Annotated in this window: 51 protein-coding genes, 1 tRNA gene and 1 pseudogene (1 of these 53 running past the window's edge); 38 read left to right on the plus strand and 15 right to left on the minus strand. The window is 66.7% G+C overall.

Annotated elements, in window-relative coordinates:
- Both J2X34_RS17605 and J2X34_RS17610 read right to left on the minus strand, forming a co-directional pair.
- A partial coding sequence (locus J2X34_RS17605; protein ID WP_429518665.1) for a 3-keto-5-aminohexanoate cleavage protein occupies positions 1 to 207 on the minus strand: 207 nt, incomplete at its 3' end.
- Positions 208 to 544: 337 nt separating this feature from the next.
- A complete protein-coding gene (locus J2X34_RS17610; RefSeq protein ID WP_429518667.1) occupies positions 545 to 1,567 on the minus strand; it encodes an AraC family transcriptional regulator in 1,023 nt (340 codons plus the stop codon).
- Positions 1,568 to 1,882: 315 nt separating this feature from the next.
- Between J2X34_RS17610 and J2X34_RS17615 the strand changes: the two genes are divergently transcribed.
- The 4 genes from J2X34_RS17615 (at position 1,883) to J2X34_RS17630 (ending at position 5,761) form a co-directional block, all read left to right on the plus strand.
- Positions 1,883 to 2,269, plus strand: coding sequence for a carboxymuconolactone decarboxylase family protein (locus tag J2X34_RS17615; RefSeq protein ID WP_114723866.1), 387 nt, complete (start codon positions 1,883 to 1,885; stop codon positions 2,267 to 2,269).
- A 135-nt stretch (positions 2,270 to 2,404) separates the two neighbouring features.
- On the plus strand, positions 2,405 to 2,638 hold the full coding sequence (locus tag J2X34_RS17620; protein WP_429518669.1) for a hypothetical protein: 234 nt from the start codon (positions 2,405 to 2,407) through the stop codon (positions 2,636 to 2,638).
- 222 nt (positions 2,639 to 2,860) lie between these two features.
- A complete protein-coding gene (locus tag J2X34_RS17625) occupies positions 2,861 to 4,597 on the plus strand; it encodes an N-acyl-D-amino-acid deacylase family protein (RefSeq protein ID WP_429518671.1) in 1,737 nt (578 codons plus the stop codon).
- 165 nt (positions 4,598 to 4,762) lie between these two features.
- Positions 4,763 to 5,761 carry an IS481 family transposase gene (locus J2X34_RS17630; RefSeq protein WP_429518673.1) on the plus strand — a complete coding sequence of 333 codons (999 nt, stop codon included), beginning with the start codon at positions 4,763 to 4,765 and terminating at the stop codon, positions 5,759 to 5,761.
- Positions 5,762 to 6,247: 486 nt separating this feature from the next.
- Here the strand turns inward: J2X34_RS17630 and J2X34_RS17635 are convergent, their stop codons facing one another.
- Entirely contained in the window at positions 6,248 to 7,660 is a 1,413-nt protein-coding gene (locus J2X34_RS17635; protein WP_429518675.1) for a sugar porter family MFS transporter, read from the minus strand.
- The gene (locus tag J2X34_RS17640; protein WP_429518677.1) at positions 7,657 to 7,899 is read right to left on the minus strand and encodes a hypothetical protein; all 243 of its coding nucleotides are present in this window, start codon (positions 7,897 to 7,899) and stop codon (positions 7,657 to 7,659) included. Before J2X34_RS17640 ends, J2X34_RS17635 begins: the two co-directional genes overlap by 4 nt.
- A 283-nt stretch (positions 7,900 to 8,182) precedes the next feature.
- Between J2X34_RS17640 and J2X34_RS17645 the strand changes: the two genes are divergently transcribed.
- The 7 genes from J2X34_RS17645 (at position 8,183) to J2X34_RS17675 (ending at position 15,660) form a co-directional block, all read left to right on the plus strand.
- Positions 8,183 to 9,235, plus strand: coding sequence for an alcohol dehydrogenase catalytic domain-containing protein (locus J2X34_RS17645; RefSeq protein ID WP_429518679.1), 1,053 nt, complete (start codon positions 8,183 to 8,185; stop codon positions 9,233 to 9,235).
- The gene (locus J2X34_RS17650) at positions 9,232 to 10,023 is read left to right on the plus strand and encodes an SDR family NAD(P)-dependent oxidoreductase (RefSeq protein WP_429518681.1); all 792 of its coding nucleotides are present in this window, start codon (positions 9,232 to 9,234) and stop codon (positions 10,021 to 10,023) included. Before J2X34_RS17645 ends, J2X34_RS17650 begins: the two co-directional genes overlap by 4 nt.
- Positions 10,024 to 10,179: 156 nt before the next feature.
- Entirely contained in the window at positions 10,180 to 11,019 is an 840-nt protein-coding gene (locus J2X34_RS17655; protein ID WP_429518683.1) for a FadR/GntR family transcriptional regulator, read from the plus strand.
- A gap of 158 nt (positions 11,020 to 11,177) precedes the next feature.
- Positions 11,178 to 12,377: a mandelate racemase/muconate lactonizing enzyme family protein gene (locus J2X34_RS17660; protein ID WP_429518685.1), complete on the plus strand. Its 1,200-nt coding sequence runs from the start codon at positions 11,178 to 11,180 to the stop codon at positions 12,375 to 12,377.
- Positions 12,378 to 12,408: 31 nt separating this feature from the next.
- Positions 12,409 to 13,284 carry a fumarylacetoacetate hydrolase family protein gene (locus tag J2X34_RS17665; protein WP_429518687.1) on the plus strand — a complete coding sequence of 292 codons (876 nt, stop codon included), beginning with the start codon at positions 12,409 to 12,411 and terminating at the stop codon, positions 13,282 to 13,284.
- Positions 13,281 to 14,804: an aldehyde dehydrogenase family protein gene (locus J2X34_RS17670; RefSeq protein ID WP_429518689.1), complete on the plus strand. Its 1,524-nt coding sequence runs from the start codon at positions 13,281 to 13,283 to the stop codon at positions 14,802 to 14,804. Before J2X34_RS17665 ends, J2X34_RS17670 begins: the two co-directional genes overlap by 4 nt.
- A 64-nt stretch (positions 14,805 to 14,868) precedes the next feature.
- Positions 14,869 to 15,660, plus strand: a complete 792-nt coding sequence (locus tag J2X34_RS17675) for an SMP-30/gluconolactonase/LRE family protein (protein WP_429518690.1) — start codon at positions 14,869 to 14,871, stop codon at positions 15,658 to 15,660.
- 526 nt (positions 15,661 to 16,186) lie between these two features.
- Here J2X34_RS17675 and J2X34_RS17680 read toward each other — a convergent pair.
- The 6 genes and pseudogenes from J2X34_RS17680 to J2X34_RS17705 all read right to left on the minus strand — a co-directional run bounded on the left by J2X34_RS17680 (position 16,187) and on the right by J2X34_RS17705 (position 24,590).
- A pseudogene (locus tag J2X34_RS17680) lies at positions 16,187 to 16,647 on the minus strand (PPOX class F420-dependent oxidoreductase).
- Between the two features lie 50 nt (positions 16,648 to 16,697).
- Complete coding sequence (locus tag J2X34_RS17685; RefSeq protein ID WP_429518692.1) at positions 16,698 to 17,861, minus strand: acyl-CoA dehydrogenase family protein; 1,164 nt, start codon at positions 17,859 to 17,861, stop codon at positions 16,698 to 16,700.
- Position 17,862: 1 nt separating this feature from the next.
- Positions 17,863 to 19,761, minus strand: coding sequence for an ABC transporter ATP-binding protein (locus tag J2X34_RS17690; RefSeq protein WP_114723880.1), 1,899 nt, complete (start codon positions 19,759 to 19,761; stop codon positions 17,863 to 17,865).
- A 26-nt stretch (positions 19,762 to 19,787) separates the two neighbouring features.
- Positions 19,788 to 21,521: an ABC transporter ATP-binding protein gene (locus J2X34_RS17695; protein WP_114723862.1), complete on the minus strand. Its 1,734-nt coding sequence runs from the start codon at positions 21,519 to 21,521 to the stop codon at positions 19,788 to 19,790.
- A gap of 99 nt (positions 21,522 to 21,620) precedes the next feature.
- Positions 21,621 to 23,954, minus strand: a complete 2,334-nt coding sequence (locus tag J2X34_RS17700; protein ID WP_114723861.1) for an MMPL family transporter — start codon at positions 23,952 to 23,954, stop codon at positions 21,621 to 21,623.
- A 27-nt stretch (positions 23,955 to 23,981) separates the two neighbouring features.
- The gene (locus J2X34_RS17705) at positions 23,982 to 24,590 is read right to left on the minus strand and encodes a TetR/AcrR family transcriptional regulator (protein WP_114723860.1); all 609 of its coding nucleotides are present in this window, start codon (positions 24,588 to 24,590) and stop codon (positions 23,982 to 23,984) included.
- 163 nt (positions 24,591 to 24,753) lie between these two features.
- Here J2X34_RS17705 and J2X34_RS17710 point away from each other — a divergent pair, with 163 nt between their 5' ends.
- Entirely contained in the window at positions 24,754 to 25,539 is a 786-nt protein-coding gene (locus J2X34_RS17710; RefSeq protein WP_114723859.1) for a class I SAM-dependent methyltransferase, read from the plus strand.
- 33 nt (positions 25,540 to 25,572) lie between these two features.
- Here J2X34_RS17710 and J2X34_RS17715 read toward each other — a convergent pair whose 3' ends face one another.
- Positions 25,573 to 26,955, minus strand: a complete 1,383-nt coding sequence (locus tag J2X34_RS17715) for a PLP-dependent aminotransferase family protein (RefSeq protein WP_114723858.1) — start codon at positions 26,953 to 26,955, stop codon at positions 25,573 to 25,575.
- 87 nt (positions 26,956 to 27,042) lie between these two features.
- On the opposite strand from J2X34_RS17715, the gene J2X34_RS17720 reads away from it, so the two are divergent.
- From J2X34_RS17720 to J2X34_RS17745, 6 genes are all read left to right on the plus strand, one after another.
- Positions 27,043 to 28,269: a benzoate/H(+) symporter BenE family transporter gene (locus tag J2X34_RS17720; protein WP_429518696.1), complete on the plus strand. Its 1,227-nt coding sequence runs from the start codon at positions 27,043 to 27,045 to the stop codon at positions 28,267 to 28,269.
- Between the two features lie 119 nt (positions 28,270 to 28,388).
- Positions 28,389 to 28,853, plus strand: coding sequence for a GNAT family N-acetyltransferase (locus J2X34_RS17725; RefSeq protein ID WP_114723856.1), 465 nt, complete (start codon positions 28,389 to 28,391; stop codon positions 28,851 to 28,853).
- Positions 28,854 to 29,033: 180 nt separating this feature from the next.
- On the plus strand, positions 29,034 to 30,299 hold the full coding sequence (locus tag J2X34_RS17730; protein WP_258558127.1) for a pyridoxal phosphate-dependent aminotransferase: 1,266 nt from the start codon (positions 29,034 to 29,036) through the stop codon (positions 30,297 to 30,299).
- 39 nt (positions 30,300 to 30,338) lie between these two features.
- Positions 30,339 to 31,679 carry an aminotransferase class III-fold pyridoxal phosphate-dependent enzyme gene (locus J2X34_RS17735; RefSeq protein WP_429518699.1) on the plus strand — a complete coding sequence of 447 codons (1,341 nt, stop codon included), beginning with the start codon at positions 30,339 to 30,341 and terminating at the stop codon, positions 31,677 to 31,679.
- Positions 31,680 to 31,714: 35 nt separating this feature from the next.
- Positions 31,715 to 31,785: transfer RNA gene (locus J2X34_RS17740), tRNA-Cys, on the plus strand.
- Positions 31,786 to 31,873: 88 nt separating this feature from the next.
- Positions 31,874 to 32,500, plus strand: coding sequence for a non-canonical purine NTP pyrophosphatase (locus J2X34_RS17745; RefSeq protein ID WP_114723854.1), 627 nt, complete (start codon positions 31,874 to 31,876; stop codon positions 32,498 to 32,500).
- 166 nt (positions 32,501 to 32,666) lie between these two features.
- Here J2X34_RS17745 and J2X34_RS17750 read toward each other — a convergent pair whose 3' ends face one another.
- Positions 32,667 to 33,407, minus strand: a complete 741-nt coding sequence (locus J2X34_RS17750; protein ID WP_429518701.1) for an SDR family NAD(P)-dependent oxidoreductase — start codon at positions 33,405 to 33,407, stop codon at positions 32,667 to 32,669.
- Positions 33,408 to 33,611: 204 nt separating this feature from the next.
- Complete coding sequence (locus tag J2X34_RS17755) at positions 33,612 to 34,577, minus strand: IclR family transcriptional regulator (RefSeq protein WP_147283582.1); 966 nt, start codon at positions 34,575 to 34,577, stop codon at positions 33,612 to 33,614.
- Positions 34,578 to 34,587: 10 nt separating this feature from the next.
- Between J2X34_RS17755 and J2X34_RS17760 the strand changes: the two genes are divergently transcribed.
- Genes J2X34_RS17760 through J2X34_RS17795 form a run of 8 tightly spaced genes read left to right on the plus strand, consistent with a single transcriptional unit; the run spans position 34,588 to position 42,706 of the window.
- Positions 34,588 to 35,874: an MFS transporter gene (locus J2X34_RS17760; RefSeq protein ID WP_429518703.1), complete on the plus strand. Its 1,287-nt coding sequence runs from the start codon at positions 34,588 to 34,590 to the stop codon at positions 35,872 to 35,874.
- A 47-nt stretch (positions 35,875 to 35,921) separates the two neighbouring features.
- Complete coding sequence (locus J2X34_RS17765; RefSeq protein ID WP_114723850.1) at positions 35,922 to 36,119, plus strand: tautomerase family protein; 198 nt, start codon at positions 35,922 to 35,924, stop codon at positions 36,117 to 36,119.
- Positions 36,120 to 36,153: 34 nt separating this feature from the next.
- On the plus strand, positions 36,154 to 36,927 hold the full coding sequence (locus J2X34_RS17770) for an alpha/beta fold hydrolase (RefSeq protein ID WP_114723849.1): 774 nt from the start codon (positions 36,154 to 36,156) through the stop codon (positions 36,925 to 36,927).
- Positions 36,846 to 37,628 carry an SDR family NAD(P)-dependent oxidoreductase gene (locus J2X34_RS17775; protein WP_220181963.1) on the plus strand — a complete coding sequence of 261 codons (783 nt, stop codon included), beginning with the start codon at positions 36,846 to 36,848 and terminating at the stop codon, positions 37,626 to 37,628. The genes J2X34_RS17770 and J2X34_RS17775 overlap by 82 nt, the downstream gene beginning before the upstream one ends.
- Before the next feature lie 45 nt (positions 37,629 to 37,673).
- Positions 37,674 to 38,504, plus strand: coding sequence for an alpha/beta fold hydrolase (locus J2X34_RS17780; RefSeq protein WP_114723847.1), 831 nt, complete (start codon positions 37,674 to 37,676; stop codon positions 38,502 to 38,504).
- On the plus strand, positions 38,501 to 40,495 hold the full coding sequence (locus J2X34_RS17785) for a flavin-containing monooxygenase (protein WP_429518706.1): 1,995 nt from the start codon (positions 38,501 to 38,503) through the stop codon (positions 40,493 to 40,495). Before J2X34_RS17780 ends, J2X34_RS17785 begins: the two co-directional genes overlap by 4 nt.
- On the plus strand, positions 40,492 to 41,484 hold the full coding sequence (locus J2X34_RS17790; protein WP_429518708.1) for a PDR/VanB family oxidoreductase: 993 nt from the start codon (positions 40,492 to 40,494) through the stop codon (positions 41,482 to 41,484). Before J2X34_RS17785 ends, J2X34_RS17790 begins: the two co-directional genes overlap by 4 nt.
- Before the next feature lie 22 nt (positions 41,485 to 41,506).
- Positions 41,507 to 42,706: a cytochrome P450 gene (locus tag J2X34_RS17795; protein ID WP_114723844.1), complete on the plus strand. Its 1,200-nt coding sequence runs from the start codon at positions 41,507 to 41,509 to the stop codon at positions 42,704 to 42,706.
- A gap of 129 nt (positions 42,707 to 42,835) precedes the next feature.
- On the opposite strand, the gene J2X34_RS17800 is transcribed toward J2X34_RS17795, so the two are convergent.
- Positions 42,836 to 43,291 carry an RrF2 family transcriptional regulator gene (locus J2X34_RS17800; RefSeq protein WP_114723843.1) on the minus strand — a complete coding sequence of 152 codons (456 nt, stop codon included), beginning with the start codon at positions 43,289 to 43,291 and terminating at the stop codon, positions 42,836 to 42,838.
- A 123-nt stretch (positions 43,292 to 43,414) separates the two neighbouring features.
- Between J2X34_RS17800 and J2X34_RS17805 the strand changes: the two genes are divergently transcribed.
- The 12 genes from J2X34_RS17805 (at position 43,415) to J2X34_RS17860 (ending at position 57,644) form a co-directional block, all read left to right on the plus strand.
- Positions 43,415 to 44,374, plus strand: a complete 960-nt coding sequence (locus J2X34_RS17805) for a sterol desaturase family protein (protein WP_429518711.1) — start codon at positions 43,415 to 43,417, stop codon at positions 44,372 to 44,374.
- A 146-nt stretch (positions 44,375 to 44,520) separates the two neighbouring features.
- Entirely contained in the window at positions 44,521 to 45,669 is a 1,149-nt protein-coding gene (locus tag J2X34_RS17810; protein ID WP_429519026.1) for a M20 family metallopeptidase, read from the plus strand.
- A 23-nt stretch (positions 45,670 to 45,692) separates the two neighbouring features.
- Positions 45,693 to 45,902: a hypothetical protein gene (locus J2X34_RS17815; RefSeq protein WP_429518713.1), complete on the plus strand. Its 210-nt coding sequence runs from the start codon at positions 45,693 to 45,695 to the stop codon at positions 45,900 to 45,902.
- A complete protein-coding gene (locus J2X34_RS17820; RefSeq protein WP_114723840.1) occupies positions 45,899 to 47,356 on the plus strand; it encodes a sodium:solute symporter family protein in 1,458 nt (485 codons plus the stop codon). The genes J2X34_RS17815 and J2X34_RS17820 overlap by 4 nt, the downstream gene beginning before the upstream one ends.
- A 135-nt stretch (positions 47,357 to 47,491) precedes the next feature.
- Positions 47,492 to 48,094: a TetR/AcrR family transcriptional regulator gene (locus J2X34_RS17825; protein WP_114723839.1), complete on the plus strand. Its 603-nt coding sequence runs from the start codon at positions 47,492 to 47,494 to the stop codon at positions 48,092 to 48,094.
- Between the two features lie 136 nt (positions 48,095 to 48,230).
- Positions 48,231 to 49,454: a Glu/Leu/Phe/Val dehydrogenase dimerization domain-containing protein gene (locus J2X34_RS17830; protein ID WP_429518716.1), complete on the plus strand. Its 1,224-nt coding sequence runs from the start codon at positions 48,231 to 48,233 to the stop codon at positions 49,452 to 49,454.
- 43 nt (positions 49,455 to 49,497) lie between these two features.
- On the plus strand, positions 49,498 to 51,546 hold the full coding sequence (locus J2X34_RS17835) for an acetate--CoA ligase family protein (RefSeq protein WP_429518718.1): 2,049 nt from the start codon (positions 49,498 to 49,500) through the stop codon (positions 51,544 to 51,546).
- A 55-nt stretch (positions 51,547 to 51,601) separates the two neighbouring features.
- The gene (locus J2X34_RS17840; RefSeq protein WP_114723836.1) at positions 51,602 to 52,408 is read left to right on the plus strand and encodes an SDR family oxidoreductase; all 807 of its coding nucleotides are present in this window, start codon (positions 51,602 to 51,604) and stop codon (positions 52,406 to 52,408) included.
- Between the two features lies 1 nt (position 52,409).
- A complete protein-coding gene (locus tag J2X34_RS17845) occupies positions 52,410 to 54,002 on the plus strand; it encodes a thiamine pyrophosphate-binding protein (protein WP_429518720.1) in 1,593 nt (530 codons plus the stop codon).
- Complete coding sequence (locus J2X34_RS17850) at positions 53,999 to 55,414, plus strand: aldehyde dehydrogenase family protein (protein ID WP_429518722.1); 1,416 nt, start codon at positions 53,999 to 54,001, stop codon at positions 55,412 to 55,414. Before J2X34_RS17845 ends, J2X34_RS17850 begins: the two co-directional genes overlap by 4 nt.
- Before the next feature lie 71 nt (positions 55,415 to 55,485).
- Complete coding sequence (locus J2X34_RS17855; protein ID WP_429518724.1) at positions 55,486 to 56,643, plus strand: acyl-CoA dehydrogenase family protein; 1,158 nt, start codon at positions 55,486 to 55,488, stop codon at positions 56,641 to 56,643.
- On the plus strand, positions 56,643 to 57,644 hold the full coding sequence (locus J2X34_RS17860; RefSeq protein ID WP_429518726.1) for a DMT family transporter: 1,002 nt from the start codon (positions 56,643 to 56,645) through the stop codon (positions 57,642 to 57,644). Before J2X34_RS17855 ends, J2X34_RS17860 begins: the two co-directional genes overlap by 1 nt.
- Here the strand turns inward: J2X34_RS17860 and J2X34_RS17865 are convergent.
- Positions 57,576 to 57,671: the 3' end of a YceI family protein gene (locus J2X34_RS17865; protein ID WP_429518728.1), read on the minus strand. 588 nt of this gene lie beyond the right edge of the window; 96 of the gene's 684 nt are visible here — the last part of the coding sequence; its start codon lies off the right edge, out of view — the gene reads right to left on this strand; the stop codon is at positions 57,576 to 57,578. The genes J2X34_RS17860 and J2X34_RS17865 overlap by 69 nt on opposite strands.

Raw genomic sequence — 57,671 nt, forward strand, 5'->3', positions numbered from 1 at the left:
GCCCTTACCGTCCTCCTCACGGACATGGATGTGCAGCACCGTCGCGCCGGCCTCGTAGCAGTCCACCGCCTGCTGGACATGCTCGTCCATCGTCAGCGGCAGATCCTCCGGGAAGTCCTCCACCGCCCACTCCGGGCCGTACGGCGCGACGGTGATGACCAGCTTCTCCTGGTTCTCCGGGAACAGTGCGTCGTCGTGGAAATGCATTGTGGAACTCCGTTCGTGGAAGAGAGGCGCCAGCCGAGAACACGGACTGGGCCACCGCGCGATATGCCGTCCCGCCCGATCGGCCATCGGGGCGACACCACACGCGGCTGCGGGGTGATGGCGATCACAGTAGCCCGGAGACGGGGCTCAAACTTGACGGTTTGGGTCGCAACTCTTGACCGATTGGGATCGTTTGTGAATCGGCGCGCGCCACCGCGACTCCCCCTCGGCGAAGTCCACACCGATCGCGCTGATACCCGACAGCTTCGCCCACTGCGAAAAGATCAGGCCGGCGCCGAATGCGTCGCCGGAGCATTAAGCGGGACAGAAGGTTTCATCAGCCGGCAGGCGGCGAGAAGGAGGTGTCCGCTGCGGACGTTTTCGCCCAGGCCCGCGGGCTGACGCCGAATCGCTGCCGGAACCACCTCGAGAAGGCACTCAGCTCCGAGAACCCCAACTCCGCAGCAATCTCGGTGAGGGAGCAGTCTCCGCGCTCGATCGCGAGTCGTGCGTGCTCCTTGCGAACGGAGTCGAGAATCGAGGAGTACGAGTCGCCCGAATGAGCCAGATGGCGGTGCAGCGTGCGCCGATCCATGCCCAAGCTGTGCGCGATACGCGAGACCGAGCAACTCTCCGTGGGCAAGAGCGTGGCGATCAGGTCGCGGACCTGGAGCGACACCGAGGCCCCGGTGGCCGGGGCCAGCAGCCCTAGATACTCCTGCGCGAAGGGTCGCAGCATCGGGTTGGACAGTGGGTTCGGCGTGTCGAGATCGCTGGCCGGGATGATGATCCCGTCAATCTCATGCCCGAAGACCACGGTTGGGCCGAACACCTGGTGGTGCATCGCGATATCGGGAGGTGCCTCGTGCGCGAAATAGGTGGCCACCGGACGCCAGCCCTCGGGGAGTAGATCCGCGAGAATACGGAAGACGGACGCGACCACCAGTTCGAGGGATTGGTGTCCCAGGGTGATTCCCGGGGCGGACTGCGCATGGAAGGTGGCCAGGCCTCTGGACTCGGTCAGACCAAGGCTGATGGCCTCGTTGTGCAGGTTCATGTGGCGCAGGACGATTCCCAACGCACTGCGGACATCGGGCTCCTCCCGGGCGACGAGCCCCACCGGACCGAGGTTGGACATCCCGCGGTTGCCTGACATCCTGATGCCGAAATCCGCACAGCCCGACTGCGCCGCGGAGATCTCGAGCAAGTGGTCCACCGACTGCGCCGAGATCCACCCGGTGGTGGCTGCGAAGGCGCCCGGGTCGATCCCCGCGACTCGCATCAGCGGGTGGGGGTTCAAACCCACCGACTCCGCCACCTCGACATAGCCGTTCAGAACGGCACTTCTGAGCATCAGCATCCGGGCTCAGTCTCCCCATTGGTCAAGTTTGGCGACCCGCATCGTCAAGTCCGAGTCCGACACTCTACGATAGCGTGATCGCCATCACCCCGTAGCCACCTGTGATGTCCCCCGACGATCGCCCACGACCGCGATCATCGGAATCGCCGTCAACGACGCCACCAGCACGAGCCTCGTCACGCGCGAGTGCGCGTGGCCACGGGAACACCGCTGCCCGCCAATGCTCAATCGGTCTGCGCTACTCGAAGATTCGGCCGGCTGCCGCCCCTTCGCCGATCACGGCCAACAGAAATCCCGCCAATAGGAGATAACACGATGACTCAAGCGAACAGCGACTTCCCCGTTGTCGAGGGTATGAAGGCCGGCGGCGGCTGGAACGAGCTCTGGGACGGGCTGTACGAAATGGACCCCGAGTGGACCGAGCTGTACATGAAGATGGCGATGCAGCCATTCCAGAGCGGCGTCATCCCACCGAAGGTGGTGCAATTGCTTTGCATTGCGGTCGATGCGTCGGCGACCCACATGTATGCGCCCGGCACGCGGCGTCATATTCAGGCCGCGTTGGACATGGGAGTGACGCCCGAGGAGATTCTCGAGGTGCTCAAGCTCGCAACGATCGTGGGCATCCACTCCTGCAACCTCGGTGTTCCCATCCTGGTGGAGGAAATGGCCGCGCGCCGGCAGAAGCAGTCCGAGGACTGAGCCGGGCCGAAGCCGAACAGCAGCTCTGCGCGAGCACCGCGATACCGGTGCTCCCGCAGAGCTGCTTGGCGTCTATCCGGCGAGCATTTCCGGGTTTGTCCGGGCAGACCCAGGGCCCCCAATACAATCAAGCCTGTGAGTGGTCAGTCGCGTTCCGCTCGAACTGTCGTCACGGCATGGCTGTACGGCGGACCGCAGCATGGCGACTCCAAGGACGTTTCGATCCCCCTGCCGCCAACAATCACCACGTCCGCAAACGACGTCTATGTCAGGGTGGGCCCCGAGCTCGACGAATCTGGCCAACCGCTGTCCACGTGGTGCTATCGCTGGGAACCCCACGTCGCGCTCGACGCGCCGCTCGATCGTTGAAGTTCTTCGACAGACACGCGATGCATCCGGGCTGTCTCGCGTAATTGGCGGTCACGAACGCGTTCTCTCACCGCCATTGGCACCGTGGGAACCCTCGGATCCTCGCCCTCGCCACCCGAACAAACAGCCAAAACGCCTCTCGCTGACACCCTGTCGAGTTAACCTGCGGAACGTCAGCACGGTACGGATGGCGCGCAGATTCCCGATCAGCGAGGACTGACTATGAATTTCTCTCTTGTCATCTCGAACGGAACAGTGGTGGACGGGACCGGGGGTGAGCCCTATGTCGCCGACATCGGTGTCCGCGACGGCCGGATCGCGGCGGTCACGCCCGGCGTCGGCCTCAGCGACGCCGACGCCGACGAGGTCATCGATGCAACCGGCTTGGTGGTGACACCGGGATTCGTCGACATCCATACCCACTACGACGGGCAGGTCACCTGGGATCCGATGCTGACGCCCAGCTGCTGGCACGGCGTCACCACCGCGGTGATGGGCAATTGCGGCGTGGGATTCGCACCCGTCACCGAGGCCAAGCGGGAGTGGCTGATCGGGTTGATGGAGGGCGTCGAGGACATTCCGGGCGCCGCACTGTCGGAGGGCATCAAGTGGGGCTGGGAGTCGTTCCCGCAGTACCTCGACGAGATCGATCGCCTGCCGCTGGCCATCGATGTCGGGACGCACGTACCGCACGGGTCGGTGCGGGCCTACGTCATGGGCGAGCGGGGCGCCCGCAACGAGCCCGCCTCGCCCGAGGACATCGCGCTGATGGCCAAGTTGGTACGCGAAGGCGTCGAGGCCGGGGCGCTGGGTTTCTCGACCTCACGCACCATCGCGCACAAGGCCATCGACGGCGAGCCGGTACCGGGCACCTTCGCCGCGGAGGACGAACTGTTCGCGATCGGGCAGGCGTTGGCCGCCGCGGGCACCGGGGTCTTCGAACTCGCGCCCGCGGGCATCATGGGCGAGGATCTCGCGGCACCCGATCGAGAAATGGACTGGATGCTGCGGCTGGCCGAACTCACCGGGCGGACAGTGTGTTTCGGTCTGATGCAGCACGATGCCGTACCTGACGACTGGAAGCGGTTGCTGGACCTCGCCGCCGGCGCCTACGAGTCCGGCATTCCGCTGCGCCCGCAAGTGCCGGCACGTCCGCTGGGTCTGCTGACCGGGTTGCAGACGTTCAACGCGTTCTCGACCCGGCCCAGCTACCTCGCCGCCGTCGAACGCTCGGCCGGAGACCTCGACGCACTGGTCGCCGCCCTTCGCGACCCCGCGGTCCGACGGGACGTGCTCGCCGAGTCCGACTCGCCCACCAACAAGATGCCGTACCTCAGCCAACTGGATCGGACCTTCAACCTCGGCAACCCACCGGAGTACGAGCCCGCACCCGAGGTCAGCCTCGCGCACGAGGCCGAGCGTGCCGGGCGGGATCCGTTCGAATACGCGTACGACCTGCTGCTCTCGGATTCCGGTCGCTCACTGTTCTTCCGGCCGCTGCTCAACTATTCCGACTTCACCCACGATGCACTCCGGGAGATGCTGATGCACCCCGCGACCGCGGTGGGGCTCGGCGACGGCGGAGCGCACGCGGGCGCCATCTGCGACGCGTCCAACACCACGTATCTGCTCACCCATTGGGCGCGTGATCGCTCCCGAGGTGCGCAGATTCCGTTGGCGACCGCGGTGAAGAAGATGACACTGGACACGGCGACCATCTACGGGCTCGGCGATCGCGGTGTGATCGCCGAGGGCAAGAAGGCCGACCTCAACGTCATCGACTTCGAGCGGCTGCAACTGCGGCCGCCGGCCGTCGAACACGACCTACCCGGCGGGGCGCGGCGGCTGCTGCAGCGCGCCGACGGGTACCGGGCCACCATCGTGTCCGGTCAGGTGGTGCTGCGCGACGGCGAGGACACCGGCGCCCGGCCCGGCGCCCTGGTCCGCGGCCCACGCTGACCGAAGCCGCTTCCGGCACAGTCACATCGACGGAAGGCGGCCGACCACGGACCCGGTCGCGAGGAGTCTCCGGTCTCGGAGGCTCCTCGCAGCATCTAGGTGTACCCGGTCAGGACGTTGGTAGGGGCGTGTCGGCTTGATATGAAGAGAACCTCCGGTTGGGGTGTGGCTTGCCTAAGGCCCACATCCGACCGGAGGTTCTCGTGTCCCACGAGCAATGCCCGCATCACATATCTCGAGCGAATGCTCATCGTCGAGCGCTACCAAAACGGCTGGCCGAAGGCCCATATCGCCAGTGCAATAGGGGTTTCCCGCAAGTGCGTGTCCACTTGGGTGGCCCGCTCCGAGGACGAGGGTGAGGCCGGGTTACGCGATCGGTCCTCACGCCCGCACACAATGCCGACCCGAACCGCGGCCGCGGTCGAGACGCGGATCGTTGAGCTCCGCATGCTGGAACGGCGCGGACCGGACTGGCTCGCAGCGGAACTCGAGGTACCGGCCCGTACCCTTTCCCGGGTTCTGGGCCGCCACCAGATGCCGTACCTGGCCGACTGTGACCCGATGACCGGGGCGGTGGTCCGCTCGCCGAAGGCCACCGCGGTCCGCTACGAGCGTCACCGGCCCGGCGAGCTGGTTCACATGGATATCAAGAAGCTCGGCCGCATCCCCGACGGCGGCGGGTGGCGCGCCCACGGACGAGTGGCAGGAAACCGAAACCGTGATGTGCGCACGGGATTCGACTATGTGCACTCCCTCGTCGACGACCACTCCCGGCTCGCGTACCCCGAGATCCTGCCCGACGAGAAGGGCGTGACCTGCGCCGGATTCCTCACCCGCGCCGCCGGATACTCCCGAGCCCACCGTATCGACCGGATCGGGCGGATGATGATCGACAACGCGTGGGCCTACAAGCATTCGCTCCATGGCGTCTGCGCGGAACTCGGAGCCAATCAGGTGTTCATCAAACCGCACTGCCCCTGGCAAAACGGGAAGGTCGAACGCCTGAACCGGACCCTGCAATCCGAGTGGGCCTACCGGCAGGTCTTCACCAGCAACACCGAACGCGCCGGCGCGCTTGCACCCTGGCTCGAGTACTACAACACTCGACGACGCGACAGCGCGCTCGGAGGACTACCTCCGATCAGCCGACTGCAACCAACCTGATGGCCGGGTACAGCCAGTGTCAACCAAAGAGGTTGCTACACCCGGCTCGGCGAGGATCTGGTTGGGCATGCCACCGCTCGGGCATGGCCGACAGGAACAGCGCGTACCTCCGCGATCAACCTCGGACCGCCGTACACGCCTGGCGGGGACGAGCTCGAGGATGAACCGTGTACGGAAATACCGTTGTCGATCAACGCTCGATCTCGGGGTCCATCCGGCAGTTGCGCGACGCGGCTCGGTGCCAGCGCACGAGCCGCGTCGCGATCATCTGGGCCGCCGTCGGATGAACCGCACCACCGCTACCTCGTCGACCGGACAACTGTGATACCTCGCGGGACGAGCGCGACGGCCGCGCCAGCAACCCACGACGCTCGTCGTATTGCAGCGTTTGCGCGTTCGATCCGGCCCAGCGGCCCATTCACCGGTACGGGTCGCATGGGTGCATGCTCAACCCGAATATCTGCGTACCGGGTCGAGCCCGAATCGCTACCCCATTTCCTCGAGCGTCTTGCCCCGAGTCTCCGGAACGAACCGGAGCACGAACAGTATCGATAGGCCCGCGAAGACCGCGTAGATCACGTAGGCGCCGGACAGGTTCCAGTCCGACAGCGAGGGAAAGGTCGCGGTGACGACCCAGTTGGCGATCCACAGTACGGAGGCGGACAGGCCGAGAGCGGCTGCACGAATCCTGTTCGGGAACATCTCGCCGAGCATCACCCACACCACCACACCCCAGGACAGGCCGAAGAACAGCACGAACGAATGCGCCGAGATCAGCGCGACCAAGCCTTGAGCGTGCGGGAGCGACGCGGCGGCGCCGGACCCGGTTTTTGCGGAGAACGCCCAGGCATCCAGCGCGAGCGAGATGGTCATGCCGATTGAGCCGATAAGCGCCAGCGGTTTTCGGCCGATCCGGTCCACCAGTGCCACGGCGATGACCGTGCCGATGATGTTGATGATCGAGGTGGTGAACGAATACAGGAACGAGCTCGACGGGTCGATTCCCACCGACTGCCACAGCGTGGCCGAGTAGTAGAACGCCACATTGATGCCGACCAGCTGCTGGAACACCGCAAGCCCGATGCCGACCCACACCACGGGTAGGAATCCGAATCGACCACCGAGCAGGTCCTTGAAGGTGGACTTGTGTTCGCTGCGCATCGCCTGGTGGATTTCGGCGACTCGCGCGTCCAGGTCGATGTTCTCGCCTTCCACTTCGGCGAGCACCTTCTTCGCTTCCGCGGTGCGGTCCACGGAGATCAGGTAGCGCGGTGACTCGGGAATCTTGAACGAAACCACCCCGTAGAGCAGGGCCGGCGCCGCCATCACGCCCAGCATCCACTGCCAGGCCTCGAATCCGGCGATGATGCCGCGCTGGTCACCGTCGGCAATCTGCAGAATTGCGTAGTTGACCAGCTGCGAGAGCGCGATGCCGAAGATGATCGCCGCCTGCTGGAACGAACCGAGCCGCCCGCGATAGGCCGGCGGCGCTACCTCGGCGATGTAGGCGGGGCCGATCACCGACGCCATTCCGATTCCGATGCCGCCGAGGATGCGCCACATCGCCAGATCCCACAGCGCGAAGGGCAATGCCGATCCGACCGCACTTACCAGGAACAGGACCGCTGCGATCCGCATGACGCGAATTCGCCCGATGCGGTCCGCCAGCCGGCCCGCGGTGGCCGCGCCGATCGCACACCCGATCAGCGCGATGGCGACGACCTGAGCCAAGGCTGCCGACCCGATGTCGTATCGGTCCCGGATGGCCGCGACGGCACCGTTGATGACCGCGCTGTCGTAACCGAACAGAAAGCCGCCCATGGCGGCGGCTGCGGTGATGAAGATGACGTGCCTGATCTGGTTGGACGCCTGCCTTGTTTGCAGTCCGGTCGTGCTCACCGACGGGCTCCCGTCTCGCGTGCTCGATCCCGGTCGACCTCGAGGAGGTGCGCGGCGCCGTCGGGCCAGGTAATGCCGGACCACGGTGCGGCCTGCTGATCGGCCATCTGGCTGGGATCGACGCGAAGCATCGGGGAGTCCGGCACGTCGAGGGCGGCGGGATCGATCCCGCGGTGCGTGACTGGCACATAGCCCCCGGAGTTCGCCGGGTCCTGCATGGTTCTGGTTGCTGAGTTCACTAAGGCCCTCCACGGCTCTTGTCGGTGACCGGACAGCACTTTCGGGCTTCCTTCAGCGGCCGCTCTCGGGCCGAGTCGAGAAGGGTGCGGCAGCCTCCCGGCACAACTGGTATGACCGGTCATGCCGGAAAGTATGACTACGCCGAAACTCGGCCGTCAAGGGTTTCGGATGACCAATTCCAAACTGGTCAAACCGGTGTGACCGGTATACGATCCGGTCCTTAAATCAGCCAGTTCGCTGCTCGCAGTGATCTGCAAGAGTGCATTTCAGGAGGGATATTCGATGCTCGCGGCTCGATGGCATCGTCGCGGTGACGTCCGACTCGAAGACGTCCAGCCGCGCCCACGGCGCGACGACGAACTCTTGGTCAAGGTCCACTGGTGCGGCATATGCGGAACCGATTTGGAAGAGTTCCGCGATGGACCACTCATCATTCCGGTGGACGACCCCCACCCCCTCAGTGGGCGCACGGCGCCGCTGACCCTGGGGCATGAGGTCGTCGGCGAAGTCGTCGAAGCCGCACGCGACGGCAGCGGGCCACCCGTCGGCACGATGGTGGTACCCGATGTGGTGAACGGCTGCGGCAGCTGCTGGTGGTGCCTGCGGCACGAGGACGGCCTGTGCCCGAACCTTTCGGTTCTCGGGCAACAGGACGACGGCGGTCTGGCCGAGTTCATGGTCGCGCGGGCCCGGACCTGCGTTCCCCTTCCGTCTGGTCTGAGCGCCGAGGACGCGGTTCTGGCCGAGCCGGCCGCGGTGGCGGTCCGTGCGGTTCGCAAGGCTCCCGATCCGATCGGTTCGACCGCGGTCGTCATCGGCGGCGGCACGATCGGCCAGTTGACCGCCCAGGCGGCACTGGCTCTGGGCGCAGCGAACTGCTGGATCGTGGACCCGAGCCCGTTCCGCCAGGCCTTCGCCCAACACCATTCGGCCGTGCGAGCGCTGGCGCCCGAGGAACTGGACATGTTTATCGAGGACCTCGACGATCCCGGCGTCGACGTCATTTATGAATGCAGCGGGGCGCCCGGGCAGATCGAGCGATCCCTAGCTCTGGTTCGCCCGGGAGGCACCGTCGTCGCCGTCGGCCTCGGCGCGCAGCCCCAGCCGCTTCCGCTCTCCCCGGTGGTGTTGGGCGAACGCCGACTGATCGGGTCCGCGGCTCATCTGTGGGATGTGGACGTCGCCCAAGCGGTGCGGATGCTCGCCGACGGCAGACTCCAGGCGAGAGAACTGATCACACACCGCGTTCCACTGCCGGAGTTGGTGACAGTCGCGCTGCCTCTGCTCGCCGCGCCGGACGCGGAGGTCCTGAAGGTTGCGGTGGATTGCCGATGAGCACCAGAGACTTTGATCAGCAACACCACGGCGCGCTCGATCTGTCGAGGCATACCGTCCTGCTCACGGGTGGCCTGGGCGGTCTGGGGCCGGCGATCGTCCGCCGCCTGGCAGACCATGGCGCGACCGTTGGAGTAGTGGACACCGCCGATGACGGCGCCAAGATCTCCTCGCATCCCCGTGTCCGCTACCACCGCTGCGATGTCACCGATCCGGTCGCCGTCCGCGACATGGTCGCCCAGTCCGACGAATGGCTGGGAGGCCGGCCGACGATCGTGTGCTGCCACGCGGGAGTGGTCGGCGACGCCCACCCCGTCCAGGAATTTCCCTTGGACGCCTTCCGCCTGATCCAGGACGTGAACACCACCGGCAGCTTCCTGGTCGCCCGCGCCGCGGCCGCACTGTGGCGAGAACACCACGAGCCCGGGCATTTGATCTTCACCACGAGTTGGGTCTCCGATGTGCCCTGGCCGGGCATCGCCCCCTACAGCGCCTCCAAAGCCGCCATCAAATCCCTGATGCGCAGCTTCGCCCGAGAGCTGGCGCCGTACGGGATCCGCAGCAACGCGCTCTCGCCGGGCATCGTGGGTGTCGGCATGGCCAAACACCAGTGGGACACCGACCCGGACTACCGCACTCGGGCCGCACGTGCCGTCCCACTGGGATCGCTGCAGACCGCGGAGTCGGTTGCCGACGCCTTCCTGTTCCTGTGCTCGGATCTCGCCTCGTACATGACAGGTTCGACGCTCCTGGTCGACGGCGGCGCAAGCCTCTATCCGCTCGACTGAGGCCGACTCGGCGGCCCTGTGCACCGCATGGGCGCGCCTCCACCTCAACCGTGGGTCGGCGCCGTCGGCCGCCCCTCGAACGGCGGTAGTGCAGATCACTGCGGAGAGCGATCCATGCACTTGACGGCCGGTTTCGAGCCTGCCATACTAACTGGTATGACCGGTCATGCCAGTTATGGTGATCCAGCAACCCCGCCGTCCGGCGCACATCTTGCGGCGATGCTCGAGGAGCGCCTCGTAGCGGGAGAATGGCCGCCCGGTTCGCGAATGCCGTCGGAGCGGGTGCTGTCCCAGGAGTACGCGGTGAGTCGTCCGGTGATCCGGGAGGCGCTGCGGTCTCTGCAGGAGCGCGGCTTGATCAGTGTGGCCGCGGGTCGCGGGAGTTTCGTCCGTCAGATACGGCCGACCAGCGACGGTGGAGATCCGCTTCTGCTGGTACGGCGTGGTGAGGTCACCGCGCGGCATCTGGTGGTCGCACGCGCAATGCTCGAGGGGCAAGCGGCGGCACTCGCTGCGGAGCACAGGTCCGAAGACGATCTGGCGGATATGCGCCGTATCCTCGACGCGCTCGACCAGCAGAGCGCGCTGTCGACCTGCGCGGATCTGGATGTGGCGTTTCATGAGGCGATCGCCATCGCCTCGCGGAACCCGGTCATTCAGATCATGTTCGGCTCGATCCGACCGCTGACCCACGGAGTCATGCTGCGGAGCCTCACCGACCGCACGGTCACCGGGGCGGCACTACCGCTGCACAACGTCATCCTCGAAGCGATCGCAAACAAGGACCCTGATGCGGCGCGGCTGGCGATGACCGAGCACATCGAAGCCGCCCAGCACTTCTACGGGGATGACCTCGACGTCGCCTTGTCTGATGTACTCAACCGCCGCGCAGCGGGCGCACCCAACATCGCCGCACTGCTCAACGATGTCAGCCGGTCGATCGCGGATCTGCCCACCGACCCCCAAATCGACGGCCCGCCAACCGAATCCAACTGAGCGGGCCGGGCGCGTCGGGCCTGGCGGGAATGGTCGATGGGGCGTGGTCGACACGGTCTCGATCCTTCTTTGATCCATGTTCGTTCGCGTGCACACCGCCGGCACTCGGGGGCGGGAGTCACGCGCTCACCACGTATACGAAAGGCCTGTGATTTAGCGTGCATATTGTCGCATTGGAGACGCTGCGGCCCCGATTCCAGAACAACCTCTGCGTCCTCGTCCTGCACACCGACGAGGGCCTCGTCGGACTCGGCGATACGTTTCTGCAGTCGGCTGCGGTCGAGGCATACCTGCATTCCCACGTCGCCCCACTGCTTCTCGGTCTCGACGAGCCGACACCGGAAGCAGTATCGCTCCTACTCGCCCCGTATGTCGGATTCCAGGGCGGCGGAGTCGAGACGCGCGCCAACGGCGCAGTGGACATTGCACTCTGGGACCTGCTGGGCAAGCAAAGTGGACAGACCGTGGCGCGACTGCTCGGCGGTCCGGTCCGCGACACAATCGGTGTCTACAACACTTGCGCCGGCCCGGGCTACATCCAGGACACGTCGCGGCAGTCCTCGTCCAACTGGGGACACAGCCAAGGCGAGTACGAAGACCTGGACGCGTTCCTCACCCAACCCGGCCGATTGGCCAAGGAGCTCTACGCCGAGGGCCTGCGCGGGATGAAGGTCTGGCCTTTCGATCACGCCGCCGAGAGGTCGGGGGGCAACCGGATCACTTCGGCCGACCTGGATTCGGCGATGACCGTGATCCGGGAGATCCGCGACGCGGTCGGCATGGACATGGACCTCATGGTGGAGTTGCACGGGCAGTGGTCGCGCCGCGCCGCCGTCGACATCTGCCGGGCATTGGAGCCCTACCAGCCATTCTGGGTGGAGGACCCCGTCCGCCCCGACGCCGTCGACGCCCTGGGCGCCCTGACCAACGAAGTCGGCGTGCCGATCGCGACCGGCGAGACCGCGCTCGGACGCCGCGGCTTCCTGCCGCTGCTCGAGCAGGGCCGTATCGCCTACGCCACCGTCGACGTCCAGTGGACCGGTGGCCTCACCGAAGCGCGGAAAGTCGCCAACCTCGCCGATGCGTTCTCCGTACCAGTCGCCCCACACGACTGCACCGGCCCGATCACCCTGGCAGCCTGCTTCCACCTGGCCATGGCGCAGCCCAACGCCCTGATCCAGGAAACCGTGCGTGCCTTCCTGCGCACCTGGTACCCGCGCGTGGTCACCGGCTTGCCCGAGATCCAGAACGGAGTTGCGGCCCTCTCACCCGAGCCCGGTCTGGGGCTGCAGATCGCAGCCGGCCTGAGAGAAGACCCGGACACAGTTCGTCGGGTCACCAGCATCGAAACGTCATGACCGAGACGACCCGGCAAGCAAAGGACCACCGATGAACCTTGTCCGATTCCTCGACGACGACGGCAGAGCGAAACTGGGCGTGCTCGACGCGACCGGCATCCATCCGCTACCGCTGCCTGACATGGCGACCCTGCTGCGACACAGCGCCGCCGAGATCAGGGAACTCACCGAGCAAGCGATCGCGACCGGCGTAGTCCGGCCGCTCGCTCGAACGTCGCTGCTGGCACCGATCGACGGACTTACCGAGGTCTGGGGCGCCGGCGTCACCTACCTGCTGTCCCGATCAGCCAGAATGGAGGAGTCGCGGCACGATCTGGTGTACCAGGACGTCTACGACGCGCAACGACCGGAACTGTTCTTCAAATCCGCCGCCTGGCGGGTACGCACCGATCGTGAGCAGGCTGGGATCCGCGCCGACTGCCCTGACAGCGTTCCCGAGCCGGAGCTGTGTCTGGTCCTCAACCGGCACGCCGAGATCATCGGAGCGCTGGTCGGCAACGACATCACTGCCCGCGGAATCGAGGCCGAAAACCCCATCTACCTGCCGCAGGCCAAGCTGTATACCGGTAGCTGCGCACTCTCGCCACAGATCGTCCCGTGGTGGTCGATCACCGCCCCGGAAGATCTCGGCATCACGATGACGATCCAGCGCGGTCAGGAAACAGCATTCAGCGGCGAGACCCGGACCTCGTCGATGAAACGCGATTACGCCGAACTAGTCGAATGGCTGTTCCAAGCCAACGAGTTCCCCGATGGTGTCGTGCTTTCCACCGGAACCGGCATCGTCCCCCCGCTGGGCGAGGGCCTGCGCGACGGCGACGTCGTCACCGTGTGCATCGACCAAGTCGGCGTTCTCACAAACACAATGGCGCAGATCCAGCGCACGGAAGGAGCCCTCGCACGATGACTGTGATCAGCCTGAACCCGATGGACGCAAGCGTGAACGGCTCCGTCGAGGACACCACATCCGAGGAGTTGCGCACCATCCTGACCGCCGCGGCAACAGCAGCACCCGCGGTCGCGTCAGCTTCTGCAGCAACGCGCGCAGCCTGGATGCGAGCGGTCGCCAATGCGCTCGACGAGCGCGCCGACGAGCTGGTGGCCTTGGCCGACCGGGAGACCGCCCTGGGAGTTCCGCGGCTGACCGGCGAGCTGGCCCGCGCAACCGGTCAGCTACGGCTGCTGGCATCCCACGCCGAGACCGGCCAACCCTTCGACCCGACGATTGACACCGCCGACCCGGCATGGACTCCCACACCACGTCCGGATCTGCGTTCGATCCGTGTCGGTATCGGCCCGGTCCTGGTGTTCGCCGCCAGCAACTTCCCCTTCGCTTTCAGCGTCGCCGGTGGCGACACCGCCAGCGCGTGGGCTGCCGGCTGCCCGGTAATCGTCAAAGCCCACCCCGGACATCCGCTGCTGTCGGCCGCGGTCGCCGACATCATCACGGCCACCTTTGCTGAAAATGACGCACCTGCAGGGATATTCGCACTCGTAAACGGGTACAGCACTGGTACAGCGGCCCTGGCCGCCCCTGAGATCGCTGCGGCAGCTTTCACCGGATCCACGGTCGGTGGCCGCGCCCTGCACGACATCGCGGCCGCCCGCGAGAACCCGATCCCGTTCTTCGGAGAACTGGGCGGCATCAACACAGTCGTCGTCACCGGGCGCGCGAGCTCGGAGCGCCCCGAGGAGATCGCCGCGGGATTGAGTCAGTCCTTCCGGCTCGGCGCCGGCCAGTTCTGCACAAAGCCCGGACTGGTCCTGCTACCGGCCGACAGCGACATCCCCGCCCGCGTCGCGACACTGATCGCCGACCTCCCCGCGCCGGTGATGCTCGGCATCGACCTGCGCGACCAGTACCGCGGCCAGCTCCGAGACTTCCTCGCACACAAACCCGTGCAACAGGTGGCGGCCGGGCTGGAGCCGACAGAGCAGACCGGAGCCCACGAACAGATCACGGTCGCACAGACCACGGTTGACGCCCTGTTGGCCGATGTCGAGGGACTCACCGAGGAACATTTCGGACCCACCACCCTGCTGGTCACCTACGACTCACCCGAGGAACTGTGGCAGGCGGTCGCAGTGTTGCCCGGCTCGCTGACTGCCGGCCTGCAGCGGGCGCCCGGTGAGGACGTAGCCGACCTGGTCGCGGCGCTGGCCGGGCGAGCCGGGCGGGTGTTGGTCGACGACTGGCCGACCGGGGTTGCGGTCAGTTGGGCGCAGTTCCACGGCGGGCCGTATCCGGCCACCACCGATCCCCGATTCACCGCCGTCGGCACCGCAGCGATCGACCGCTTCCTGCGCACAGTCGCCTACCAACACGTCCCCGAAGACGCACTGCCCCTGTGGCTGCACGACAGCAACCCCGAGGGAATCCTCCGGCGCATCAACGGAACCCTCACCACAGAGCCGGTGAAGCAGTGAACCGATGAAGACCTCGACAGCCCAACAGTTCACCGGTGTTGTGACCCATCACGGTGAAGGGCCGGTGTGGCTGAACGGCCACGGCCTCGTCGTGCTCGACATGCTCGCTGGCGACATCGTCTTGCTCGACGGGGCCGGCGAGGTCTCTCGACGGGTCAACGTCGGACCGGTGGTCGCTGCCCTGCGCCCGCGACGTGGCGGCGGTTTCGTTGCCGGGATCGAACGTGGCTTTGCCCTGCTCGACAACCACTGGACGGTTACCGACACCATCGAATGCTGGACCGATCCCTCCATCCGTATGAACGATGGAACCTGCGATCCGGATGGCCGGTTCTGGTGCGGGTCCATGTCCTACGACTTGGTCCCGGGCGCCGGTGCGCTGTGGCAGCTCCGCCCCGACGGCGCCACCACCATAGCCGCGTCCGGCGTCGGCTGCTCGAATGGTCTGGCATGGACGCAGAGCGGCACCCACGCCTATTACGTCGACAGCCTGACCAGCCGGATCGACATGATCACTGTCGGGTCCGACGGGAACATCTCGAGCAGGACGTCCTTCCTGGACACTGCTGATCTGGGTTTCCCCGACGGCCTCGCCGTCGACCGGGCCGACGGAGTCTGGCTCGCTCTTTTCGACGCAGGCCGCCTGGTCCACGCCGACCGTCATGGCTGTCTCGACGCCGAAATCACCATTCCGGCAAGACAGGTCACCGCCTGCACTTTCGGTGGCCCCCGATTCGACCAGCTCTACATCACCACATCCCGATATCAGCTCACGGAGCCGGAACAAGGGGCCGGAGCCGTGTACATTGCCGAGCCGCCGATCGGTGGATTCGGACCGTTCGCGTTTCGCAGCTGAACCAGCGAGCGACCGCAACACTTCGACCAGCTCGATCACGCTATCTGCCAGAACCAGTTTTCACGCTCCGCCGAGTGCGCCACGACGCTCTGTTGATTCGAATGGAGGTGAGAAACCTTCGTCGCCGATCCAGTCGCAGCAGGGCGGTGGAGCTGGCGCAACCGTGTCCGGGGTGGTCCTTCTGATCGGGCCAGGCCAAGCGGGTGACTCCCGGATGTTCCCGATCTTGATGTCCGCATTGCCGGTGCCCCGACTTGGCCCCGGTCGCGCCAGGACAAGGCCGGATGCGGTGCTCGGCGACAGGCCTACTCGTCGAAAGCTATCCGCGCCCATCTACAGACGCGGGGCATCGAAGCGGTGATCGCCGAACCCGCCGATCAGAAAGGCCACCGCCTCCGACGGGGCACCCGTGGTGGACGTCCCGTCGGTTCCGAGAAGTCGACAAACTTGCCCTCACCTACCGCGCAGGCGTGATCCTCTCAGCGGTTTGCACCTGGTTACGACTCTTCACCGAATAGGAGACACGCTAATCGCGGGCGAGGCTCGGCGGGAAACCCCCGGTGGCGATCGGACCCCAGTTGTCGATGGTGATGCGGATGAGGCTCTTGTTCTGCGCCCGCATCGCGTCGCGGTACTCGTCCCAGTCGGGGTGCTCGCCCGAGATGCACCGGAAGTACTCGACGAGCGGTTCGAGCGCGTCGGGCATGTCGAGGACCTCGGCCGTGCCGTCGACCTGCACGAGGCGCCGTTGAACTCGTCGGACAGCACGCACACACTCGCCTGCGGATCACGGCGCAGATTCGCGGCCTTGGCCCGCTGCGGATACGTGGAGACGACGATCCGCCCCTCGGCGTCCAGCCCCGAGGTGACGGGCGAGATCTGCAGTCCCCCAGACTGTTTCCGGGTGACGAGAACGCTGCGATGACGTGAGCGGATGAAGTCGAGCAACTGGTCACGGGTGACGTGTGCGGCGGTTGCGACAGCCATGGTGCGGCCTCCTGGTCGGTGACGGCTCTACGGTGCCAGCCTAAGGTGTCTCAGCGGAACGCGGCGTGCCCGGTGAGCGCCCGACCGATCGAGAGCAGGTGCATCTCGCTGGTGCCCTCGTAGGTGAGCACCGACTCGAGGTTGTTGGCGTGCCGCAGCGGCGAGTACTCGAGCGTGATGCCGTTGGCGCCGAGGATGGTCCGGCACTCGCGGGCGATCGCGATGGCCTCGCGCACGTTGTTGAGCTTGCCGACGCTGATCTGGTCGGGCGTGATGTCGCCGCGGTCCTTGATCCGGCCCAGCTGGATCGCGAGCAGCATGCCCTTGCCGAGCTCGAGGGTCATGTCGGCGAGCTTCTCCTGCGTGAGCTGGTAGCCGGCGAGGGGGCGGTCGAACACCTCTCGGGTCCCGGCATATTCGATGGCCGTCTCGAGGCTGTCGCGGGCGGCGCCGAGCGCGCCGAACACGATGCCGAACCGGGCCTCGTTGAGGCATGACAGCGGCGCGCCGAGGCTGTGCGCGCCCGGCAGCTGCGCGGACGCCGGCAGCCGGACCCCGTCGAGCACCAGCTCCGACGTCACCGACGCCCGCATCGACAGCTTCCCGTGCACGGTGTTGACGGTGAATCCCGGTGTGTCCGTGGGGAACAGGAAGCCGCGGACGCCGTCGTCGGTCTGCGCCCATACCGTCGCGACGTCGGCGAGGCTGCCGTTGGTGATCCACATCTTGGTGCCGTCGAGGATCCAGTCGTCGCCGTCGCGGCGGGCTCGGGTCCGCATGCCCGCCGGGTTGGATCCGAAGTCCGGCTCGGTGAGCCCGAAGCAGCCGAGCGCCTCACCGGTCGCCAGCCGCGGCAGCCACTCCTGCTTCTGCTCCTCCGAGCCGTAGCGGTGGAGCGAGAACATCGACAGCGAGCCCTGCACCGAGACGAAGCTGCGAAGCCCGCTGTCGCCGGCCTCGAGCTCGAGGCACGCGAGCCCGTAGCTGACGGCGTTGGTGCCGGCGCAGCCGTAGCCCTGCAGGTGCATGCCGAACAGCCCGAGCCCGCCGAGATCGCGGGCGATCTCGCGCGGCAGCGTGCCGGACTCGAACCACTCCGGCAGCTGTGGCCGGAGTCGTTCGTCCACGAGCCGCCGGACCGTCGCCTGGATGTCCCGCTCCTCCTCCGAGAGGAGGGCGTCGATCCCGAAGAGGTCCAGCGGCTTCATGGTCATATCAGTCCACGGCTCCCACGAACTGGCTGTTGTACAGCGTGTAGTAGGCGCCGCGCCGTTCCAGCAGTTCGTCGTGGTTGCCCTGCTCGACGATGTGACCGTCCTCCATGACGACGATCAGGTCGGCGTCGCGGATCGTGGACAGCCGGTGCGCGATCACGAAGCTGGTCCGGTCGCTGCGCAGCACCGCGGTGGCCTGCTGGACGAGCAGTTCGGTGCGGGTGTCGACCGAGCTGGTGGCCTCGTCGAGGATCAGGATCGACGGCTGCGCGATGAACGCCCGGGCGATCGTGATCAGCTGCTTCTCGCCGGCGCTGACGTTGCTGCCCTCTTCGTCGATGACCGTGTCGTAGCCGTCGGGCAGCATGTGCACGAAGCGGTCCACGTAGCTCATCCGGGCGGCCTCGCGGACCTGCTCGTCGGTGGCGTTGGGGTGACCGTACGCGATGTTGTCGCGGATGGTCCCGCCGAACAGCCACGTGTCCTGCAGGACCATGCCGATCCGCGAGCGCAGATCGTCGCGGGTCATCTGCGAGATGTCGACGCCGTCGAGCGTGATGCGGCCGCCGTCGAGCTCGTAGAACCGCATGATCAGGTTCACCAGCGTGGTCTTGCCGGCGCCCGTCGGCCCGACGATCGCGACCATCTGTCCCGGCTCCGCGGTGAGCGAAAGGCCCTCGATGAGCGGGGTCTCCGCGTCGTAGCCGAACCGGACGTCCTCGAACTCCACGCGGCCTCGGGCCTGCGCCGGGCTGAGCGCGGGATCCGGATCCTCCGACTCCTCGTCCTCGTCGAGGACCGCGAACACGCGCTCGGCGGACGCGATACCCGACTGCAGCAGGTTCACCATCGAACCGATCTGGGTGAGCGGCTGCGTGAACTGGCGGGAGTACTGGATGAACGCCTGCACGTCGCCGAGGCTCATCGTGCCCGACGCGACCCGCATGCCGCCGATCACGGCGATCGCGACGTAGTTGAGGTTGCCGAGGAACATGATCGCCGGCATCACCATGCCGGAGATGAACTGCGCCTTGAACCCGGACTGGTACAGATGCTCGTTCTTCTCCTGGAACTGGGCCTGGACCTCACGGCCGCGGCCGTAGGCGGTGACCAGTTCGTGGCCGGTGAGGGCCTCCTCGACCTGACCGTTGAGCTCGCCGGTGGTCTTCCACACCGCACCGAAGTGGGGCTTCGACCGCTTCGCGATCTTGGCCGCGACGACCGCGGACAGCGGCACGGTGAGCACCGCGATGAGCGCCAGCAGCGGCGAGATCACGATCATCATCGCCAGGATGCCGATGACGCTGAGCGTGGCGGTCACCAACTGGCTGAGCGTCTGCTGCAGACTCTGCGAGACGTTGTCGATGTCGTTGGTGACGCGGCTGAGCAGGTCACCTCGCGAGGAGGTGTCGAAGTAGCGCAACGGAAGTCGGTTGATCTTCCGCTCCACCTCGTTGCGCAGATCCCGCACGACGCCCTGCACGATGATGTTCAGCAGGTACGCGGCGAGCCACGACACGAACGCCGACGCGAGGTACAACGCCAGCACCAGCGCGAGCACCTGGCCGACGGCGGTGAAGTCGATGCCCGCACCGGGCACGACGTCCATGCCCGAGACCATGTCGGCGAACTGGTTCTCGCCGGCGGCGCGGAGTCCGTCGACGGCCTGGTCCTTGGTCAGGCCCTCCGGCAGCTGCCGGCCGATCACACCGTCGAAGATGATGTTCGTGGCGTGGCCCATCAGGCGCGGGCCGATGACCGACAGCACGACGCTGGCCGCGGCCAGGATCAGGACGACCGTGACCGCGGTCCGGTGCGAGCGCAGTCGTCCGAGCAGGCGCTTCATGGACGCGCCGAAGTTCTCCGCCTTCGCGGCGGGGGCCCCGGGTGCGCCGGGCATCGGAGGCGAGGACTGGGTCGCGGTGCTCACAGCGCCTCCTGAACCGAACGCTGGGACTCCACGATCTCGACGTACGTCGAACAGGTCTCGAGAAGTTGCTCGTGCGTGCCGATGCCGACCGTCGCGCCCTCCTCGAGGACGATGATCTGGTCGGCGTCGATGATCGTCGACACACGCTGGGCCACGATAATCACGCAGGCATCCTCGGTTTCGGGCCGCATCGCCGCGCGCAGCCGGGCATCGGTGCTCAGGTCGAGCGCCGAGAACGAATCGTCGAACAGGTACACCGCGGGGCGGCGCACGAGCGCGCGGGCGATCGCGAGACGCTGCCGCTGCCCGCCGGAGACGGTGGTGCCGCCCTGCGAGATCGGCGTGTCGAGGCCCTCGGGCATCGCGCGGACGAAGTCGGCGGCCTGCGCGATCTCGAGCGCGCGCCACAGCTCCTCGTCGGTGGCGTCCGGCTTGCCGTAGCGCAGGTTGGTCGCGACGGTGCCGGAGAACAGGAACGCCTTCTGCGGCACGAGGCCGATCTGCGAACGCAGCAGCTCGGGGTCGAGGTCGCGCACGTCGGTGCCCGACACGGTGACCGCACCGGAAGTGACGTCGATCAGACGCGGGATCAGGCCGAGCAGCGTGGTCTTGCCGGATCCGGTGCCGCCGATGATCGCGGTGGTCTTGCCGGGTTCGGCGGTGAAGCTGATGCCGCGCAGCACCGGCTCCTCGGCGCCCGGGTACTTGAACTCGGCGTCGCGCAGTTCGACGAGCGCGGGCTGGTCCATGGCGGTGACGGGGTTGACCGGGGCCACCACCGACGGCTCGGTGTCGAGCACCTCGGTGATGCGCTCGGCACACACCGCGGCGCGGGGCGCGAGCATCGCGATCATCGACGCCATCATGACCGCCATCAGGATCTGCATGATGTAGCTGAGCATCGCGGTCAACGAGCCGACACCCATGCTGCCGTTGTCGATCTCGTGGCCGCCGAACCAGATGACGGCGACGCTGGTGAGGTTCGCGATCATCATCACGAGCGGAATCATCAGCGCGCTCATCCGGCCGACCTTCAACGCGGTGTTCGTCAGGGCCGAATTGGCCTCGTCGAACCGCTCCGCCTCGGACCGCTCCCGCACGAACGCGCGGACCACGCGGATGCCGGTGATCTGTTCGCGCAGCACGCGGTTCACCGCATCGATTCGCGTCTGCATGGTGCGGAATGCGGGCACCATCTTCGTGATCATCACGATCATCACGAGGGCGAGGAGCGGCACGCTCACCGCGAGGATCCACGACAGTCCGGCGTCCTGCCGGATCGCCATCACGATGCCGCCGATGCACATGATCGGTGCCATCACGAGGATGGTGGCGCTGAGCACCACCATCATCTGCACCTGCTGCACGTCGTTGGTGCTGCGGGTGATGAGCGACGGCGCCCCGAACCGCCCGAATTCACGGGACGAGAAGGACCGGGCGCGGCTCACGACCGCGCTGCGCACGTCCCGACCGAAGCCCATCGCAGCACGGGCACCGAAGTACACCGACCCGATGGAGCAGATGATCTGAACCACGGTCACGAGCAGCATCTTCGCGCCCGCGGTCATGATGTAGCCGGTGTCGCCGGCGGCCACACCGTTGTCGATCAGGTCGGCGTTGACGCTGGGGAGATACAGCGCAGCGCCGGTGGCGACGAGTTGGAGGAGTATGACGCCGGCAAGGTCGCGCTTGTATGGCCCCAGGTAGGTGCCGAGAAGTCTGATCAGCATGGTGGGCGAAGGTTACCAATCCGAAGGGTGAAAAAGGGAGGGATCGGGCCGGACTGCCGGGACCGATCCCTCCCCGTTCACGAAACTGTCAGGAGGTGGTCAGGAGACGGGCACGTCCTCGCGCTCGCGTCCCTCCTGCGGGAGTGCACGGGCCAACTTCTCGCCCTCGATGTCGACGTTCGGCAGGATCTTGTCGAGCCACTTCGGCAGCCACCACGCCTTGTCCCCCAGCAGCGCCATCACCGACGGGATGACGAGCATGCGGACGACGAAGGCGTCGAAGAACACCGCCGCGGCGAGCGCGAAGCCCATCGACTTGATGAACGAGTTCGGTTCCGCGATGAACGCCGCGAACACGGAGATCATGATGATCGCCGCCGCCGTCACGACGCGGGCACCGTGGTTGAACCCGATCGCGACCGCGTCCTTCGCGGACGCGCCGTGCACGTACTCCTCGCGCATGCGCGTCACCAGGAACACCTGGTAGTCCATCGCGAGGCCGAACACCACACCGATCAGGAAGATCGGCATGAAGCTGACGATGGGCTGCGGGTTGGCGGCCAGTCCGCCCCAGCCCTCCTGGAACACCGCGACGGTGGCACCGAACGTGGCGGCGACGCTGAGCAGGAAGCCCAGGGTCGCGGTCAGCGGCACCAGAATCGAACGGAACACCAGCATCAGCAGCACGAACGCGAGTCCGACGACCACCGCGAGGTACGGCACCAGCGCGTCCAGCAGGCGCTCGGAGATGTCACCCTCGAGTGCCGTCTGGCCGGTGACGCCGTAGTTGATGCCGATCGAGTCGTGCAGGTCGGACTCGGCCGCGCGGATGTCGGCGACCAGGTCCATCGTCGACGGATCGCTCGGGCCGCTGCGCGGGGTCACCAGGATCTGCGCGGTATCGCCCGCCTCGTTGGCGCCGACAACCTGCGCATTGAGCACGTCGGGCTGTTCGGAGATCTTCGCGACGACGTCACCGAACGCCTCACCCGCCGGGACGGTCGCGTCCTGCGCATCCACGACGACCAGCAGGGGTCCGTTCTTGCCGGGCCCGAAGCCCTCGTTCACCAGGTCGTAGGCCTGGCGGGCGCTGGTCGCCGGGTCACCGCTGCCCTCGTTGGGCAGCGCCAGTTCGAGCTTCGCCGCGGGAATCGCGAGCACACCCAGCAGCACGACGCCGATGATCACACCGATCGCCGGTCGGCGGACCACCGCACGGCTGTAGCGCTTCGAGAACGTCTTCTTGCCGTCGTCGCCCTCGGCGTCTCGCTGACCCAGACCGGGGACGCGGCCGGCGAACGCCTTGCGCCCGAACAGGCCGAGGATCGCCGGCAGCAGGGTCAGTGCGATGAGGACCGCGATGAACACCGTCGATGCGGCCGCGGCGCCCATGTCGGACAGGAAGGGGATGCCGACGACGCGCAGCGCGACGAGCGCGATGATGACTGTCAGGCCCGCGAACACGACGGCCGAACCGGCGGTGCCGACCGCGCGGCCCGCGGCCTCGGAGCGGTCGTCGGTGAGCTCGAGTTCGTGTTTGAAGCGCGAGACGATGAACAGCGAGTAGTCGATCGCGACGGCCAGGCCGATCATGACCGCGAGCGTCGGGGTCATCGAGCTGAGGTCCATGAAACCGGTCGCGACGGTGATGCCGAGGCTGCCGATCATGATGCCGATGATCGCGGTGATCAGCGGCAGGCCCGCGGCCACCAGCGAGCCGAACGTGATGACGAGGACGATGGCGGCGACGGCGATACCGATCAGCTCGGTGATGCCGCCGGGCATCTCGGCCTCCATCGCGGCGGAGCCGCTGACCTGGACGTCGAGGCCGGCGCCCCGACCGATGTCGGCGGCCTCCTTGATCTGGTCGCGCGTCGCCTGGTCCATGTCGCTGTACTCGCCGTCGAACGGGACCTCGACGTAGCCGACGGTGCGATTCTCACTGAGCGGCGACAGTGCCTGGGCGTTCGAGACCGCGACGTCCTCGGGGATGCCCTGCTCCGCGGCGCCGGCCTTGGCCATCTGCGCGAGACCGGCGTCGGCGGTCACCGGGTTGACCAGGGCCCCTGGCGTCCCCGCGGTCGGGTCGGCCTTGGCGGCCGCGCTGACCTTGTCGATGCCGCGGACCTTCGCGAGCACCTCGTCCATCGCGGCCTGGTTCGCCGGGGTATCGAGGGTCTGACCGTCCGGGGCCGCGAACACGTAGCGGGCCGAGAGCGAGTCCATCCCGCTGCCCTGGTCACCGAAGCGCTCGGACATCAGGTCCTGCGCCTGCTGCGCCGGGGTGCCCGGGATGGAGAACGAGTCCTTGGTCGGACCCGACAGCGTCGCGGCGCCGACACCCATCAGAACCAGGATGGCCAGCCAGATGGAGAGGACCGTGCCTTTTCGCCGGTAGGCGAATCTGCCGATCCGATAGAGATAGGTGGCCATGGTGGCTCCTTCTTGATCGGGTGGGGTCTAGCGAGCGGGCACGGCGAGGCCTCGCCGCAGTTGGTCGAATGCCGCTCGGACGACTTCTTCGGGGTTCGCGGCGGACGCTCGACCGCTCATCCACAGGTCCATCGATGCCTTGCAGGCTGCACCGACGACCATGTGCAGCAGGTTGGGATACAGATCGGTGGCGCTGTCGGTGCCGGTGCGCTCGGCGATGACGTCGGCGAGCACCGGGGTGACCCGGAGGTGCATCTCGAGTTTCTTCGCCAGCAGCGTGGGGCTGGCGTCGATGAGCTCGGCCAGCGCCTGCATCTCCTCGATGTCGTGCTCCGGATCGGTGACGGCCCGGACCACGACGTGTTCGAGGGAATCGAGGATCGGCTCGGACGCGGGCCGTTCTCGGAGCCAGTCCGCCCACTCGTAGACCGAGGCCTCGAGGTGGTGCAGGACGGCCTCCTCCTTGCTGGAGAAGTAGTTGTGGAACGTGCGCGTGGACACGCCGGCTTCGGAGGCGATCATGTCGGCGGTGACGAGTTCGATACCCCGCCCCTTGGCGAGGCGCGCGGCGGCCTCACTGAGCGCGATGCGCGTCGCCGCCTTCTTCCGGTCCCGCAGACCGAGTGCTTCACTCACCCCTTCGAAGGTACCGAAGTTGCAGAGCTCTGCAATGTTGCAGTGGAGTGCACTTTTGTGGGCTTCCGCACACCCATACAAGGAGAGTGATCGGGGTCACGTCGCGCGCGTTCGCGGCCTACGCTGATCCCACAACCCGCGCACCTCGGAAACGGCGGCGACGATGCCCGATTGGGACGGCGAACAGTACGCACAGGCGAGCGAACTGCAGCGGACGATGGCGACCCGTGCGCTCGACGGACTCGACCTGGATCCACACGGTCGCGTGCTCGACGTCGGCTGCGGCGACGGGTTCGTCACCCGCATGCTCGCGGACCGACTCACCGACGGCTACGCGATCGGCGTCGACGCGTCGCCGCGGATGATCGAGAAGGCCGCGTCGGGCGAGACGGATCCCCGGGTGCGGTTCATGGTCGCGGACGCGCGACGACTGCCGTTCCGGGATCGATTCGACGTCGTGGTGTCCTTCAACGCGCTGCACTGGGTGCCCGAACAGCAGCAGGCGCTGGCGTCGATCGCCGACGCCGCGCGGCCGGGCGCGCGGGTCCTGATCCAGGTGGTGTGCGCGGGTGACCGCGTGAGCCTCGAGACCATCGCGATGGAGGTCGCGGGTACGCCCCGATGGGTGGACCGGTTCGCCGCATTCACGCCACCGTTCGTCCACGTCGAGCCCGATGACTACCCGGAACTCGCGGCGTCCGCGGGCCTGCGCGTGACCGATCTGTCGGTCCACGACGTCACCTGGGACTTCGGCACCAGGGAAGCGTTCGCACAGTGGTGCACCACCGGCGCCGACGCCTGGACACACCGACTGGACCCCGACGACCGTCCGCGGTTCATCGACGACTGGATGCGCGCCTACGAGGAGGTGTCGGGGCGGCCGGGGCTCTTCCAGTACATGCAGATGCGGGCAGCGCTCACCCCGAGCGCCCGCCCGGCAGGGAGCTGACGGCGGACGTCTTGCCGGTCGTACCGACGACCCTCACCGCTGGAGGATTTCGGAGAGTCGCCTGACGCCTTCGGCGATCTGGGCTTCAGTTGCGGCCCCGTAGGAGAGGCGCAGGAACGGTGCGGGTGGTTCGTCCACGAAGAAGTGACGCCCGTCTCCTATGAGCACCCCGGCCGCGTATGCGGCGGCGCAGACCTCGCGGGTATCTGCGCCCTGGGGAAGCCTGGCCCAGAGGTGAATGCCACCGCGCGGGACGCACGGAATGCGGATGCCGGGCGTCGTGGCACGAATCGCGGAGGCAAGTGCGTCGCGTCGCGTCGCGAGCTCGGCGCGCAGGCGCTTCAGGTGCCGGGGCCACACATTCGAGGTCAGGAGACCGCAGGCGATTTCCTGCACCAGCGGCGCGACGCAGAGGTCGTCGGCGGTGCGCGCGGCCCGGAGCCGCTCGCCTGCCGGACCGCGCGCGATGACCGCGCCGAGCCTGAGGCCTGGGGAGGCAGGCTTCGACAGGGTGAGGATCGACACGACGTGTCCGTGAGGGTCTTCGGTGAAGAGTGGGGGTGGGGCCTGTCCGTCGATGCCGAGATGTCTGGCCCAGTCGTCCTCGATAATGAACGCACCGTGTCGGGCGGCGAGTTCGAGCACCTGCTTCCGGCGCTCCGAACTCAAGACCGCGCCGGTGGGATTCGCGTAGCTCGGCTGGAGGTAGACCACTCGCGCTCGCGTGCGTTCGAGTTCGTCGGCGAGGCGGTCGACCTGGATCCCGTCGGCGTCGGCGGGTACCGACGAGAGGTTGAGGCCTGCGCTCTGCGCAGCGAGGATCGCGCCCGGATAGCTCGGACTCTCGGTGATGACCGCCGACCCGGGCTCGGCGAGTGTGCGCATTGCGAAGACGAGGCCCTGCTGCCCGCCGGAGACCACAAGCACGTCGTTCGGGTCGGCGCGGTATTCGGAGGCGAGGATGCGCCGCAGTTCCGGCGATCCCGCTGGCGGTGTCATCATCCAGGCACGACCGCTCTTTGCCGCACGCGAGCCGATGCGATGCAGTTCCTCGTTCGGCAGTAGTTCGGGGGCAAGGTATCCCCAGGAGAGCGGGATGTGCTCGGGAGTACCGTAGCCGCCCAGACGAGCGGCCCGGTCGGCGTCCACTCTGGCGCGGCCAAGCGCCTGAGACTGCCAGGAAAAGTCCGGTTCCGGAAGTCGTTCGTGGCCCGCCACGAACGTTCCCCGTCCGGGCTCAGCCCGGACCAGCCCGAATGCGCTCAGTTCCGAAAGAGCTGCCGAGATGGTGGCCGCACTTGCCTGGAACTCCACGGAGAGTTCTCGGACGCCCGGCAGCTTCTCCCCCGTACCCATCGTCGCGATCCGCTGGCGGAGGCGTGCCGCAATCTCCGAGGACCTGTTATCATTCGACATGACACTAGTGAATAACGTTACTCTAGTTTCCGCAATATTGTTACGCTATCGGCCGGGCGTGAAGTCAGCAATCTCGGTGGCGCACCGATGAGTCGGGCTTCCTCCGTTCTGCGGGATGTCTCGGTGTCCGCGGTCGTCGCGGGCTTCCTCTCTGCGCTCATCAACTTCGCCGGCCCGTTCCTGATCGTGCTCGAGGCCACCCGCGCGGCAGGTCTGAACGAGGCGCAGACCGCGTCCTGGGTCTGGGCGGTATCGATCGGCAACGGTGTGTGCAGCATCGCGCTGAGCCTCTTCACCCGTATCCCCGTGATCGTCGCTTGGTCGACACCCGGAGCGGCGCTGCTGATCGCCTCGCTCGGCGGCTTCTCGTTCGCCGAGGCAGTCGGCGCGTTCCTCGTCGCCTCGGTCGCCGCTGCAGTGGTCGGGTACACGGGCTGGTTCGGCTGGATACTCGCCAGGGTGCCCGGCCCGGTGCTGCAGGCGCTGCTCGCCGGGATCCTGCTGCCCTTCGTCGTGACCGCGGCGGGCGCCTTCACGAGCGCGCCGCTGATTGCGGGGAGCATCGTCGTCGCATTCTTTCTCGGCAAGCGCTTCTTCGACCGATACGCAGTGCTCGCCGGACTCGTCGCCGGGATTGCGGTGACCTGGGCGACCGGATCCTTCCGCGAGGTCGCGCCGTCGCTCGAGCTCGGCGGCCCTGTGTTCACGATGCCGGCGTTCACCCCGGCCGCACTCGTGAGCATCGCGCTGCCACTGTTCATCGTCACGATGGCCTCACAGAACGCACCGGGCCTCGCACTGCTCCACTCGCAGGGGTACGAGCCGAACGACCGCCTGGTCGTCGGTGCCATCTCGACGGTTTCGGCGGTCCTCGCGCCCTTCGGCTGCCACGGCATCAACCTCGGCGCGATCACGGCGGCAATCGCGCTCGGCCCCGAGTCGCACCCGGATCGCGCAAAGCGCTACATCGCGGGCCTCTCGGGCGGCCTCACCTACTTGCTGGTCGGCTCGTTCGGGGGCGTGCTTGTGGCCGGGTTCCAGGCGATCCCGACCGAAACGGTTTCGGTACTTGCCGCCGTCGCGCTGCTCGGATCAGCGCTCACCGCACTCGAGGGCGCGATGGGCGGCGATGCCCGCACCGGGATCGCGGCCCTCACCACGCTCGCGGTCACCATGTCGGGCGTCGTGTTCTTCAGCGTCGGTGCCGCGTTCTGGGGCCTCGTCGCGGGCAGCGCCGTGTATCTCCTCCTGGCCCCACGCCGACCACGAACCCGAACAGGCGAATCAGGAAAGGAGAACGCGGTGATCACATGACCGAGGCCCGCGCGCCGCGCATCCCGCATCGAATCTTCAATCCTCGCGGGCAGAAAACGCTCAGACAGTAAGTGGCAGTACAGCTCTGCCGAGACCTTCGAACACCGATAGGAGCCACCATGGCAACGACCACCCTTCCGACGATCCGGCCGCTCGACGCCACCGATGAGAGTCGCTGGCGTGTCCTCTTCCGCGAGTACCGCGAGTTCTACAAGCTGCCCGAATCCGAGGACATCGTCTCCCGCGCATGGGGATGGTTCATGGATCCCCGACACGAATGCAAGGCTCTCGTTGCGGAAGCGGACGGCGAGATCCTCGGGTTCGCACACCATCGCCGGTTCTCCTCGCCCTACACCGGAACCACCGGCCTCTTCCTCGACGACCTGTTCACCGACCCCGCGGCCCGAGGCCGGGGCGTCGGACGTGCACTGATCGGGCGTCTGACCGAGATGGCCACCGCCGAGGGCCGCGCCGTGGTGCAGTGGGTGACCGCCGACGACAACCATCAAGCCCAGGCGCTCTACAACACCCTCGCCACGCGAACGAGCTGGGTTACCTACGAGGCCGAACCCTCCGCGAAGTGAGCACTGCAACATGAACCCGCTGCCGCCAGAGGTCTCTGGGCGGTGGCACGGGGCGGCGGCGGCAAGACGAGTCGATCCATTGGCTTGCCCTGGTCCTGTTGATCGGACCAGGGCAGGCCGGCGGCTCGCCGATGCTCTCACCAAGGCCACGACGGCCGCACTCACTACAGGAGCAGGACTGTGACAACCCACGTGACGCCGGCCGAGAAGCCCGTGATCGTGAACTCGTCGTCGAGGCTGAACGGAGTCCTCTACGACCTCCGCGGACCCGTACACGAACGCGCCGTCGAACTGGAGCGGCGCGGGCAGGAGATCCTGCGCCTGAACATCGGGAACCCGGCCCCGTTCGGATTCGAGGCTCCCGAGGTCGTGGTCGACGCGCTCCGGGAGGCGCTTCCGCACGCGCACGGCTACTCCGAGTCGCAAGGACTCGGCTCCGCCCGCGAAGCGATCCGGGACCACTACGCTGCGCGGCCCGGGTTCCCGGCCGCGGGTATCGACGACATCCTCATCGGCAACGGCGTCTCCGAGTTGGTAACCCTCACCCTGCAGGCTCTCCTCGAACCCGGTGACGAAGTCCTCATCCCGTCTCCGGACTACCCCTTGTGGACGGCGTCGACCGTGCTCGCCGGTGGGGTACCCCGGCACTACCCGTGCGACGAAGACAACGGATGGAGTCCGGACACAGAGGAATTGGGGCGCATGGTGACGCCCCGCACCCGGGCGATCGTCGTCATCAACCCCAACAACCCCACCGGCGCGGTGTACTCACGGCGCACACTCGAGGAGATCGCCGCTGTCGCAGATCGGCACGGGCTCCTCCTGCTCTCCGACGAGATCTACGACCGGATCGTCTACCCGGGGCACGTCCACGTCAGCACTGCGCAGGTTGCGCCGACGCATCCCTGCATCACCTTCTCGGGGCTGTCCAAGACCTCGCGTGTGGCCGGCTACCGGGCCGGGTGGGTTATCGCTACCGGGTTCAGTCCCGACGACGGGTACCTCGCAGGACTTCGCCTGCTCGCGTCGATGCGTATGTGTGCCTCCGTTCCCGCGCAGCACGCGATCACCGCGGCGTTGCAGCACGACGACACGATCGCCGCGCTCCGGATGCCGGGAGGCCGACTCTTCGAGCAACGCGCTCTGACTGTCGGACTGCTGCAGGACATCCCCGGAGTGACCTGTCACGAGCCCGGGGGCGGTCTGTACGTCTTCCCCCGCATCGACCCCGACGTCTACGGGATCGTGGACGACGAACAACTCGTGCTCGACTTCCTCGACGCCGAGCACGTCCTCCTCGTCCACGGTCGCGCGTTCAACTGGGCACGCCCCGACCACCTGCGCATCGCCTTTCTTCCCCGTACTCCAGTTCTCGCCGACGCCCTGGAACGTTTCGCCCGGTTCCTCAGCGACTACCGGCAAGACCCACACCGCCGCGCGGTGTGACGACTCCCAAAAACCGAACCGAGACAAGAAAGAACGCAGATGACCGAAACACTTCCAGCCGCATCCACCTCAACTGGACCTGCACTGGTCACCGAGGTTCCAGGGCCGAAGAGTCGCGAGCTCCACAGCCGCAAGACGGCGGCCGTGCCGCGCGGAATTGGCAGCGCGCTGCCAATCTACATCGATCACGCCGAAGGCCCGTGGCTCATCGACGTCGATGGCAACCGGTTTCTGGACTTGGGTTGCGGCGCAGGCGTCAACATGGTCGGCCACCACCAGCAGAGCATCATCGATGCGGCGTCTGCGCAACTGAACCGGGTCACCCACACGCTGTTCGGCATCACGCCCTACGAGGGTTACGTGCGCCTGGCCGAACGTCTGTCCGCGAAGACCCCCGGGGCGCACGCGAAGAAGACCATGTTCGTCAACTCCGGCGCCGAAGCGGTCGAGAACGCCGTGAAGGTCGCCCGGGCGTACACGGGTCGGCGCGCAGTTGCGTCCTTGGACCACGGGTTCCACGGCCGCACCAATCTAACTCTCGCGATGAACCACCGGGCGGTCCCGTACGCGACCGGTTTCGGGCCGTTCGCACCCGATGTCCACCGGGTACCGAACTCCTATCCGTTCCGGGACGGGCTCACGGGCCAGCAGGCTGCAGCACGGACGATCGCATACCTGGAAGAGCGCGTAGGCTCCGCCGACCTCGCCGCGCTCGTCGTCGAACCCATCCAGGGCGAGGGCGGATTCATCGTGCCCGCAGACGGATACCTACCGGCCCTGCAAGAATGGGCCAACCGAAACGGCGTCGTTCTCGTCGCCGACGAAATCCAGTGCGGGCTCGGACGGACCGGGACCTGGTTCGCCAGCGAACTGTTCGGCCTCGTACCGGACGTGGTGCTCACCGCCAAGCAGATCGCCGCCGGTCTACCCCTGGCCGGGGTCACCGGACGAGCGGAGATCATGGATGCCGCCGCACCCGGCGGCCTCGGCGGGACCTTCGGCGGCAACCCCGTCTCGATCGCCGCCGCGCACGCCGTTCTCGACTTTCTGGAAGACGAGGAACAGTTCGCCGCCGCACGCCGGATCGGCAACACCCTCACCAGTGGGCTACGGCGAATTGCCGAAACCTATCCCGTCATCGGCGATATCCGGGGGCACGGTGCGATGATCGCCTTCGAGCTGACGCAGGCTGGAACGACTCGACCGTTGCCCGGGAGCGCCGCTGCGATCAGCGAGCACGCGGCCCGGCGGGGCGTGGTCCTGATCATCGCGGGCAGCGACGGCAACGTCATCAGGTTCCTGCCGACCCTCGACGTCACCGACGATCTCCTCCAGTACGCGCTCACAGTGATCGAGGAAGCACTGAACGGGCACGAATGAGTCGGCGCTGTGCCGACGGAAACGTCGGCACACACGGTGGGGTGGCCGAATGGCCAGGTAGCGGTGCGCAACACCGCGCATGCAGGTTCGAATCCTGCACCCACCTCGACGGGATACCGCACAGTGGGCTCGAACCCGCCGTGCGACACACCTGATGCATATCCAGACCCTTTGTCCGCCACCGGAGGTCGAGCATGGCCACACACAACACGTTCGTTCTCGCGACCCACAACGCAACCAAAGTCGCCGAGTACCGATTCATCGCAGAGTCGATGCTGCCGGGCTGGACGCCGGCCTCCTACGACGGTCCCGAGCCGGACGAGGACGGACTCAGTTTCCGCGACAACGCCCTCATCAAAGCACGCGTTGCCGCCGCACACTCCGGCCTTCCAGCTGTCGCCGACGATTCCGGATTGTGTGTGGACGTACTCGGAGGCGCGCCCGGCGTCTTCTCGGCCTACTGGGCGGGACACCGTAAGGACCACACCGCCAACCGTAATCTGCTACTCGACCAACTCTCAGGCGTCGCCGCACCGCACCGCACCGCACGATTTACTTCAGCGCTCGCGCTCGTCGCCCCCAGCGGTGCCGAATACGTTGCCACGGAACGCTGGTCGGGCCGACTGGCCCTCACGCCGGCAGGTGACGACGGATTCCCGTACGACTCGATCTTCGTCCCGGACGGCCAAACGCCCGGTCACGAGCGCACCGTAGCCGAATGGGACACCGAGGACAGATATCGGAGTTCACACCGGGCACGCGCGTTCAAAGCACTCGTTCCGGCTCTCGAAGCGCTGACCAACGTCCAAACGTGCCGATGAGCATGCCCGAGTGCTACGGGGGGACATGCTTCAGGTCTGACCGCACCGAATATCTCTCGCACGCAGTTGATCTCCACCTACCGAATGCGACTGCGCGAGGAATCCGCCAGCAGGCCGCAGCGCATCTCGGGCGGCCTTGTCCGTACTCGGAATCGACGCGACAACCTCAGCGAGAGCCTCCGACCGTAAGTCCTCCGTCTACCGGGATGCATGCTCCGGTGACGAACGAGGAGGCAGGCGAGAGCAACCATGCGACCAGTTCCGCAATCTCCGACGCTTGCCCCAGACGCCCCATCGGAGTCATAGCCCGCCTCGCCTGCTTGCCTTCGTCCGTCGCGTTCTCGAGAAGCATCGGCGTTTCGACGAATCCAGGGCAGGTGGCATTCACGCGAATACCCTTGCTCGAGCCTTCCAGTGCCGCAGCCTTTGTCAGTCCGACCGCACCGTGCTTGGACGCGACATACGCGGCGCCGTTGGAGACGCCGATCAAACCGGCGGCCGAGGCGTTGTTCACGATCGATGCCCCGCTTCGCAGGTGCCGCAGCTCATGCTTGAGGCAGAGAAACATGCCCACCAGGTTGACGTCGACGAGTTCACGGAAGTCGGCTACGTCCGTATCGGCGAGGGCCGTACCGAACGAGTAGGCCCCCGCGGCGGAAATCCCCGCGTTGTTGAAGGCCCCGTCGAGCCCTCCGAAAGCAGACATCGCATCGGCGATCATGCGTTCGACATCCGCCTCGTTCGAGATGTCCGCAACGAGCGCGACAGCTTCCCCACCGGCGGCGTTGATGTCGGCGGAGACCTTGGAGACGCTCTCGAGATTGCGATCGACGACTACAACTCGCGAGCCCCGGAGACCCAACAAGATTGCAGTCTCGCGTCCGATCCCGGACGCGGCCCCGGTCACGAGGAATCTACGCCCCGCGGACTCCCCCTCGACATGGCCCACCTCCGGACGGCTGAACTCTTGACCGATTGCAGCACTGGAACTTTGGCGAGAATCCGACATTCCATGAGGCTAGCAAGCCCGCGACATCGATCGCGCGTCTCGACGGAAAGTTTGATTCCGCCATGCGGAATGCCTTACTCCCCAAACCCTTCGACCCCCGTATCAGCGGGAAACCTCGAGCACCCGGTGGGCATCAGCTGCGGCCGAAACAAGATGCGCACCAACCGCTTCCAAATCCGTCGTCTGCATCCGATAAATGGGCATGCAGACCGAGAGAGCCGCGATAGGCTTCCCACGATCATTGAGGACTGCCACCCCGACGCCGCCGACCTCGGCCCGAAAGCCTCCCCGATTCACCGCATATCCGGTCGACCGGACGTGCTGCAGCTCCTTGCGAACATCCGCCGGGTCGGTCAGCGACCGTTCGGTGTATCGGCGCAGCGGACCCGCCAGAACCCAGTCGACCGCGTCATCGGGCAGTGCCGCCAGCTGCGCAAGCCCCGGCGACACGCAGTGCGCGGGAGACCGGCTGCCGAGCGTGCTCACCGAGTGGACCGGCTTCGGCGAGACGAGCTGCTCGACATAGATGACGTACCTCCCCTGGAGCACGGTGAGGTGAATGGTCTCCTGCGTCTCGTCGTGGAGTTCATCCATGATCGGCCGGAGCCTGCTCCGAATGTCTTGCCCGACTTGAAGACCCGGCGCAAGGCTGAGCAATCCTGGCCCCAGTCGGTATCGCAGCTCGTCGTCCTTCTCCACCCATCCACGCTCGACAAGCGTCTTGGCCAGGCGAAATGCCGTCGTCTTGCCGACACCGAGGCGGTCCGCCAGCTGGGTGACAGTGAGTCCGTTGTTCTCCGCCAGGAGCTCCAGGAGTGAGAGCGCCCGATTGACGGAGCCGAGCGTGTCCGTTGCGCGCGATTCGACCATGGAATCACCATAACGGAACCAACGACGGAAGATTCGTTTCGCAATGCGGAACGCGCGTTGAGCATTAAGGAACCACATGTCTATGGTGCAGATCACGTCACAGCCGTGACGACCACTCGGCCAGGAGGCAGCTTTGGAGAATTTCCAGGACAGTGCCCGCAGAAAGCAGGTTCGCTCTGCGGGGATCGCTTCGATCACCGGATGGGCGATGGATCTCTACGATCTGACGATCATCCTCTACCTCGCCCCTACTATCGGGCCGCTTCTCTTCCCCGCCCACAACGCGACGCTCCAACTGACGTTCGTCTACGCATCTTTCGCGGTGACTCTCCTCTTCCGCCCGCTCGGTTCTGCGCTGTTCGGCGCCTACGCCGATCGCAACGGGCGCAAGCAAGCGATGATGTTCGCGATTCTGGGTGTCGGGCTGTCGACCGCGTGCATGGGAGCGGTGCCGACATACGCGACCATCGGATTTGCTGCTCCGATCCTCTTCCTCGCCTTGCGCATCGTGCAGGGGGTGTTCGTCGGCGGCGTCGTCGCTTCGACCCACACGCTCGGAACCGAAACTGTCGCACCGGAACATCGCGGGCTGATGTCGGGTTTGGTCGCCGGCGGCGGCGCCGGCGCCGGTGCCGTGGTCGCTTCGATCGTGTACTTCGTCGTTTCGGCCGTCGTTCCCAGCGAGGACTTCGGCGTCTACGGATGGCGCGTGATGTTCTTCACCGGCCTTCTGACTGCGGCCTTCAGCTTCTACATCTACCGACGCACCGAGGAATCGCCTCTGTGGCATGGGAAGTCGTCGGGACCGACAGTCCGAAAGTCGCCTCTTCGAGTCATCTTCGGGCCGCGCTACCGCAAGACGACGTTGCTCAACATCGCCCTCGCCGCGGGCGGAGCAACCGCGTACTACCTCACGGTTGGCTTCTTCCCGACCTTCTTCGGCGCGAACCTCGGGATCGGCAAGACGACCTCGGCCATGATCCTGATCGTCGCCAACGTGGGGGTCATCGCGGGCGGAGCCCTGGGCGGGCACCTCAGCGACCGGATCGGCCGGCGGGCGGTCTTCCTCTGGTTCGGCGTGCCCAACGTCGTACTTCTACCCTTGCTCTACCTCTGGCTCGCATCCCTGAGCTCGGGCTCGATCGCCCTGGTCACCGTCATATCGACCGCGATGGCTGTGATCGTCATGGCTGGCTCCGCACCGGTACTGATCTTCCTCAACGAACGCTTCCCCACCGAGATTCGCGCGACGGGCACCGGGCTGAGCTGGAACATCGGCTTCGCGATCGGTGGAATCATGCCCGCGATCGTGACGGCCGTCAGCCCGAGCGTCAGCGACATCCCGGTCCGCCTGGCCATCGCCATCACGGTCGCCGCGATTGTCTTCCTCCTGGCGGCACTCAGCGTGCGTGAGACCCGCCATCTCGGCCTCGGCGAGCACGATCAGGCCGAGCCTTCGGAAGCCGCCGTGGCTGCGGCCCACGACCGAGCCTGACACCGGCCGATTCACCAACCGTCACCATCGAAGTGCAGGAGCAGGAAATGCCCATCATCAATGTCAATCACGCCAGCCCACTGACCGCGGAACAGATCGAAGCACTGATGGAGGGCCTGACCGAGGTCTACACGTCGGTCACCAAGGCGAATCCCGCGGCGGTCCACGTACTGGTCCAGCAGGTCCCCACGGAACGCTGGGCTGTCGGAGGCGAAAGCCTGTCCAGGCGCAACGCGAAGTCTTGACGAGCCCCGTTCTGCTGTATCAGGAAAGGACAGAATGGAACTCGCGGAAACTGTCGCACCCCACTCCGATCGACCGACGGTTGTTCTGCTGCACAGCCTCGGCACGGACCACCGGCTCTGGCGCCATCAAATCAGCTCCCTGACAACACACTACGATCTGTCGACGCCGGACAGCCGGGGACACGGCAAGTCCTCGGAGACCGGAGCGATCAACCTCGATGCCTGGTCCGATGACCTCTACCGGGTCGTCAAGGAGCGCGGTCCCGTGCACCTGGTCGGACTGTCCATGGGTGGGCTGCAGGCGATCGCCTTTGCCGCAAAGCACCCCGACCTGGTCCGTAGCGTCACCATCGCCAACTCGTTCGCGCGACTCCCGATCGACGTCGCCGACGCCCGCGTCAACGGCTCCACGGAGTCGATCACTCGCAACGGCATGGCCGCATTCGCAAAGGAGTACCTCGACCAAACACTCACACAGCCACTCGACAGCTCCGACTACGCCGCCCTCTACGACGCGATTTCCGCGATGACCCCCGAGTCGTACCTCGCGTCTGCGGTGGCGACGTTCCGCGCCGACGTGGTTCCCCTACTCGACTCGATCACCTGCCCCGCGCTCGTTGTCACAGGCGAACTCGACGCCAAGATTCCGAGCGAACGCACGGCCGAGATCATCGGCGGCATCGCCCACGCCGAGCATGAGATCGTTCCCCGCGCCGGCCACCTGTCGTGCATCGAGAACCCCGCCCACTTCAATGCGGTGATCACGTCCTTCCTCGCGCGCGTCGACGAGCGCGCCACCATCGACTAGAAAGCATGCGCATGACCACAACGATCATTACCGGAGGCGCCAGCGGCATCGGCCGAGCTGTCGTCGACGAACTGCGCAACGACGGACATCGCACAATCGTCATCGATATCGCCGAACCCCCAGCCGACGGGTTCACCGACCTCTACATCCGGGCAGACCTCAGCTCGTCGGAAGGCATCTCGACTGTCCTCGAATCCCTTGCCGGACAGGAGATAGACAACCTCGTCCATTGCGCCGCCATGGGACAATGGTCATCGTTCCGCGATACCCCCCGGGATGCCTGGGAGCGCATCCTGCGCACAAACCTCGAGGGAACGATCGCCATCACCCAAGCAGTCGTACCTCTGATGCCGCGGGGATCGCGGATCGTGCTCTTCGCCTCCGGCACCGTGTTCAAGGGCGCCAGGAACCTCTTCGCATACGTCGCGTCGAAGGCCGGCGTGATCGGCTTCGCGCGCTGCCTGGCAGATGAACTCGGCGATGACGAGATCACGGTCAACGTCGTCAGCCCGGGCATCACAGCGACACCGATGATCACGGACATGGCCCACACCGAAGAGAACAACATCGCCAGCCGCTCGATCAAGCGACGGGCATACCCGGAGGACATCGTCGGCCCGGTGAAGTTCCTGCTCGGCCCCGGTGCGGCCTTCGTCACCGGCCAGACGATCTGTGTCGACGGCGGCTCGGTCAAGAACTGACGGCCCCTGCAAATCTCGATCTTCGCTAGAGAACGGAAACCAACCATGTACGAGAAGAAGTCACTCATCGCCGACGGGTTCCACACCACCTACATCGAGGCCGGCAACCCCGACAAGGACACGATCGTCCTGATCCACGACGGCGGTTTCGGGTCCACCGCCGAACTGTGCTGGTCCGAGATGATCCCGCACCTCACCGATCGTTTCCACGTTCTCGCCCCCGACCTGCTCGGATGGGGTGGAACCGACAAGGCGGTCTTCCTCGACCGGCCGCCGTTCGCGCCCCGGGTGAAGCACATCGCGGCGTTCTGCCAGGAACTCGGAGTGGACCGGGCTCACTTCGTCGGGGCCTCCTTCGGTGGGTCGATGGTCATGCGCGCAATCACCGATCCCACGAGCCCGTGGCCGGTCGACCGCGCGGTGAGCATCTCCGGAACGGGCGGACCGTACCGGCTGCCCGAGGGCATCGCCGCCCTGGCCGACTACACGCCCAGCCTCGAGGATGCCGCCCGAATGACCGGATACATGGTGCGGAGTCTGGACGGAATGGACGAGCACATCCGACAGCGGTTCGAGAACAGCCTCATTCCCGGGCACTGGGAAGCGATGGCCGCGCCTCGACTGAGCAACCCGTCGGTCGAGCGAACCCAGATCGCCGACCCGTTCCTCGATCTCTTGGCCGCGACACAGATCCCGGTGCTGCTCGTCGAGGGCACGCGTGACGAACTCCTCGAGTCGGGATGGTCGAAGAAGCTCGCCGATCTCACCCCGATGGCACGCGCAGCGGAACTCGACTACGCGCACGAACCCAACATCGATGCACCCGCCGAGACCGCCGGCCTCATCGTCGACTTCCTCACCGGAGGTCTCGAATGACCCCCACCACCTTCACCACGGACGAAGCGCACCCGCGCGAGGTCGCTCGGCCCGGGCACTACGACGCCTGCCTGCCGATCGTCGAGGACGACGACTTCCTCGAGCAGGCGGTAGAAAGTGCGGAACTTCCGGCTCTACTTGCCGCCCTGGCACTGGCGAATGCCGATCCGTCGTTGCTTGCCGACGAGCTTCGGCCTCCGCTGCCTCCGATGGACTCGGTGATCGCTCCACAAGGGGGAATGTCCACCGAGGCCCAGAAGTCGGCCCGCAGGGTCGCTGCCAACGCCCTCAAGGCCTTTCGTGACCGAGGATCCGTCCCGGCGGCGCAGCCTTCCGAGGAATTTCTCGCACACATCATGCGCTTCCTGACCAAGGACGCGAGCGACGACTACCTGCCCCTGCTGCGACACGAACTGGGAATCCCGAACGACTACGGTGCCCCGGCCTGGAAGAAGTCGGAGGTTGCCCCCGACATCGATTTCAGCGTGGCGATCATCGGCGCCGGAATCTCCGGCATGGCCGCCGCACACCGGCTGCAGCAGGCCGGGATCGAGTACGTGGTGTTCGAGAAGAACACCGAGGTCGGCGGCACCTGGTGGGAGAACGTCTACCCCGGTTGTCGACTCGACACCCCGAACTTCGCCTACAGCTACTCGTTCGCGCAGAAAGCCGACTGGCCGCAGCAGTTCTCCACGCGGGACGAGATCGAGGCCTATCTGCAGGACGTGGCAACCACGTTCGACCTGCGACCCAACGTCGAGTTCGGGACCGAAGTGACTTCCCTGTCGTTCGACGACGACAGCGGAACCTGGACCGTTACCACCGAGACCGCGGACGGAATCCGCGGAATCCGGCGGGTGAACGCCGTGATTACCGCTGTCGGACAGCTCAATCGGCCCAATATTCCTCAGATCCCCGGGCTCGACTCGTTCGCGGGACGTTGCTTCCACTCGTCGCAGTGGGACACGTCGGTGGATCTGAGCGGACTGAGGGTAGCCGTGGTCGGGACCGGCGCGAGCGCGTACCAGATCGTTCCCTCGATCGCCGGCACCGTGCAGCATCTGAGCGTCTTCCAACGGAATGCCCCGTGGATGCTCCCCACGCCCGGCTACCTCGCGGATATCCCTGCCGGCATGGCCTGGCTGCTGCGCCATGTCCCGCACTACGGGCGGTGGTATCGCTTCTGGCAGTTCTGGATTGCCGCAGAAGGGCGTCTGCCTTTCGTCGAAGCAGATCCCGACTGGACAGAAGAGGGCAGCACCTCGGCAAACAATGCCGAGCTACGCCGTCAGTTGCTGACCCACCTCAGCAGGCAGCTCGAGGGTCATCCGGACCTCCTGGAGAAGATGACGCCGAAGTACCCACCGGGCGCCAAGCGCATGCTTCGCGACAACGGCATGTGGGCAACGACGCTCATGCAATCGCATGTCGATCTCGTCACCGACGGAATCGAGGCCGTCACTCCGGCGGGGATCCGCACGGTCGACGGCGTCCTGCACGAGGTCGACGTCATCGTCTTCGCAACCGGATTTCGGGCTTCCGACTACCTCGAACCGATCACCATCACCGGGCGCGGCGGGAAGGACCTCCACGAATCGTGGGGCGGCGACGCACGGGCGTACATGGGTATCACGGTCCCGTCCTTTCCGAATCTCTTCATGCTCATGGGCCCGAACACCGGTGTCGTCGTCAATGGCAGCGCCCTGTACATGGCCGAGTGTGCGGCCGAGTACACCGTCGAGTGTCTCGGCGAACTCCTCCGTGCACGGAAGCAGAACATCGAGCCGCACGCCGAAGCGATGGACGAATTCTGTGACCGGGTCGACGCGGGAAATCGTCTCCGCACCTGGGGGGTTGCCGACGTACACACCTGGTACCGCAACCGATTCGGCCGCGCCACGCAGGTCTGGCCGTTCTCACTGCTCGAGTTCTACCAGCTGACGCGGACACCGGATCTGTCGGCATTCGACTTTACGGGCGACTTCCGATGAACACGACCGATGTGAGCAGTGCCGGCAGTTCAGCGTCCCTGCTGACCGGCCCGGCGCTGGCTGCGTTGCGCGTGGAATCCCGCGAGGAGGTTTCCGCCGATGTCGTGTCGCTGACGCTGGCCGATCCTCTCGGCCGGCGCCTCACACCGTGGACACCCGGATCGCACATCGATCTGATCCTGCCCAACGGGATGTCGCGCCAGTACTCACTCTGCGGAAACCGCTGGGATACATACCGTTACCGGATCGCTGTGCTGAACGAGCCTGATGGACGCGGTGGGTCGCGATGGATTCACGAGAACGTCCGCGAAGGCGACGTGCTCGGCTACGGCGGGCCGAGGAACCACTTCCCCCTGGTTCCCGCCGACCGCTACTTGTTCATTGCCGGCGGCATCGGTATCACGCCGATGATCCCGATGATCGATCAAGCAGAGCGGACGGACCGCCCGTGGCGGCTGGTGTACGGGGGCCGCAGTCGGCAGTCGATGGCATTTTTCGACGATCTCGAGAGATTGGGGGATCACGTGCACTTTGCGCCCCAGGACGAGGTCGGCCTCCTCGATCTCGACGCGATCCTGGCCGATGAGGGTCCAGGAACGAAGGTCTACTGCTGTGGGCCGGCCGGACTGCTGGAAGCGGTCGAAGCTGCCTGCCGACACCTGCCGCCGTACACACTGCACACAGAGCGGTTCACGGCATCGGCAGCAGAATCGTCACAGGATCGACCGTTCACACTCCGACTCACCCGATCGGGCACCGACATCGATGTTCCTCCCGGGGTGAGCGCCCTCGACGCACTCGCCGGAGCGGGAATCGGAATCCTCTCGTCCTGCCGCCAGGGAACGTGCGGAACCTGCGAGGTCACCGTGGTCGACGGAGTACCCGATCACCGTGACAGCGTGCTCAGTGAAGTCGACCGACAGGCGGGCGACTGCATGATTTCGTGTGTCTCGCGAGCACAGACCGAGCGCCTCGTCCTCGACTTGTAAACCCAGTAGATCGGACCATGTGATGCCAGCACAGCTTGCACCAGTTACAGAACTGGATATCGACCCTTTCGCGCTCGAGAATCTCCTCGACCGATCACGGGTACAGCAGGAGATCCGGGAGACCGCGCCGGTCGTCTACCTCAACGCCTACGGCGTGTACGCCACCGGACGCTACGACACGATCCGCGAGGTGTTCGCCGACTGGCCCACCTACCAAGTGGGCGCCGGCGTGGGTCTCGCCAATTTTCACACCGAAAAGCCCTGGCGCCCGAAGGCAAATCCGACGGAGACCGACCCTCCCGAGCACGATGCTCCCCGAAGGGTACTCACCGACGTACTCGGCATGAGAGCGCTGCGGCGGCTGCGCGAGCACTGGCTCGAGGAGGCCGAGGAGGTCGTCGATCGGGTTCTCGCTCGCGGCCCGGAGGTCGATGCCATGAAGGACTTGGCCTCTGCGTTTCCCTTGAAGGTCTTCCCCGACGCCGTCGGTCTTCCACCCGAGAACCGGGACAACCTCCTCGCCTACGGCGATCTGGTCTTCAATGCCTTCGGGCCCCAGAACGAGCATTTCCACCGCGGGGCCGCTCGGCTGTCCGAGCTCTCCCAATGGGTCGCCACTCTCTGCGAGCGCGAGAGCCTGAGCCCGGACGGATTCGGCGCCAGGATCTGGGAGGCATCCGACCGAGGGGAACTGACGGCCGACCAGGCCCCACTCGTCGTTCGTTCCCTGCTGTCGGCCGGCATCGACACCACCGTCCACGGTGTCGCCGCCATCCTCCACGCCTTCGCCACACATCCGGACGAATGGCAGCGACTGCGCAGCGAACCCCAGCTGGTCCGTCGAGCTTTCGACGAAGCCGTCCGCTGGGCGTCACCTCTCCAGTTCGTCTTCCACACAACGGCGAAGGCTGTCGAACTCGAAGGCGTCCAACTCGGAAAGCACAGCAAGATCTTGCTCGTGATCGGCGCCGGCAACACGGACCCGCGGCGATGGGAGGACGGTGACCGTTTCACACTCACGCGCGACCCCTCCGGCCACCTCGGATTCGGGATGGGTCTTCACCAGTGCGTCGGCCAACATGTCGCGCGGCTCGAGGCGGAAGCGCTCCTGACCGTCCTGGCCGAGAAGGTGAAGACGATCGAATTGGCCGGCGTCCCCGAGAGGGGCGTGAACAACACGCTGCAAACGTGGAAGACGCTTCCGGTGCGGCTCTCGGCCTGAGCCACGGCATCGCTGCCGATACGGCGATGACATGGGCGGCATCGGCCCGTCCCTCTGCACCGCGGCTCCGGACCGGACAACTCGCCCGTCCGGCACGGAGCCGCGGGACGATCTCGGTGGCCTGGCAACTCAGCGCCGCCGCCACGCCCCGGGATCCGCGGTGAGATCGTCGACGAATGCGGGCAGCGCCCCGGCCGCGACGTCGGCGATCGTGACGCCCTCGAGCACGGACCGTAGGTTCACCCGGACCGCGATCCACACCTGCTGCAGCGGCTCGGCCGGGCCGTCGTAGGTGACGTCCTCGGGTCGCTCGCCGCGCACCGACGCCAGCGGCCCCTCGACGGTACGGATGACGTCGGCGACGGTGATCTCCTCGGCCGGTCGGGCCAGCCAGTAGCCGCCGTCGGGACCGCGGCGGCTGTTGACGAGGCCGCCGCGACGTAGGTCGGCGAGCACGGCCTCGAGGAACTTGTGGGGAATGGACTGGGCGCCGGCCAGGAACTCGGCCTTCGCGGGCGTGGGCCCGACGGCCGCCAGTTCGACGAGCGTGCGGACGGCGTAGTCGACTCGCGCGGTGATATGCACTGGCACCCCCTGGTCGATCCCCACCGTCTCGGTAGGGAATCCTACCGATCCCCGACCGGACGGTGACCCAGGTCACTCCACCCGGTAGATTTCCCGACAGGTGCGCGACAGCCTGGAGGACACATGTGGGAGACCCTCACCACCGCGTGGGGTTCGCTGCTCGAACCGCTCGGCGACCCGGTGACCCTGGCGATACCGGCCTTCCTCGTCTTCCTGGGGCTGGAGTGGTTCGCGGCCCGCAAGCTCGAGGCCGCCGACGTCCGCGACGGTCGCGCGTTCCCGCCTACCGCGGGCTACGAGTTCCGCGACGCGCGGGCGTCGATCTCGATGGGCCTGGTCTCGATCGCGACGACGGCCTTCTGGAAGTTCCTCGCCCTCATCGGCTACTCCGCGATCTGGGTGTATCTCGCGCCGTGGCACCTGCCGGCGAACGCCTGGTACACGTGGGTGATCCTGCTGGTCGGCATCGACCTGCTGTACTACACGTATCACCGCATGGCGCACCGGATCCGGCTGATCTGGGCGACTCATCAGGCGCACCATTCGAGCGAGTACTTCAACTTCTCCACCGCGCTGCGTCAGAAGTGGAACAACAGTGGCGAGATCCTGATGTGGCTTCCGTTGCCGCTGATCGGCATTCCGCCGTGGATGATCTTCGTCGGGTTCTCGGTGAACCTGGTGTACCAGTTCTTCGTGCACACCGAGCGGGTCGGGAAGTTGCCGAGACCGCTCGAGTTCGTGTTCAACACCCCGTCGCACCACCGTGTGCACCACGGCTGCGATCCCGAATACCTGGACCGCAATTACGGCGGGATCCTCATCGTGTGGGACCGCATGTTCGGCACGTTCCAGGCCGAGAAGCAGCGCCCCACCTACGGTCTGACGAAACCGGTCGGCACCTACGACATATGGAGGCTGCAGACCCACGAGTACGCGGCGATCGCCCGCGACGTCCGTGCGGCCGCGTCGTGGCGCGACCGCCTGGGCTACACGTTCGGCCCGCCCGGATGGGCGCCGTCGGGCGCGGTCGAGCCCCAACCGAAAACTGACCGCTCGGTCGCCCCCGAGAGCACGGGCCCCTGACGACTCGGAACGCCCACGATCCCACGGCTTTCCGCACCCGCCCTCGTGCCGAGTTTCAAGATTTATTCGCGCAATCCATTGACGCGAGTGTGAGTGGCGTCTCATACTCTGACTGATCAATTAGTCAGTAAGGAGACATCGTGGACCTGAAGGAAGCCGTCCGGCACCACATCGGGCGAGCCGAGCAGTCCGCCGTCGAACTCAGTCATCGCATCCACGCCCATCCAGAGATCGGCTTCGAGGAAGTCCGCGCCTCCCACTGGGTCGGCGACGCGCTGTCGGAAGCAGGGTTCATGGTGAACCCCGATGTAGCCGGAATGCCCACTGCGCTCGCGGCCACCGCCGGCAGTGGCCCCCTGGTCATCGGCATCTGCGCCGAGTACGACGCGCTGCCCGGTATCGGTCATGCGTGCGGGCACAACGTCATCGCGGGGGCGGCAGTCGCCGCCGCGTCCGGGCTTGCCCCGATCGCCGATGATCTCGGAATCACGGTCAAGGTGTTCGGAACCCCCGCCGAGGAGAACGGGGGCGGCAAGGTACGCATGCTCGAGGCCGGAGTGTTCGACGGCACCCACGCCGCGATGATGATTCACCCGTCCACGGTCGACCAGGTGTACACGAACGCACTCGCCATCGGCGACATCCTCGTTGACTTCACTGGACGGAACGCGCACGCCTCGGCGGCACCGTACGAGGGGGTGAACGCCGGCGACGCCGTCACGCTCGCCCAGGTCGCCGTAGGCCTTCTCCGGCAGCAGTTCCGCCCCGGAGACCAGATCCACGGCATCGTGACGAACGGTGGTGAAGCTCCGAACATCATTCCTGCGAAAGCCGGTGCGCACTACTACATTCGAGCATCCGATCTCGATGCGCTGAAGGCACTCGAAGAACGCGTACAACGCTGCTTCGAGGCCGCCGCACTCGCCACAGGGTGCGAACTCACCACCTCGCACACCTCCCCCGACTACTCCGAGTTCCGCAACGACACCGCACTCGCCGGACTGTACGAGCGAAATGCGGTGCGACTCGGCCGGTCATTCGCCCCGGTAGAAGAAGCACATTCGCCGCTCGGCTCGACCGATATGGGCAACGTGTCGCGGGTGATCCCCGCGATCCACCCGAATGTCGCTCTCGACTGCGGAGCATCCGTGAACCATCAGCCCGAGTTCGCAGCGCACTGCGCCGGCCCGTCGGCCGACCGTGCGCTCGTGGACGGGGCCACGGCGATGGCCTGGACCATCGTCGACATCGCCACAGACCCGACGCTGCGCGAGCAGTTCATTTCGGGACGCTGACCTCACCCCCCAAGGCGGTTCTCATGCGAAAGTACTGGATAGTCGGATTTATTCCGTTCATCCTCATATTCCTGGTCACGTGGCTCCCCCAGATCAACGGGCCCCACGTGTGGTTTGGATCCCCATCCCTGTTCCTCTGGGTCACGCTCGTCAGCAGTGTCGGCGTCTCCGGAGTCCTCGCCTACTTCGAATACACCCGGAAAGACCTCGACGAGGACGGGAGTGAGGCATGAACGTCACGTTGACGATCGGAATTCTCGGCATCGTCCTGATCGCGGCGATCGGATTCTGGGGGCGACGTCAGCCCGTGAAGGACATGGGCGAGTGGGCGGTCGCGGGTCGCCGTTTCGGTGTCATGACGACCTGGATCCTCCAGGCGGGAGAAACCTTCACAACCTTCACCTTCCTCGGAACGGTCGGGCTGGTCGTCTCACTCGGAGCCTCGGCGTTCTACTGCATTCCGTACATCCCGCTGGCCTACATCGTCATGTACTGGATCGCACCGAAGCTGTGGCGGCAGGCGAAGGCGTCCGGCTACGTCACCCAATCCGATTTCCTCCGCGGCAACTACGACAGCCCCGCTCTCGGACTGCTGTCCGCGGTGTTCGGGATCGTGTTCCTGCTCCCGTACCTCCAGTTGCAGATCACGGGGCTCGGCCTGATCGTCAAGGCCGCCACCGGCGGAGCTTTCGACGGAAAGCTCAGCAGCATAGTCGCTTTCGTTCTCGTCATCGCCTTCGTACTGTGGTCCGGCCTGCACGGTGTCGCCCGCACGTCCTACTTCAAGGACGTGCTGATGATCATCGTGATGCTCGTGATCAGCGTCGCGATCCCGATGCACTTCAACGGCGGGATCGACTTCGGAATGAGCACCATCGCCGCCGAGATGCCGCAACTGCTCTACGTCCAGAACGGCACATACGGCACCTGGTGGTTCATCACGAGCATGGCGATCAGCATGATCGGCGTCATGTTCTACGCGCTGCCGCACAACTGGCCGGCCGTCATGGCCAGCAACAGCGAGAGGGCGGTTCGCCGGAATCTCATCTACTTGCCGATCTACAGCGCACTGGCCAGCATCCCGATGCTTCTGGGGTACACGGCGATCGTCGCGTTCGGCATCGATCAGGACGGCGACTCCGCGATGCTGCAGATGGCATCGGAAGCGTTGCCGCCGTGGGCGATGGGAGTCGTGTTGACCGCCGCGGCAGCCACGGCGATGGTTCCGTCCGCTGCACTTCTGATCGCGATCGCGCCCCTGGCGGTCAACAACGTCTTCATGATCAAGGATGAGAAGAAGAAGTTCGCCGTCAACCAGATCGTCGTGGTGGTGTTCGGACTCGCTGCCCTCGTCCTGGCGCTGTCGATGCCGAACCTCCTGGGCAACATGCTGCTACTGACCTTCAGCGGCTCGACCCAGGTGGTCCCCGCGATCGCTGCGGTGCTCCTGCTCAAGCGCAAGCTGGACAAGGCATCGGTCATCGCAGGGCTGTGTGCGGGCGTCTTCGTGGTGATCCTGTTCACCTTCTCACCGATCCACGGTCCGGATATCAACACCGGGATCAGCGGTCTGGTCGTGAATATCCTCGTGATCACGCTGGTGGAAACCGCGCTCCGACTGTCACGCTCGGCGCGGGTCCGTACGGAGGCGTTCCCGGACGACACCTCCATGACCGCGAGGGTCTGATCATCCAATCCTCGGGAACGACGCGTGCCGGGCAGCTCTGGACGAGCTGCCCGGCACGCCCCGTTTCCGCGTGTCGTCGCACGCCCGCACGGACAGCCGTCCACCCGCCCGGCCCGGTGCAGTAGCTTGACCAGTGTGTCGAAGCAGACGAAGCAGCGGAAAGAAACCCAGGATCGACGTAACGAGATCCTGTCCACCACACTCGACTTGATCACCGAGTCGGGGATCGATCGGCTGCGCGCTGCGGACATCGCCAAGGAACTGGGGATCAGCACCGCGCTGATCTTCTACCACTTCAAGACGCTCGAGAACGTGGTCGTCAGCGCATTCGAACTCGCCGCCGAGAACGACCTCGACAACCTCGACAACGTCCTGGCAAACACCGACGGCGACATCGAGACCCGGCTGCGCGCCGTCCTGTACGAGTACGGCCCCACCGGCCGGGCCGTCGGCTGGCGGCTATGGATCGAGACCTGGTCCGCGTGTCTGCGCCAGCCTGCGCTGCGCGACGTCACGCACCGCCTCGATCTCCGCTGGCGTGAAGTCGTGGCCGACCTGATCCGCGCCGGGGTGGCGGCCGGCGACTTCCGCACCGAGGATCCGCAGGGTGCGGCCTGGCGGCTGACCGCCCTGCTCGACGGGCTCGCGGTCCAGCTGGTCGCGCTCGACGGCGGAGTCTCGAAGAAGGATGCGGCCGAGTGGATGGATCAGGCCATCCGCTCCGAGCTGGGGATCTGATCCGCACGGCCACCGCCAGGCCTTCACGTTCGGTGGGCCACCGGGACTGACCTGAAATGAACCCTTGACGTGACCGACCCCACTCTCGCATACTGACTGAGCAATCAGTTAGTAGCTGAGAGAACAGGAACGCTCCATGTCCTTGACCCTTCCGAACGCCATCGGCTCGACCGATGCCAACCGCACCGACGACCCGTTCTTCGAGGCAATCTGGCGCGATACCGAAAGCGAGGCAACGGGATACCTGGTCATCGACCGGCTCGTCCGCGGTATCTCCAGCGGCGGCCTGCGAATGCGTGCCGGCTGCACCCTCAACGAGGTCCGCGGGCTCGCACGCGGAATGACCCTCAAGGAAGCGATCCACTTCGAGGAGGGCGCCCACTACGTCCCGCTCGGCGGCGCCAAGGGCGGCATCGACTTCGACCCGTACCACCCCGACGCCGACAGCGTGCTGCGCCGCTACCTCGAGGCCATGGCTCCGCTCATCGAGCAGCGCTGGAACATGGGCGAGGACTTCGGGATTCGGCAGGACGCCGTCGACGCCGCACTCGCCGAGATCGGAGTCGAGAGCTCCGTCCAGGCCGCGCACCGCGTCATCGACGACGCCGCCGCGGCGGCCGCCCGCATGAAGACGGCGTTCACCACGGTGGTCGACGGGGTCTCGCTCGACGAACTGGTCGGCGGCTACGGCGTCGCCGAGGCTGCTCTCGCCGCCATGGCGCGTCAGGGCCTCGATCCCGCGGCATCGCGGGCCGTGGTGCAGGGCTTCGGATCCATGGGCGGCGCCACGGCGCGCTACCTCGCGAAGGCCGGCGTGCGCATCGTCGGCATTGCCGACGTGCACGGAGTGGTCGCGAACCCGAACGGCCTCGACGTCGAGAAGCTCCTCCTGACGCGTGATGCGACGGGTGGGGTCGACCGCACGCAGCTGGCGGACGGCGACACGAAACTCAGCTCCTCCCAGTGGCTTTCGATCGGTGCGGAGGTCCTGATCCCGGCCGCGACGTCGTACTGCATCGACGATTCCAACCAGGCCGAGGTGCGTGCCGCCCTCGTCGTCGAAGCCGCCAACATGCCGATCACTCCGAGCGCCGAGGAGTCCCTCGTCGCCAGGGGCGTCGTGGTCTCGCCCGACTTCGTGGCCAACTCGGCGACCAACGCCTGGTGGTGGTGGGTGTTCTTCGGAGACATCGACGGCAGCGCCGAGCCCTCCTTCCAGAAGATCAGCAATCGGATGCGCGCACTGAGCGACCAGATGTTCGACTATGCCGATCGGCACGGAATCAGCGCTCGGGCCGCCGCATTCGCGCTGGCTTCGGACAAGTTGACCGAACTGACCCGGCAGTTCCCCACCTACTGATCCCCCACTCGTACGCACGCGATCTCGCCCAGGAGCTGTTGCCATGGCATCCACACCGTCGCCGACGACCGGCACCGATCTGAGGGTCTTCAGCGACCCCGCGTCGGTGGCCGTCGTCGGGTCCACCGCCGATCCCGCCAAGTGGGGCTACTGGCTCACTCGGGGCGCCCTGACCGGGCGTCATCGTCGTCAGGTGCACCTCGTCAACCGGGCGAGGGCGGAGATCCTGGGTGAAGCAAGCTACGGCAGTCTCAGTGAGCTGCCGGATGTACCGGAACTCGTGGCCCTGTGCGTGCCCGCGGCACACATCGGAGCGGTGGTCGACGAGGGCCTCGCGCTCGGCGTCCGCGGCTTCCTGGGCATCACGGCCGGCGTTCCGGACGAGCCCGACATCGCCGCCCGGATCCACGCCGGCGGGGCCAGGTTGGTCGGCATGAACAGCCTCGGCCTCTACGACAGCGCGACCGAACTGTGCCTGGCCTGGGGACAGTTCACCCCCGGGCCGATCGCGGTGGTCTCGCAGAGCGGCCAGGTGGGCTCCGAGATCGCGTTGCTCGCCGCCCGCGCCGGGCTCGGGATCTCCCGGTTCGTCTCGATCGGCAACCAGACCGACGTGCGGGCCGCGGAGCTGCTCGACGCGCTCGCCACCGACGAGTCCACCCGCGTGGTCGCCCTCTATCTCGAGTCGTTCGCGGGCGGCTTGGAGATCGTCGACGCGATCGGCCGACTCCGGCAGGCCGGCAAGCACACCGTCGTACTGACCGTCGGCGGGAGTGAGGCCAGCACCCGCCTGGCCCGCTCTCACACCGGCTCGCTCACGTCGAGCACCGACGTCGTCGACGCCGCGTTGCGGGTCGCGGGCGCCGTCCGGGTCGCCACCCCCACCGAACTCGTCGACCTCGCTCGGTTCCTCCTCTCGAGCGCGCTGCCGGGAGGCGGCCGGGTGGCCATCGTCGGCGACAGCGGAGGCCAGACCGGCATCGCGGCGGACGTCACGGCGCACGCCGGGCTGCAGGTTCCCGAGTTCTCGCTCGACCTGGAATCGGCTCTCGCGAGACAACTCCCGTCCGGAGCGGCGTGCAGCAACCCGGTCGACCTCGCCGGGGCGGGCGAGCGCGACCTGGCGTCCTACTCCGACGTCGTCTCCCTGCTGCTCGCGTCCGACGAGGTGGACGCCGTCGTGCTCACCGGGTACTTCGGCACCTACGGCGCGGACACCCCGTCGCTCGCCGACCGTGAGCTCGAGATCGTACGCGCCCTGGGCACGGCGGCCTCGGTGTCCGGCAAGCCGCTGCTGGTGCACACCATGGTCGACGGCAACGCCGCCACCGAGGAGATGGCCGCCCGGTCGGTCCCGACCTACCCGGCGATCGACGCCACGGTCCGCGCGCTCGCGCACGGTGTCCGGCTGGCCGAGGCCGGACGCGAGCAGCACCACCCGACACAACGCACCGACACCCTCGATGCTGGGTATCTGGGAGCACAGAAACTTCTGGGCGACATCGGAATCCGATTTCCCGGGAGCGTACCGGTGCGCGGGCACGACGACCTCGCGGTCGCGACCGCGCGGCTCACACCACCGTACGTCCTCAAGGCCGCCTGGCTCGAGCACAAGAGCGAGGTCGGCGGTGTCCGGGTCAACCTGCCCGACGCCGCCACACTGGCCGCCGCATTCGATGCCATGCACGCCGCCCTGGGTGACGGCGACTACGTGGTCGAGGAACTCGACACCCGCCCACACACGGTGGAGATCCTGCTCGGTGCCCGGCGCGACCCCGACCTGGGCGCGGTGGTCGTCGTCGGCGCCGGCGGCACCGAGGCGGAGGTGTACCGGGATGTCGCCGTCGAGTCGGCCCCTGTCGATGCCGGCACGGCCCGGCAGATGCTCGAGCGCCTCACCTGCTTCCCGCTCCTGCAGGGCTGGCGCGGACGGCCGGCGGTCGACATCGCGGGCCTCGCCGCCGCGGTTGCCGCGGTGTCCCAACTCGCCGCCGCGCACCCGAGCATCGCCGAGATCGAGATCAACCCGCTTCGGGTCGGCCCCGACGGGGTCCTCGCCGTCGACGCGCTCGTCATCGAGCAGCAGCACTGACCCATCACTGACCGACCCATCCCGTATCCCTCCCCCGTACACCAAGGAACGATTCATGACTGCACCTGACATCAGAGCCGAGTTCGCCGACCGCGTGGCGGTCGTCACCGGCGGCGGATCCGGGATCGGCCGGGCCGTCGCGGTGCGCTGGGCGGCCGCCGGCGGCACCGTCGCCGTGATGGGACGCCGCGAAGACGCCCTCCACGAGACCGTCGCCCTCGCCGAGCAGGCCGGCGGCAAGGGCATCGCACTGCCCTGCGACGTGCGCGATGCCGCCGCCGTCGACGCGGCGATCGACTCGATAGTGGAACGGACCGGACGGCTCGACGCGCTGGTCAACAACGCCGCGGGCAATTTCGTGGTGCCGGGCGAGAACCTGTCTCCGAACGGCTGGAAGGCCGTCATCGACATCGTGCTCAACGGAACCTTCTACTGCACCCGGGCCGCGTCCCGCCACATGCTCGCCGCCGGCTCCGGGTCGATCCTCAGCGTGATCGCCACCTACGCCTGGCACGGCCACCCCGGCACCGTCCACAGTGCCGCCGCCAAGGCCGGCGTCGTCGCGATGACGCGCACGCTCGCGGTCGAGTGGGCTGCGCGAGGCGTTCGCCTCAACTGCATCGCCCCGGGTCCGACCGAGACCGCCGGCGCCGGGGCCGCGCTGTGGCCCACGGAGGAGGCGCGCAGTCAGGTGCTCTCGAGCGTCCCCGCCGGGCGTTTCACCACGCCCGACGAGGTGGCCGAGTCCGCCGCCTACCTGCTCTCCGAGCGGGCCGCGTACGTGACGGGCGACGTCCTCGTCGTCGACGGCGGCCAGTGGCTGGGCAAGGCCATCTACACCGATCCGACGAAGGGTGCGTGACATGCAGAGCACAGTTCGCACCGGCGGGCAGGCGCTCGTCGACGCCCTGGCTCGACACGGCGTCGACGTGGTGTTCGGGATTCCGGGCACGCACAATCTGTCGATCTACGCCGCTCTCGCTGAGTCCGGCATCGAACACGTCTCACCGCGTCACGAGCAGGGCGCGGGATACGGTGCCGACGGGTACGCCCGCGTCAGCGGTCGCCCCGGGGTCTGTATCACGACAACCGGTCCCGCCATCCTGAATGCGGCAGCTGCTGCGGCGCAGGCATACTCGGATTCGGTGCCGGTCCTGTTCGTCGCGCCCGGCCTGCCGCTCGGTCACCCGAGCAACGGCAACGGCTACCTGCACGAGGTCCGGGACCAGTTTCGGGCGATGGACTCCGTCGTCGGTCACGCACAACGCGTCACGAGCGTCGCGGAAATCCCTCTCGCCGTTGCGCAGTGCTTCGCCGCTATGGCAACCGGACGTCCGCGTCCCGCATACCTCGAGATTCCTCTCGATCTGCTCGACGAAAGCGCCCCCGTGATTCCCGTCGCGCCAGTGAGCCCCTCCATCATCACACCGGCACCATCGCTCCTCGACGAGGCTCGGGCATTGCTGGGCCGTTCCGAGCAGCCACTGTTGATCGTCGGTGGCGGTGCAGCGGGGGCCGCGTCCGAGGTTCGTGCGTTCGCCGAACTGCTGGGCGCACCGGTGATCACGACCGCGAACGGAAAAGGCACACTGGAGGAATTGCATCCGCTCGCCCTCGGTGCGGGACTGCAGCACCCGTCGGTCGCGAAACTGGTGGCCGACAGCGACCTGGTGATTGCGGTGGGCACCGAGCTCGCTCCCTCGGACTGGTGGTGGGGGCCGATCGCCGACACCACGCTGATCCGGATCGATGTCGACCCCACCTCGGTCGCAACCAATGCGCGGCCAACCGTTGCCATCGTCGGCGACGCCGCGGAATCCCTCGCTGCGTTGACGGCCGCGTACACGGGAGCTCCGCGGGACGGTGCCGCGCGAGCACAACTGTGGCGCGAGCGGCTGCAGGCGGATGCGCGCGACGAGGGGGCTCGCTACGTGCGGCTGTGCAGGTCGCTCGATGCGGTGCTCGACGACACCGCCGTGCTGGCCGCCGACAGTGCAATGGCCTGTTACTACGGAGCGCTGTCGAACCTTCCGCTGCACCGGCCGCGGTCCTTCCTCTACCCCACCGGGCTCGGCACCCTCGGCTACGGCCTGCCCGCGGCAATCGGAGCGAAAGTCGGTGCACCGGAGCGGCAGGTGGTTGCGATGCTGGGTGACGGCGGGGTGATGTTCACGATCGCCGAGCTCGCCGCGGCGGCCGAGGCCCGGCTGCCGATCCCCGTGGTGATCGTCGACAACGGCGGCTATGGGGAGATCCGCAACGAGATGGTCGACCGCGACGACCGGGTCCACGCCGTCGACCTCGGCACCCCCGACTTCCCCGCGCTGGCTCGCGCTCTCGGCTGCTACGGGGTAGCTGTCGGGTCCTCGGAGGAAGTGGGTCCCGCGGTCGCGGCCGCCCTCACTGCGGACCGTCCGACCCTGATCCATGTGCGCGAGGAAGAGGTGGAGCAGTGACGACATCGTGGATACGTGACGCGGTCCTGATCGACAACGAGTGGCGCCGCTGCCCGACCGTCTCCGACGTGTACAACCCGGCGACGGAGGAGGTCGTCGGCAGTGCCGCGACAGCATCGATCGCCGATGTCGATGCGGCGGTGCGGTCCGCACGGAACGCGGGGAAGGACTGGGGCCGAACCGATACCGGCACCCGCGCCGACCTGTTGGACGCCCTCCATGCTCAGTTGGTCTCCGGGCGCGATCGTCTCGTGGCCGCCACGGTCGCGGAGGTGGGCGCCCCGGTGACCGTCGCGGAGGCCTCGCACGTCGACCTGGCGATCGAGATCATCGCATCGTTCGCCGACATCGCCCGACGGATGCCGGCACACGACACGATCGGCAACTCGACCATCCTACGGCGCCCGGCCGGCGTGGTCGGCTGCATCACGCCCTGGAACTACCCTCTGTACCAACTGGCGGCGAAGGTCGGCGCGGCGCTGGCCGCCGGGTGCACCACGGTCGTCAAGCCTGCCGAGCTCACCCCGCTCTCGACGTACCTGTTCTGCGACGCTCTACTCGAGGCCGGAATGGCTTCGGGTGTCGTCAATCTCGTTCCCGGGCGCGGATCGGTCGTCGGTGCCGCCATCGTCGAGCATCCCGGCGTGGACGTGGTCTCGTTCACCGGTTCGACGACGGTGGGCCGCCAGGTGGGGCGGGTGGCGGGTGAGCAACTCAAGCGTGCTTGCCTGGAACTGGGAGGCAAGTCGGCCAGCGTGGTCCTCGACGACGCCGACCTGTCGAGTGCGGTCGTCGGCTCGGTCGAAGCTGCGATGCTCAACAGCGGGCAGACGTGCAGCGCCTGGACCCGGCTGTTGGTTCCGCGGCAGCGGTACGCCGAGGCCGTCGAGATGGCGGCGGCCCATTCCGAGGCGATGACCGTGGGCGACCCGCTCGATCGCAACACCCAACTGGGGCCGGTGATCTCCGGTCAGCAGCGGGCCGCGATTGCGGACTCGGTCGAGCGCGCACTCGCCCGTGGCGCTCGATTGGCTGCCGGTGGCACTCAGACGATTTCGGACCGCGGACATTACCTTCGCCCCACGGTCCTGGCCGACGTCGACCGGGCGGACCCGGTTGCCCGGGAGGAGATCTTCGGCCCGGTGCTCGTGGTCCTTCCCCACGACGGCGACGACGACGCGATCGAAACGGCCAACGACAGCGAGTACGGACTTGCCGGCGCAGTCTGGTCGGCGGACCGCGATCGCGCGCTGGCGGTGGCCGGTCGCATGGACACCGGTCAGGTCGACGTCAACGGTGCCGATTTCAATCCGCTGGCCCCCTTCGGCGGTTGGAAGAACTCCGGCCTCGGTCGAGAGTTGGGCCGCGTCGGCATCGACGAATACACCGAACTGACGGCTGTCCAACTCTGACGACGGACCGCCGACTCCCCTGATTCCCCCTCAGCAACGCACACCTTCACCAACGCCGAAAGAGGCTCCCCATGACCAGCATCCAGTTCGATCCGTGGCCGCTCACCGTCGAGCAGCGCGAGATCATCAAGCTCTGCCGTGATTTCGCCGAGAAGGAGATCCGCCCGCGCGGCCGCGAGGTCGACGAGGCCGACGTGGTCACGCCCGTCGACATCTTCGCCAAGGCCGCCCAGGTCGGCATCACCGACTTCATGATCGCCGAGGAGTTCGGCGGCGGCGGCATGACCGACGTGTTCACGCAGTGCCTGGTGCAGGAGGAGCTCTGCTGGGGCGACCCCGGCATCGGAAACCTGGTGTGCTCCAACGGCTTCTTCTCCGACCCCCTGATGGCACTCGGCACCGCCGAGCAGAAGGAGAAGTGGCTGCGGCCGCTCACCGGCACCAATCCGCTGATGACGGCGCTGGCCACCACCGAGCCCGGCTCGGGCTCGGACGCCGCGTCGATCATCACCACCGCCGCCCGCGTGGACGGCGGGTACCGGATCAACGGCCAGAAGGCGTGGATCTCCAATGCGGGCGCTGCCGACCAGTACGTGGTGTTCGCCAAGACCGATCGCAACGAACGGTCCAAGGGCGTCACCGCATTCCTGCTCACCAAGGACACGCCCGGCTTCACATGGGGTGAACCGATGAAGAAGATGGGGCAGCGTGCGATCGTCTGCCGCGAGCTGTTCTTCGACGATGTGTTCGTCCCCGAGGAGAACCGGCTCGGCGACGAGGGCCAGGGCTTCTACGGTCTCATGGAGACCTTCGACATCTCACGGATCGTCCTCGGTGCGGCCGCCGTGGGAGCTGCCCGCGCCGCCTACGAGTACGCGCTCGAGTACGCCCGCACCCGTAAGCAGTTCGGCAAGCCGATCATTGAGCACCAGGCCGTCGCATTCCGCCTGGCGGACATGGCAACCCGGATCGAGGCGTCACGGCTCATGGTCCATCACGCCGCGCGCTCGATCGACGCGGGCGTGAACACCACCGGGCTGGCAGCGATGGCCAAGCTGACCGCGTCCGAGACCGCAATGTTCGTGACCCACGCCGCCGTCCAGACCCTCGGCGGCTGGGGCTACTCGCGCGAGTACCCGGTCGAGCAGTGGATGCGGGATGTCAAGCTCGAGGAGATCGAGGAAGGCACCTCCGACATCATGCGGCTCATCATTTCCCGGAAGCTCTGATGAGCCGAGGCCCAGGCGCCGCCGTGAACGCCGGATCGCGTTCGCTAGGGACGGGCGCCTGGGCCGCCGGGCTCGCGTCCGCCGCGGCGTACGGTCTGACCCCCGTGGTCGCGGTCCTCGCGTACCGCGACGGAGTCTCACCGTCCGTCCTCGTCACCCTGCGGGGACTGTGCGGTTCCGCGGTGCTGCTGTTGATCGCCGCCGGAACCGGCCGCCTTCGGGGCATCAGCCGGCGACCGGCAGCGGCGCTACTCTTCCTGTGCGGTCCACTCTTCGGAGTCCAGATCCTGGCCTACTTCGCGGCGGTGCAAGCCACCGGCGCCCAGGTGGCGCTGGCGCTGGTCCACATCTACCCGTTGTTCGTGCTGCTGCTGGTGTGCCTGGCCCGCCGACAACGCGTCAACGTGTGGACGGTGGCGCTGTGTGTGCCGATGGTCTGCGGGATCGGCCTCGTCGCCGGTGGCGGTGCAGCGTCGTCCTCGATCACGGTGATCGGTGTCGGCGCGGCATTGCTCAGCGCCTCCGGATACGCGGTGTATCTGGTCCTGGGCGAAGAATGGGGACGATCGGTCGGAGTTGTCAACGCGGCACTGCTCGTCACCGTCGGAGCGACGATCACAACCGGAATCGTCGCTGTGGCGACGAGACAGAGTTTCGCCGTGCCACAGGGTGTATGGAACGTCGCTGTCGTGCAGGGGCTACTGCTCAATCCGGTGGGAATCGGTTGCGCGTTCTACGCGATGCGGCGTCTGGGATCGGTGGCGATGAGCATGATCGGTCTTCTCGAACCGATCTTCGGCATCGTCAGCGCGGCCCTTGTTCTCGGCGAACACCTCGACCCGGTTCAGTGGCTCGGCGTCGGCTTCATCCTCTCGCTCGGCGGCCTGCTGCCGTGGACGATGTCGGCTCGGCGCCGACGCCCAGTCGCATCGTCAGGCGCGGTCCAGGCTCACCAGGAAGTCAACCGTGCCGGCGTCGTCGACGGTCACGAATCCCAGTGACGGCGGCGTGATTCCGTAGTCGGACCA

It is taken from the genome of Rhodococcus sp. BE178, from assembly GCF_050433545.1.
In the GTDB taxonomy this organism is placed as follows: domain Bacteria; phylum Actinomycetota; class Actinomycetes; order Mycobacteriales; family Mycobacteriaceae; genus Prescottella.

Bases quoted from the DNA above. Each gene is read 5' to 3' on its own strand.
- J2X34_RS17655 (WP_429518683.1), top strand. From the start codon at position 10,180: ATGACCGGTCATGCCAGTTATGGTGATCCAGCAACCCCGCCGTCCGGC.
- J2X34_RS17720 (WP_429518696.1), top strand. From the start codon at position 27,043: ATGAGTCGGGCTTCCTCCGTTCTGCGGGATGTCTCGGTGTCCGCGGTC.
- J2X34_RS17715 (WP_114723858.1), bottom strand. From the start codon at position 26,955: ATGTCGAATGATAACAGGTCCTCGGAGATTGCGGCACGCCTCCGCCAG.
- J2X34_RS17650 (WP_429518681.1), top strand. From the start codon at position 9,232: ATGAGCACCAGAGACTTTGATCAGCAACACCACGGCGCGCTCGATCTG.
- J2X34_RS17820 (WP_114723840.1), top strand. From the start codon at position 45,899: ATGAACGTCACGTTGACGATCGGAATTCTCGGCATCGTCCTGATCGCG.
- J2X34_RS17845 (WP_429518720.1), top strand. From the start codon at position 52,410: ATGCAGAGCACAGTTCGCACCGGCGGGCAGGCGCTCGTCGACGCCCTG.
- J2X34_RS17790 (WP_429518708.1), top strand. From the start codon at position 40,492: ATGAACACGACCGATGTGAGCAGTGCCGGCAGTTCAGCGTCCCTGCTG.
- J2X34_RS17745 (WP_114723854.1), top strand. From the start codon at position 31,874: ATGGCCACACACAACACGTTCGTTCTCGCGACCCACAACGCAACCAAA.
- J2X34_RS17700 (WP_114723861.1), bottom strand. From the start codon at position 23,954: ATGGCCACCTATCTCTATCGGATCGGCAGATTCGCCTACCGGCGAAAA.
- J2X34_RS17665 (WP_429518687.1), top strand. From the start codon at position 12,409: ATGAACCTTGTCCGATTCCTCGACGACGACGGCAGAGCGAAACTGGGC.
- J2X34_RS17815 (WP_429518713.1), top strand. From the start codon at position 45,693: ATGCGAAAGTACTGGATAGTCGGATTTATTCCGTTCATCCTCATATTC.
- J2X34_RS17835 (WP_429518718.1), top strand. From the start codon at position 49,498: ATGGCATCCACACCGTCGCCGACGACCGGCACCGATCTGAGGGTCTTC.
- J2X34_RS17785 (WP_429518706.1), top strand. From the start codon at position 38,501: ATGACCCCCACCACCTTCACCACGGACGAAGCGCACCCGCGCGAGGTC.
- J2X34_RS17780 (WP_114723847.1), top strand. From the start codon at position 37,674: ATGTACGAGAAGAAGTCACTCATCGCCGACGGGTTCCACACCACCTAC.
- J2X34_RS17860 (WP_429518726.1), top strand. From the start codon at position 56,643: ATGAGCCGAGGCCCAGGCGCCGCCGTGAACGCCGGATCGCGTTCGCTA.
- J2X34_RS17685 (WP_429518692.1), bottom strand. From the start codon at position 17,861: ATGACCATGAAGCCGCTGGACCTCTTCGGGATCGACGCCCTCCTCTCG.
- J2X34_RS17645 (WP_429518679.1), top strand. From the start codon at position 8,183: ATGCTCGCGGCTCGATGGCATCGTCGCGGTGACGTCCGACTCGAAGAC.
- J2X34_RS17840 (WP_114723836.1), top strand. From the start codon at position 51,602: ATGACTGCACCTGACATCAGAGCCGAGTTCGCCGACCGCGTGGCGGTC.
- J2X34_RS17670 (WP_429518689.1), top strand. From the start codon at position 13,281: ATGACTGTGATCAGCCTGAACCCGATGGACGCAAGCGTGAACGGCTCC.
- J2X34_RS17805 (WP_429518711.1), top strand. From the start codon at position 43,415: ATGTGGGAGACCCTCACCACCGCGTGGGGTTCGCTGCTCGAACCGCTC.
- J2X34_RS17770 (WP_114723849.1), top strand. From the start codon at position 36,154: ATGGAACTCGCGGAAACTGTCGCACCCCACTCCGATCGACCGACGGTT.
- J2X34_RS17690 (WP_114723880.1), bottom strand. From the start codon at position 19,761: ATGCCCGGCGCACCCGGGGCCCCCGCCGCGAAGGCGGAGAACTTCGGC.
- J2X34_RS17735 (WP_429518699.1), top strand. From the start codon at position 30,339: ATGACCGAAACACTTCCAGCCGCATCCACCTCAACTGGACCTGCACTG.
- J2X34_RS17760 (WP_429518703.1), top strand. From the start codon at position 34,588: ATGGATCTCTACGATCTGACGATCATCCTCTACCTCGCCCCTACTATC.
- J2X34_RS17830 (WP_429518716.1), top strand. From the start codon at position 48,231: ATGTCCTTGACCCTTCCGAACGCCATCGGCTCGACCGATGCCAACCGC.
- J2X34_RS17610 (WP_429518667.1), bottom strand. From the start codon at position 1,567: ATGCTGATGCTCAGAAGTGCCGTTCTGAACGGCTATGTCGAGGTGGCG.
- J2X34_RS17625 (WP_429518671.1), top strand. From the start codon at position 2,861: ATGAATTTCTCTCTTGTCATCTCGAACGGAACAGTGGTGGACGGGACC.
- J2X34_RS17725 (WP_114723856.1), top strand. From the start codon at position 28,389: ATGGCAACGACCACCCTTCCGACGATCCGGCCGCTCGACGCCACCGAT.
- J2X34_RS17710 (WP_114723859.1), top strand. From the start codon at position 24,754: ATGCCCGATTGGGACGGCGAACAGTACGCACAGGCGAGCGAACTGCAG.
- J2X34_RS17695 (WP_114723862.1), bottom strand. From the start codon at position 21,521: ATGCTGATCAGACTTCTCGGCACCTACCTGGGGCCATACAAGCGCGAC.
- J2X34_RS17615 (WP_114723866.1), top strand. From the start codon at position 1,883: ATGACTCAAGCGAACAGCGACTTCCCCGTTGTCGAGGGTATGAAGGCC.
- J2X34_RS17855 (WP_429518724.1), top strand. From the start codon at position 55,486: ATGACCAGCATCCAGTTCGATCCGTGGCCGCTCACCGTCGAGCAGCGC.
- J2X34_RS17765 (WP_114723850.1), top strand. From the start codon at position 35,922: ATGCCCATCATCAATGTCAATCACGCCAGCCCACTGACCGCGGAACAG.
- J2X34_RS17795 (WP_114723844.1), top strand. From the start codon at position 41,507: ATGCCAGCACAGCTTGCACCAGTTACAGAACTGGATATCGACCCTTTC.